Below are 54,822 nucleotides of genomic sequence, written 5' to 3'. Positions count from 1 at the left end.
GTCTCGTTCGGCGCGGTGGAGGAGGCGATCGGCGCCAGCCTGAATGAGCCGGATGACGATGCCGCCGAGTTGCACGGGCCCGACGAGTCCGATGAGGTCGACTACGACAACAGCGAGACCGAGATCGACTACCGCTTCGTCGATGTCGACAAGGACGCGATTCTCTCGACCTTCAAGGCCCGCGCCCAGCCCTCGGCCCGCGAGCGCGAGCCGGCGCCTGCCGTGGCCCCGCCGGTGCGCGCCCCGGCGGGCGTCGCCGCCGCCGATCGCGAGCGCCTCGAACGGGTGCTGAAGGACCTGATGGCGGCCCGCCAGATGCTGGATGCCGCGATGAAGGACCCGCCGCAGGACGGGGCGGCCTGAGAGCGCCGGCCCGGCAGTACGGGCGACGCCGCCGTGGTTGGCCGACGCTACTTCATCGTGATGGTGATCAGGGGCAGATTGGCGGACGCCTCGGCGCCCAGTTTGACGCCTCGCAGCTCAAGCACGACGCCCTTCTCATTGCGCAGCTTCACGGCCGAGACGCCTGCCACGACCGCAGCTCCGCCGCCGCTGCCGCTGTAGGTCCCCGCGAGGTCGGCTGGATTGCTGATGTTGGCCGCGGAACCGCGCAGTACGTTTGCGGAAAAGCCGAGGGTCGCACCGATGCTCGCACCTGCGACGATGAAGCCGTAGTGCTTGCCATGAAATGTCAGGATGCCTTCGCCGCTGCCGATCGCGCCGACCAGACCCGCTTTGCCGACGACCACACGGAGCATGCCCGTGTCCGCTTGCGACGGGAGTGCCGTCACGGCCCAAAACAGCAGGCTGAGCAGGCCACACAGGGCCGATTTCCGAGGAGACTTGATCATGGCCGCGCCAGCTTTCCCGTGAGCCGAGTTCATCCACTGCGCACCCTGCGCCGGACGGGTGCGTTGATCTAAGTCAACCGGCGGGAGCCGTGGTCTGCCGTAGCCCTACTGCCGGGCCGCACACCAGGCGTCGCGAAGAGTGCCACAAGCGCCGAAGGAGGAATCAGCCTTGGGGGCGGCCGGGGCGGGTTAAGGAACCGGCCTCGAAATGCCCCGGAAAGGTCCGTTCTCGCGCCTTGCGCGCCAGCCGGATCACCGCTAATGGAACGGCATCGGAGCGTGGCGCAGCCCGGTTAGCGCACTAGTCTGGGAGACTAGGGGTCGGAGGTTCAAATCCTCTCGCTCCGACCATTACTTGGCCGGATTTCAGGCCATCCGGATTTCCTCATGGTAACGGCAGATGCCTGTTCGGGGCGCACTTCCCTGACAATGTCAGTTGTACCTTGCCTTGTTCTTATTTTGTTCTAAGCTGTGCACAAATCCAGATTTCTGTGATTTGGCGGGTCGTTGCGATTCTTGGAGCGATTGCGTGTTGCTAAGGAAGAGCGCGGGAAAGAGCGCGTGAAGCACAACCACGAATTTCGAGATCCAATCCACGTCTTCGTCACGCTGGACAGCGATGAACGGCGCGTGGTGGACTCACGACCGTTTCAGCGGCTGAGGTATGTCCACCAGCTTGCAGCATCGTATCTCGTGTTCTCTGGGGCGACCCATCGGAGATTCGAGCATTCGTTGGGTGTGATGCACTTGGCTGGCCAAGTTTTCGACGTCGTGATGGCGCCGGAAAACGTGCACCATTTGATCAGGCCGGAGATGCCGGGGGCTCATCAGCTCGGATATTGGCGTCGTGTCGTACGGCTTGCCGCCCTGTGTCATGATATTGGTCATCTGCCGTTTTCGCATGCGGCAGAGCACGAGTTGCTTCCCGAGGGCTGGAATCATGAGCGGTTGAGCTTCGCCCTCATCAACTCGGACGAAATGCGAGCTATATTTCTCAACTCTGTCCCTCCTATAAATCCAGATCACGTCGCGAAGATTGCGATTGGACAGAAGAAACTTTCAGAGTTTGCTCCAGATGTAAGTTTCTCTGTTTGGGAGACGCTCCTTTCAGAAATCATCGTTGGAGACGCGTTCGGAGTTGATCGAATCGACTATCTACTGCGTGATGCTTATCACGCTGGTGTCGTGTATGGCCGTTTCGATCATCATCGCCTCCTACAGACGCTTCGCATCCTACCTCTGAGTGATCAGGAGGGAGATTCGATTGAGCCGTGGCTGGGCATCGAGTCTGGAGGATTGGAAGCTGCGGAAGCAATGTCGCTTGCACGGTACTTCATGTACAAGCAGGTTTATTTTCACCGGGTCCGACGAGCGTACGATATTCATCTCAAGGATTTTCTGAAGGATTGGCTTGCGGGAAAATTCCCAACGGACATCCAAGAGCACCTGAAGCTCACCGATAACGAAGTAATGGCGGCGCTTCTATCCGCTGCGCGGGACGCCTCACAGAAGGGGCACATCCATGCACGGCGATTTGTGGATCGCCAACACTTCAAGATGCTTTACGAGCGCACCCCTTCGGACCAAAAGGTCAATAGGGCTGCTACGGATTTGCTGTTTGATGAGTTGGTTCGCGAATTTGGAGCCGACTGCATCCGGCGAGACAGCTATACTCCGCGAGCAGCCAGTTTAGGTTTCCCCGTATTGCGCGCGGATAACCGAATCGAATCTTCCATTAACCTGTCCGAAACTCTCCAAAAGATACCCTCAGCAACGTTTGATCTGATTCTGTGCGATCGAACGATTCTGACTAGGGCCACTAGTTTCCTAAAGGCGAATCGGGAAAAGATAATCACGCCCGTAAAGGAAGTTGCGTCATGAGCGCTCTAAATCAGACATCAATCGTTTTGTATGTGATGAAGGCTCTCAAGGCCAACGGGAGCTGGTGTGGGGAGACGCACGTCCAGAAGACTCTATTCCTTTGTCAGGAGCTTTTGGGAGTTCCCTCCCACTTCAAGTTCATTCTGTATAAGCACGGCCCTTATTCGTTTCAGCTTTCAGAGCATCTGCAGGGCTTAATCGCGGATGAATTCGTCTATGTGCGTTCTAGGCCCCCGTACGGCCCGTCCTTGGAATTGTCCGACGATGCAGCGGTTTTCGCTCGTCCGGTTGCTGTCGATGGTCATCTTTCCAGAAGGCTTGATTTTATCGCTGGGAAAGTTGGACGGAAGGGAGTCGGCGAGTTGGAGAGGCTGGCGACTGCCGTCTACGTGAATGAGAAGCATGGAGTGCATCTTTCTTTGGAGCAGCGAGCTGGACTCCTGACATCAATTAAACCGCATGTTGCGGCTGATGCAGCTCGCGCGGCCTTTCTAGAGGTCGATTCGCTTCAGCGGGAATCGCAAAAGGTTGCTGCTTGATTCAAAGCTGCAACTCACTGCTGATCACCGTCAGTCCTGCGCCATCCTTAGCGTGATGGCGACCGAGAGCATCAGATCGAGGTGTGCGCCAACGCCGCGCACGTTGTGCGGCTGGCCGATATCTCCCGCTGCGGGCCCGGCTGCATCGCTGGTGACTGCAGCCATTCCAGGTACATGAAGCGTTATCAGCGCCGGCACGGTCTCACGCCGAGTTAGGCTCACATCTCGAAATCCAACGCCACCTTCACGCACGCCTTCTCGAGGCGGTTGTTCAGGGTGGCGAGCTTGGACGTGAATTCGGTCAATTCCTTTTCCTTGAACTCGTCGAACACGAACTGGCGGAACGCCTTGTGCTGGTCGGCGAGGCTCAAGAGATGCTTCCGCGTCTTCTCTGTCAGCGACATCTGCACCACGCGGGCGTCGGTCGAGGAGGGGGTGCGGCGCAAGAGATCTTTCTGCGCGAGCAGTTTGGATTGCGTGGTGACGAAGGAGGCGTCGACATGCAGCAGCTTTGAGACGACGTTGACCGGCACGCCGTCGCCCTTGTCGAGGTCGGAGACCGCGATCAGGATCATCCATTGCGGGCCGGTGATGCCGAGCGCCTTGCCCCAGAGCTGGCGCACCTCTTCGAGGTGGCGGTTGATCGCCGAGATCTCCAGCGTGAAGCGCTTGATGATGTCGAGGCTCTCGACGCCGCGTGAGCGCGGGGCTTCCTTTTTCATCGCTCGCACAGCTGTCGTCCTCGTGGTCCCAGCTTCACGCTGATTTGATTCTTGCCGCCCCTTGCGGAGAGCCGGATTGTTCACATGTGGGCCGCCCCAACGCAAGGGCGGAGCACTCCCTGGATGACGCCTGGGTGACAAATATTCCCGGAGCGAGGCGCATTCGTTGCCGCGCGGACACAGTTGATCCGGATTCAATTAGCTGAGTTGATAAACTATTTTTCTTAGGGAACTCAGGCATGCATATTGTGCCGCGACGGCGGGAAGAGTCCCGTTCGTCCCGTTGCAACGGTTCGCTTCGCTCCCTCGGCTCGTGGGGGCGCATTCAAGGGGCGAGGCGGCCAAGGCGGTTTTTGCGATGAGCGGCGGCCTGTCGGGCGACGAAAGCTCGAGCCACCGCGGATGGGCAACTTTGGAGGTTTAATATGAAATTGGTGAAGAGCCTCGTGCTCGGCTCGGCAGCGACCCTGGTCGCGCTCGGCGGGGCCCAGGCGGCCGATCTTCCCGTCAAGGCCAAGGCGGTCGAATACGTGAAGGTCTGCTCGCTGTACGGACCGGGCTTCTACTACATCCCCGGCACCGACACCTGCATCAAGCTCGGCGGCTATCTGCGCGCCGAAGTGGGCTTGCTGACCAACAGCAACTACAGCGGCGCGTATTCGAGCGTCGCCGGTGCGGACAACAGGTACAGCAACTACTATCAGTGGCGCTCCCGCGAAGACTTCAACATCGATACCCGCACCGCGAGCGAGTACGGCGTGGTCCGTACCTATTTCGATGCGGTGTTCACCTGGTCGACCGGCTCCTACACCGGCACCGGCTCCGGCACCGGCGCCTCGCTGTACTCCGGCAACGTCGGTCCCGCCGGCGGCTCGGTCAACGGCACCGACGGCAATCCGAACGCCGGCGGTCTCGGCGTCTACTACGCCTTCATCCAGTTCGCCGGCTTCACGATGGGCAAATCGGTGTCGCAGTTCGACGCGCCCTGGACCAACTACCCGGCCAACAATTTCGACGGCCTGGTCGGCGGCGGCGGCACCGTCACCGGCGTGAACCAGTTCACCTACACCGCGCAACTCGGCAACGGCGTGTCGCTGGCGCTGTCGGCGCAGGACCAGGTGGCCTACTACACCACCAACGCGTGGAACACCTCGGGCATCACCGCGTCGGGCGTGCTCGGCGGCGCCTACGGCTCGAATGGCCTCGGCGGCTCGCGCGCGCCGGACCTCGTCGCGTCGATGCGTGTCGATCAGGCCTGGGGCATCTTCCAGGCGTCGTTTGCCGCGCATGACAACCATGTCGGCTATTACGGCGCGACGGAAACCACCGGCCATCCCGACGACAAATGGGGCTGGGCCGCGCAGCTCGCGTTGCAGATCAAGAACATCCCGACCGGTGCGGGCGACAATCTGATCCTGCAGGGCGTCTACACCGACGGCGCCAGCCGCTACAACTTCCAGACCCTGGCGTCGACCTCCTACTCGATGTTCGGCGGCACCAACGTGCCGGGTGCCTATCAGAGCATCGGCTTCGCCGGCGTCGGCGATACCGTCTACGCAACGGGCACGGCGCAATCGACGGTGAAGACCTGGGGCTTCCGCGGCGGCTTCACCCACAACTGGGATCCCTATTGGAGCACGGGCCTCTATGGGGCCTATGCCCAGGTCAATTACGGCTCGACCGGTTCGGCTCTGATCTGCGCCGGTATCGCGGCCACGGGTCTCTTGACGGCGGGCTCGACCTGCAACCCGGACTTCAACATCGCGCAGGCGGGCGTCATCACCCGCTGGACCCCGGTGAAGAACCTGACCTTCTCGGCCGACGTGACCTACACCCATCTCGACCAGAAGTTCTCCGGCACCGCTGCCGTGCCCGCGACGCTCGCCGGCGTCGCCAAGCCGGCCGCTGTGTACGAGCTGAAGGATCAGGACACGGTCAGCGTGCTGCTGCGCGCCCAGCGCAACTGGTAAGCGCGATCGCTCCGGTCACGCGACGACAACAGCCCCGGCGGGACACTGCCGGGGCTTTTTTCTGAAGGGATTCCACGCGCGGGAACGAAGACGAGCCATGCAAAGAGTCTGGCGTAAATGAATTCACTTAGCTGAGTTAGTAAGCTATATAGGTTCCGTCTAACTATTCGAACGACCGATCTCACCGACGCTGCGCCTCCGAAAACCTCCGGCAATGCCCCTGCCGGAGGTTTTTGCTTACGGGAGCAGAGGCCGTGCAAATACCGATTCGGCGCCGTCAAGATTTGACGGAATCGGCTGGCAATGCATTCTCCGTCGTCCATGGGGCGCTTCAAGAACAGCCGCTGGGCTCGCATGAGCAGCGGGCACTATTGCCTGATACGGGATCTCGGCCTGGTCAAAGGCGGCAAGGGGCTGCGCCACCACGAGGTGCTGATCGACCTGTCCTGGCGCGGATTGCTCAAGCTGATCCTCCGCGCGTGCAGGAGCGGGCGGCGCGCGCAAGCGCCGTCAGCGGGCGATCCTCAGGGATCCCCTCGCACGACCTGATCGGCGAACCGTCGATTACATGCCGCAGAACTGAACGTCGAAGGTGCAGTTGCGGTTCTGCGTCACGGAGTTGGTGCAGCAGAACCGGCAATCGCTCTCGTGGGTGCATCGGTTCTGAAACCGCGCCACTTTCGACGGGACAGGCGAGAACATCGAGGGGCCCGCGGGCGGCACGGCGCTGGCGTTCTTCTTGGTCTTCGCATCGGCGCCCGACGTCATCGCGATCGCAACAGTCAAACCAACAACCAGAGCAGCCCACTTCATTCGCATGGTTTCCTCCCAGCAGGATGGCACACGCGTACTTCGCACAGGGTTCCCGTGAAATCAAGGGTTGCATGATTGTGTCATGTGTCGCGGAGGTGTTTTCGCGCTGCACCCGCGGCAACGCCGCGCTGGATCGTTCCCGGCCCGTTGGCTAGGCTTCCTGCCAACCCGGCTCAACGGAATAGCCGGGACGACCGGTGGGATCGCCATCGGCGAAGGAAACAGCGAGGATAGCCATGACGATACGTCCGACCGGCGTGATACCGCCGATGACAACGCCGTTCCGCAAAGACGGCGAGATCGATCTCAAGCTGGTGGCGCCGCAGGTCGACTGGCTGATCGGCGCGGGCTCTCACGGCATGGCGGCCGGCGGCTCGACCGGCGAGGGGCACACGCTGGATCACGAAGAGTATCGCGACCTGATGGCGGCGACGGTGGAGGCGGCGAAGGGCCGCGTGCCCGTGATCGCCGGCATCATCGTCGACTCCACCCGCGATGCGATCAAGCGCGGCAAGCTCGTGCGCGACATGGGCGTCGCTGCCCTGCAAGTGACGCCGGTGCATTATCTGTTCAAGCCGGACGAGGATGCGATGGTCGCGCATTTCCGCAGCATGGCCGACGCGACTGGCATGCCGATCATCATCTACAATGTGGTGCCGTGGTCCTATCTGTCGCCGGCGCTGTTGACCCGCATCATGACCGAGGTGCCGCTGGTGGTCGGCGTCAAGCAGAGTGCGGGCGACCTCAAGCTGTTCGCCGATCTCATGATGATGGCGCCGGACAAGTTGATCTACAGCGCGGTCGATGCGCTGATGTATCCGTCCTACACGCTCGGCGCCCACGGCTCGATTGCCGCGATCCTCACCGCTGCGCCGCATGCCTCCGTTCAGCTGTGGGATGCGGTGAAGGCCGGCGATCACGTGAGGGCGCTCGACCTGCACAAGAAGCTGCTGACGCTGTGGAACGCGGTGATATCAGACAACCTGCCGGCCTGCACACGCTACGCCCAGACCCTGCAGGGCCTGCCGCCGACATATCCGCGCGCGCCGATGCCGGAGGCGTCACCGACGCAGCAGGTTGCGATCAGGAAGGCGCTGGAAGGACTTGGCGCGCTCGGCGGCAAGCATGCCGAGGCGGCCGAATAGCTCGGCCGCCATCGTCTTCAGTTCGATTCAGTGGGTGGCGGGATAGCCCGCCGCCTGCAGGATCAGGTCGGCGATCTCTCTGGGGTGCGAGATCAGCGAAACGTGGCTGGAGTCGAGCTCGACGGTGGTCGCGTTCATCCGCTTGGCAAGGAAGCGCTCGAGATCGGGCGAGGTGGTCTCATCGTTCTTCGACACCGCATAGAACGACGGTTTGTCGTGCCAGGCCGCCTGCGTGGTCTTCGACGCGAACAGCGTATCGGAGATACGGCCCTGCACGGCATAGAGCGCTTCCGCCTTGCCGCGCGGCAGGTCGCCGGCGAAATTGTGGATGAAGGCGTCCTCGCTCAATTGCGCAAAGCCGCCCTGGTGCACGATGCCCTTGCTCGCCGGTGTCGCGGGAAATTTCGCGGCCAGCGCCGGATAATCCTCTCCGGCATCGGGCGCGCGCGCCGCGATGTACACGAGCGAAGAGACCTTCGGATCATTGCCGGTTTCGCTGATGACCATGCCGGCATAGGAATGACCGACCAGCACAGTCGGGCCATCCTGGAGCGCCAGGATGCGTTTGGTCGCGTCGACGTCGTCGGCAAATGAGGTCAGGGGATTCTGCACGGAGGTGACGTGCAATCCGGCCTTCTGCAGCAGCGGGATCACGTCCGACCAGCTTGATCCGTCGGCATAGGCGCCGTGCACCAGCACGACATTGCGGGCCTTCGGCGGCGCCGGCTGCTCGGCGCGCGCGGCTTGCGAGAGTCCTGCCGCGAGCGTCATCAGCGCCGCGGCGACGAGTTTGTTGATTGTATTCATGGCGACCATCCTGTTGGGTGATGTTGGTCTGTTCGCCGCGAAGTGGCGCTTCGTTACGCCGTGGCATGCCTGATATCAGTGCAATCGGTTCACACACGCGTGAGTGGCTGTGCGCGACCCCCGCGGCGTTGCTGCGCGAACGCGCGCTCTATAGAGTGCGTCACGCAACGGCCGGAACGGCGCTCCGCATTCCGCCAAACGAAAAACAACAAGGGATGAGAACGCCATGAAGGACTTTGCCGGAAAGATCGCCGTGATCACCGGAGGCGGCACCGGGATGGGCCGCGAGCTGGCGCGACAGCTGGTCGCCGAGGGCTGCAACGTCGCGATGTGCGACGTCTCTGACGAGGCGATGGCCGAGACCAGGCGGCTCTGCGAGACCGAGAAGTTGCCGCAGGGCCTGCGCGTGACGGCCCATGTCGCCGACGTCTCGATCGAGGATCACTACACGCGCTTCCGCGACGAGCTGATCGAGCAGCAGGCGACCGACAAGATCCATCTCCTGTTCAACAATGCCGGCATCGGCGGCGGCGGCAGCCTGTTCACCAACACCCGCGAGGCCTGGGAGCGCACCTTCAACATCTGCTGGGGCGGTGTGTATCTCGGCGTCCGCACCTTCCTGCCGCTGCTGGTGAAGGCGGACGAGGCGCATATCGTCAACACCTCGAGCGTCAACGGCTTCTGGGCCTCTGTCGGCATGGGCGTGTCGCACACCGCCTATGCGTCGGCGAAGTTCGCGGTGAAGGGATTCACCGAGGCGCTGATCAACGACCTCCGCCTCAATGCGCCGCATGTCAAATGCTCGGTGGTGATGCCCGGCCATATCGGCACCTCGATCGTGTCGAACTCGCGCAAGGTGCAGCTGGGCACCGACTCAGACGTCATGAGCGCCGACGAAATCACGCAGGCCCGGCAGCGCCTCAAGGGGCTCGGCGTCGACGTTGCCACGATGTCCGACGCCGACATCCAGCAGATGGCGCTCGATCGCGACCGCATCTTCCGCGAGGAGGCGCCGACCACGGCGGCGCAAGCCGCCAAGATCATCCTCGACGGCGTCAAGGCCGATCGCTGGCGCATCCTGGTCGGCAACGACGCGCACATCCTCGACGAGCGCGTGCGCAAGACGCCAGAGCAGGCCTACACCGCCGAGTTCTATCAGGCCGTCGTGGAAGCAACCGGCTGGCGGGTTGGTTGATCCTGGCGGGAACATAAGGAAAAAGGTCGATGCGGGGCGTTCTGGAAGGCGTGCGCGTTCTCGATTTCGGACGCTATATCGCGGGGCCGTATTGCGCGACGTTGCTGGCCGAGTTCGGCGCTGAGGTCATTCGCGTCGAAAAGCGCGATGGCAGTGAGGATCGCTTCGTGGCGCCGGTCGGCGAAGGCGGTGAAGGCGCGCTTTTTCTGCAGATCAACCGAAACAAGAAGTGCATCACGCTCGATCCGATGAAACCGGAAGGGCAGGAGGTGATGCGTCGGCTGGTTGCGACCTCGGACGTGGTCATTGCCAATCTGCCGCCGCAGACTTTGCGCGCAATGAAGCTCGACTATGAATCATTGAAAGCGATCAAGCCCGACATCATCCTGACGACGGCAACTGCATTCGGCGGGCCGGGACCCTGGTCTGACCGCGTCGGCTTCGACGGTGTCGGGCAGGTCATGTCGGGTTCGGTGTACATGACCGGGGCCGGCGATCCGCCTTACCGGGCCGCGGTGAACTGGGTTGATTTCGGTACCGCGCTGCACTGTGCGTTCGGGACGCTGGCGGCGCTGATCGAGCGTGGAAAATCCGGGCGCGGGCAGATCGTCGAGGGCGCCTTGCTTGCCACCGCGCTGTCCTTCACCAACGCAACGTTGATCGAGCAGGCCGTTATCAGTGCCAATCGCGTTCCAACTGGCAACCTCGGGCAGACCGCGGCGCCCGCCGACATCTACCGGACCAGGGACGGCTGGGTGCTGTGCCAGGTGACGGGTCATCCGCTGTTCGTTCGCTGGGCCAAATTGATGGGTGAGGAGAGCCATTGGTTGACGGATCCGCGCTTTGCTGACGACCTCAAGCGCGGCGACAACGGCCCCGTCATCAGCGAGCGGATGGCGCGCTGGTGTGCCGAGCGCACCACGCAGGAGGCTGTCGACACGCTCGGAAAGGCGATGATTCCGGCCGGGCCGGTCCTGAGCCCGCAACAGGCGCTTGATCATCCGCATATTCGCGCCGCCGGCTTCATGCAGGATGTCGATTATCCAGGCCTGCCAAAATCCGCGCCGCTTGCGCGCGCCGCGGTCCGGCTGTCGGAAACCCCCGGCGCAATCGCGACGCGTCCGCCGACGCTTGGCGAGCATACGGATCCTGTTCTGGCCGAGCTGGGGTATGACGAGGCGTCGATTGCGGCGCTCAGGCAGAGCGGCATCATCTAGGGCGTGACTCGGGAAGATCACGCCAAGGCGCTCCAGAGCGCAAGACCCAGAAGATGCCATTGAGGATACGACGGCCACACCCGAGGAACGCCACGCGGCTTGTTCGGCAGCATCGGCTTGATGGCAGCCTTCCGAGTTTCGCGGGGCCCGCACCCGACGCCCACGCCGGTCTGCTGAAGCGGCCACCCCCTGAAATTATTTTTTGGGCCGCGACCCCGGCGCCGGGTTTGCGCCCTCCTGTCTGGATGAATGCGCCATAGCGGCGCGTCACGAACCGGAGCACGGAGCCATGTGGTATAGGAAGAACGTTGGCGGGTGGGAGCGCGCGGCCAGGCTGATCGGCGGGGGCTTGATGCTCATCTGCGGCGTGGTTGCGCTGCACGCTTCGCCGCTCGGGCTCCTGGTCAGCGGTGCGGGTGTGGTGACGCTGGTCACCGGCGTGTTCGGCTATTGTCCCGCTTGCGCCGTCGCCGGGCGCGAGCCACTGAAGGGGTGACCGCCTTGGCGCGCGTATCAGACGATCTCCTGCTCGCGGCACAGTCGGGCGATCGGCACGCGCTCACACAGCTCCTGGTGGCGCTGCAGCCGGACATTCGACGCTACGCCCGGCGCCTTTGCTACCGCGCCTCGGTCATCGAGGACGTGGTGCAAGAAGCACTCATCGTTGTGTACCGGCGCGTGGGCACGATCCGCAGTCCAGCCGCACTCGCTGGCTGGCTGCTCACCGTCATCGCGCGCCTTTGCATGCTGCCGGCGCTGATGCTGATGCGCGGAGTCGAGGAACTCGCCAGCCTGGAAGAGGCACGTGAGCTCGCAAAGGTTCCGCCGGACGAGTTACGCATCGACCTGGTCAATGCGATCGAGTCGCTATCGCCCTCGCATCGCGAAGTGCTGCTGCTGCGAGATCTCGAAGATCTGACGATCGGGGAAATCGCAGGGCGTCTCGGCGTGACGCGCGAAGCGGCCAAAAGCCGCCTGCGCCGCGCCCGCACATTGGTGCGCGAATACCTGCTCGGCACAAAGGACAGCAAACGAGAGAGCACATGAAGTACTTTCGTGGGATAGGCATGTTCGGAAGCGCTTTCCTGGGCGCGCACCTGATGCGCGGCGCAGCTGCGGCGGCGCTACTCGCCTGGGCCATCGTCCACCAGACCGCGCATCCCTGGCTATCCCTGGGCGCGGGCGTTGCCGCCCTCGTCGCGTTACGCGGATGCCCGATGTGCTGGACCGTGGGCCTGGTCGAGACGCTTTCGCAAGGCCGTCGCGATTCAACAGATGCTCTTTCAATCAATAGCGCCGCCAGCGAAAGCATCAGGAGGTGACCATGCAAAGGGTGAGTGCCGTCCTGGGCTCCGCCCTATTCTTTGTGGTTGCGCCGTGTGTGCTCGCCGGGCTGATCCCGTGGTCGATGACCCACTGGGAGTTCAGGCCCGCTTTCTTCGGTCTTGAGGGCGCGCGCTCAGTCGGCGTTCTCCTCATCCTGGTCGGTTTGCCCGGACTCGTGGACTGCTTTGCACGATTTGCGCTTCAGGGCCTCGGCACACCTGCGCCCATTGCGCCACCGAAGAACCTGGTGGTCACAGGTCTCTACCGGCATGTGCGCAATCCGATCTACGTCGCCGTTGTCGCAATCATCCTTGGTCAGGCTGTGTTGTTTGGCGATTGGCGCCTCGTTCTGTGGGGCGCACTGCTCTGGCTCTTCTTCCACCTGTTCGTCGTTGCCTATGAAGAGCCGACATTGCTGAGCTCGTTTGGTTCGGAGTACGAGGCATATTGCGCGAATGTCCGCCGCTGGGTTCCGCGGGTGGTCCCCTGGAGAGCACCGGAGTCTGGTTGGCGACAGCCGGCAAAGCAATGAGGTCGGGCGGTTCTATCAAAGCCTCATCGAGGCGACGGGCTGGCGAGTCAGCTCGGGACGGTCAGGCTAAGCAGCCTTCTCCCGGAGCGGCCCGGTCTCTGCTATGACGAGGTCCTGTGACTCGCGCGGGGCCGTGGCAATGGATGCGCTCATCGTTGTTGACATGCAGATGGGTCTGCATGACGGCACGCCCAAGCATGATCTGCCTGATGTCATTGAGCGCATTAATTTGCTCTCCCACAGGGTCCGCACGCTTGGCGGCGCCGTGATCTGGATCAGACATTGCGGCAAGGCTGGCGATGGATTTGAGCGGGGCACGAGCGGTTGGGAGTTTCTTCCCGAATTGGTCCGATGCGACCAGGACATCGTCGTCGAAAAGACCTTGAACGATCCCTATGTTGGCACGGCGCTCGGCGGGACGTTGAATCGGCTACAGCCGCGTCGTGTGCTCGTCACGGGCTGGGCAACTGATTTTTGCGTCGATGCGACGGTTCGATCAACCGTCTCGCATGATCACCACGTGATCGCCGTCAGCGATGCCCACACCTTGAGTGATCGACCCCATCTGCCCGCGACGACCGTGATCGCCCATCACAACTGGATCTGGAGTGAGCTCATCACGAACCGTTCGGTTCGCGTTGTCAGCACAAATGAGCTGCTTTGAATCGGAGGCGCTGATCTACCCCCGCGCCACCCGCAGCCGCGGGCCGGTGCGATAGGCGAGGCGGGAATGGCCGGTGCAATAGGGCGTGCCCTTGAGCGGCGGGTTGCCGCAGAAGCGGAGGTCGTCGGTCTCGGGGACATCGATCGGCCAGCGGCAGCGCTGCGCGCTCAAGTCGAGGAGCGAGCAGGGATGCGCGCTGGTGACCTTGATGTCTTCGACCGGCTCGTCCTCATAGACCACCTGCAGTAAGCGATATTGCTGCGCGGGCGTGCCTTTCGCCGTGGACTCGGCCGCGGTCTTGCGGGTCTTGCGTTCCGGGGCCGGGCCGCCGCGCGTCAGATTGAGCCGCGACAGCTTGCCGATCACGGCGTTGCGGCTGACGCCGATATTGACCGCGATGTCGCGGCAGGAAAGTCCGTCGGCAAAATAGGCCTTGAGCTGTTCGACGCGCTCGGTGGTCCAGGTGGGTTGGATCGCGATCATGGTCCTGCTTTCTGCAAAACCCGCCGCGTCCAGCCGTCCTCAGGGCGCGCGTCCGTTGTCGCGGATGGACAGCAGCCCGTCCTTGATGGCGAGCCGGATGCCTTCCTCGATCAATGTCTTCGCAACGCCTGGAACGCTCGTGCCGTGGGTGCCCTGTCTCACCAGCTTCTCGAGATACGCGATGGTCGAGAGCGCCAACGTGACTGGTACGCGGTCGGTTTCGGCTTTTTCCGTAGCCATGAGGAACGCTAACTATAAAACTCTGTACTGAAAAGTATCTATTTAGACTCTATTAAGTTATCCACGGGCTCGTCAAGCCGGTTTGGCCGGGGTCTCGGGTCCCGGGTCCGGCTGAACAGGTCCGGGAGCCGGACGATCAGGCTCTTTCGACTGACAAGTGCCCCAACTGATTTTCGGAGTGGCCTCATTTGACCTAGTCTAGGTTGGACAGGTCCAGCTGGAGGCCGGAAGGCATTGACCTCGACCTTTACGCAAGTTGCCGCAGTCACCGCTGGCGTAGCGGTATTGGCCACGGTTTTCATTCTCCCGACGAGCGGGGGATTGCGGAACGGTCTCATCATTACGGTGGCGCTTGGCGTCACCGCAGCCTTGCTATTGGCCGTCGTTCGCCAGTTCGGCTGACGAGCAAGGCCGTTTCGGTGACCTGATCTGAATCCGGGTGTGCGCCGCGGCCGCGGCGTCCCGCCTAGCCGCTCATCTCGACCTTGACCGGAAACTTCTTCAGCAGCCGCTCAGCGGTCTGCGCCTTGTCCGCCGAGGCCTTTACGCGAAGGAACAGGCCGCGCGATGGATCGGTGATCGGCTCGACGCTGACATCGGCGGAGAGACCTTCAGCCGCGAGCAGTTCGCGGGCGGCTTCGCCGGCGGCGATCTCGCGCAGCTTCGGCTTGAAGATCTTGCCGACCGGCGTCACCGGCATTTCCGCAATCACCGAGACCGCGCGTGGCCGCGCCGGCGGCTCCGGGATGTTCTCCTGCACGAAGGCGGCGAGCTCTTGCGGATCGATCGTCACGCCCGGCTGCGTCGAGACGAACAGCATCGGCACTTCGCCCGCATAGGAGTCGGGACGGCCGACTGCGGCGGCGAGCGCGACGCCGGGGAATTGCAGCGCGGCGTCCTCGATCGCGCGCGGATCGATGTTGTGGCCGCCGCGGATGATGACGTCCTTGGCGCGGCCCATGATGTAGACGAAGCCGTCGGCATCGATGCGGCAGATGTCGCCGGTGCGCAGCCAGCCGTCGAGGAAGGCCTCTTCGGTCTGCTTCCTGTCGACATAGCCGGCGAACACCTGCGGGCCGCGCGTCAGCAGCTCGCCGACCGGCGAGGGCCATGGTCCCTGATGCAGCTTGCCGCCGTCGAGGATCGCGAGCTCGACCATCGGATTGCGGGTGCCGACGCTTTCCGCGCGCGGCTTGACGCCATGGACGTCATGCGTGATCGCGCCGGCAAGCTCGGTCATGCCGTAGAGCTGCTGGATGCAGGGGCCGCCCCAGGTCGCGAGATAGCGCCGTTCAATCTCGAGCGGGCAGATCGAGGCGCCCGTGGCGGTGACACGCAGGCTCGAAATATCGGCGTCGCCGACCGGCACGTCGGCGATGGCGCCGAGCGCGGTCGGCACGTTGCCGGCGATATTGACGCGGTACTTCTCGATGATCTTCCAGAAATGCGTGATCAGCGCCGGATCGCGCGCGCCGGCAGGGCCGGGGATGAACATCGTGGTGCCGGCCGACAGCGAATTCGCGACCGTGCAGAACAGGCCGCCGACATGGAACAGCGGCAGCGTGATCATGACCCGCTCGCCGCGATGGAAGTCGAGCGCCATGCGTGATGACAGGGTGGAGGCGACCATCGCGCGGTTGGTCAGCCGCGCCACCTTGGGATGGCCGGTGGTGCCGCCGGTCGGCAGCATCACGGCGACGCGGTCGGGCTCGCTCGCATCCTTCGCGTGGCCGTAATCGTTGCGCCAGGACGGATCGGGCTGCAGCACCTCGCCGTCGAAGGAGATCGTGCCGTCGAGCGGCACGATGACGATGCGCTGCAGCGTCGGGACGTCGCGATGCAGGCCCTCGACCCGCTCGAACAAGCCGCCCGGCATGCCCGGCGGCGGCGCCAGCAGCAGCTTGGCCTTGATGGCATTGAGCTGGGCGATGATGGCTTCGCGCGTGAACAGCAGATTCAGCGGCTCGGCGACGCCGCAGGCGGCGGCACCGAAGATCGCAGCGATCGTCGCCGGTCCCGCCGGCAGCAGGATCGCGACCGCGTCGTCCTTGCCGATACCTTGCGCGCGGAAGAAATTCTCGGCCGCCTTGACGCAGCCCATCAGGTGATCGTTCGACAGCACCACCGGATTCGGATCGAGGGGGCTGCGCAGATAGATGATGCCTTCCGCCTCGGGCGCGCCGAGCGGCCCGCGGGCGATGAGGTCGAGGATGCGCGGGCAGGCGGCGAGCGTCTCCTGCATCTCCTTGTCGCGCGCGGCCTCGTCGGCCGGTGAAAGCCTGTCCTTCAGCATGTCTCATCCCTAATATTCTTGTTTGGTCGGCGGATTGTATCGAGCCGCATACGTCAAAGACAAGTGCGGCTGATGGCCGTCGTCAGCCGTGGACGACTGATTTAGCAATCATGCAGTGGATGCCCTTCGAGCCGTTCACCGTCTGCGTGACGCGCAGGTCGGCGGCAAGGCTGCACAGCGTGTAGGCGTCCTCGCGCGACAGATTCCGTTTTTCGCCGAGGAGGACGATCATGTCGCGCAGCGCGCGCACCACGCATTGGTCGAGGTCGGGATCCATCGCCATGGTCATGTAATGGTCGGCGGTTTCAGCACGCGGATAGGCGAGCTTGAGGTCCTTGCGCAGCGTCAATTTGAAGCGGCCGGTCAGCGCGGTCTCGATCGCGGTGACGCAGACTTCGCCGTCGCCCTGCACGCCATGGCCGTCGCCGCAGGAGAACAGCGCGCCCGGCACGAACACCGGCAGATAGAGCTTGGCGCCGGCCCCTAACTCCTTGTTGTCGAGGTTGCCGCCCATCGCGCGCGGGATCAGCGAGGAGATGCGGCCCCAGGCCGGCGGCGGTGACACGCCCATCACGCCGAAGAATGGCTTGAGCGGCAGGTCCAACCCCCAGGGCATGCGTCCGACCATTCGATCGCGGTCGAGCGGGATGTTGAGGATGCGCATCTCGTGGAAATCGTCGGGCAGGGTGCCGGATAGCGGCTTGATCAGATTGTAGCCCCAGTCCTGGCGGAGCTGGACGTCGAGGATGTCGACTTCCAGCACGTCGCCGGGGGCGGCGCCCTCGACCGCGATCGGGCCGGTGAGGATGTGGCCGGGCACCATCCGCTCGGACCTCGCATGGATATCGTCCAGTTCCGGCGGCACGTGGAATTTGCCGCGATCCGGCACGACGTCCGGCCCGCCGCTGACGGTCTCGATCGTCACCTCGTCGCCGCTTGCGATGGTCAGGACCGGCTTGAGCTTCGCTTCAAAAAAGCCCCAATGGCAGGTTTCGGGAGAGGATTTGAGGTGATGATGGGTCATGTTCGTCTTTTTGATTGGTGACCCCCTTGATTGTGGCCACTTTTGATTGCAACGGCGGCAGCGTATGACTCTGCAGACTTACGATGTCGTCACCCTCATGGTGAGGAGGCGCGCTAGCGCCGTCTCGAACCATGTGGCCCGGCTGCTGGCCTCGTCCTTCGAGACGCTTGCTTCGCAAGCTCCTCAGGATGAGGGGATCAACCGATGATGACGCAACAAACGTAGCAGAACTTCCCAGAGGTTTCCTTGTTTTTTGTTCTCTCCAAGACGCTCGGCATCATGCTGCTGCCGGTGAATCTCCTGATCGGCCTCGGCGTATCAGGTGTGATCCTGCTGGCCACGCGGTTCGCGAGGGCCGGTCGCCGGCTGATGGTCTTCGCGTTGCTGATGCTGCTGGTCTGCGGCTTCTCGCCGCTCGGCAACTGGTTGCTCTATCCGCTGGAACAGCGCTTCCCCGCGTGGGACGCCTCGCGCGGTGCGCCCGACGGCATCATCATCCTCGGCGGCTCGATCGACGCCGATCTCTCGGTCGCGCATGGGACGAGCGTGGTGCGCAGCGCGCCAGACCGCATCCTCACGGCCGCTGCGCTTGCCCGCCGCTATCCGGATGCGCGGCTGGTGTTCACCGGCGGCAGCGCCAACCTGATTTCCAATGATGCGCGCGAAGCCGATTTCGCCGGCGACCTGTTCGAGAGTCTCGGGATTCCAAAGTCGCGGCTGATCATCGAGCGGCAGTCGCGCAACACGGTGGAGAATGCCGAGTTCACGCGCGATCTCGTCAAGCCGAAGCCGGGCGAGCGCTGGCTGCTGATCACGTCCGCTTACCACATGCCGCGCTCGGTCGGCCTGTTCCGCAAGGCCGGCTTTGACGTCGAGGCCTGTCCGGTCGATTGGCGCGTCGGTGGTGCGAGCGACCTCATCAGCTTCAACAAGGCTGCGGTCGAGGGCCTGTCCTCCACCGACATGGCCATGCGCGAATGGATGGGGCTGATCGCCTATCGTCTCAACGGCAAGATGGATGATTTGCTGCCGGGGCCTGTGACGCGGTAGACTTCGTCCAACCACGAAGCAGCGATCCCGGAGCACGCCATGCAGCAGCAGACACCGCCGGAACAGTTCGATCTGGCCGGCATGGTCGCCGATCTCAACAGCCTGTTGCGGCTCAAGACCACGGTGACGGGGATCAAGATGTTCGCCCGCACAGCCGACATGGAGGCGATCCCGAAAATCCGCCGGCCGGGCGCGGTGCACACCACCGACCAGATCGTCAGCATGGCCTCGCGGCTCGGTTGGACCGTCGGCATCACCGCCGACGATCTCGTCGGCGCGCAGTGCCGCGCGGTGATCGGACTGGCGCCGCAGGACGAGAAGTGGCTGTCGGGCGAGAACTATGTCGGCGTCTGGCACGGCACGCTGGAGGATGCGCGCAAGCGCCAGGAGGCGCTCGATGTGGTGCCGTACGGCCAGTACCAGGCGATGGCGGTGAGTCCGCTGACCAGCGGCCGGCTCAATCCGCCGGACATCTGCCTCGTCTATGCGACGCCCGGCCAGATGATCATCCTGATCAACGGCCTGCAATATGTCGGTTACAAGAAATTCGAATGGGGCGTGGTCGGCGAGACCGCGTGCGCGGATTCCTGGGGGCGGGCGCTGAAGACCGGCGAGCCCAGCTTGTCGCTGCCGTGCTTTGCCGAGCGGCGCTATGGCGGCGTGCCCGACGAGGAGATGCTGATGGCGCTGCCGCCGTCGTATCTCGCCAAGGCGATCGAAGGGATGAAGCAGCTCGCCAGGAACGGCCTGCGCTATCCGATCGCGCCCTATGGCATCCAGGCCGATGTGCGCGCCGGCATGGGCGTGTCGTATCCGAAGAAGTAGCCTCCCGCTCGATTGCCAGCGGGGCGAATATGGATTGCTTCGCTGCGCTCGCGATGACAAAAGGGCCTAAATCGCTCCTGAGGGAACTGGATCTATGTCCTCGTCGAAACTCGACATCGTCGTCTATGGCGCAACCGGCTTCACCGGCCAACTCGTCGCCGAATATCTCGCCGCGCGTTACAGCGACGGCAGCCTGAAATGGGCGATGGCCGGCCGCAGCAAGGACAAGCTCGCCTCTGTGCGCGACGCGATCGGCGCGCCTGCGGACACGCCGCTGATCGTCGCCGATGCCAGCGACGTCGCCTCGCTGAAGGCGATGGTCGCCCAGACACAATCGGTGATCTCGACCGTCGGGCCGTACCAGCTCTACGGCAACGAACTGATCGAGGTCTGCGTCGAAGCCGGTAGTGCGTATTTCGATCTGTGCGGCGAGCCGGTCTGGATGCGGCAGATGATCGACAAGCACGAGGCGGCGGCGAAGGCGAGCGGCGCGCGCATCGTGTTCTCCTGCGGCTTCGACTCCGTGCCGTTCGAACTCGGCACTTTCTTCGTGCAGGAGGAAGCCAAGCGGGTGTTCGGCGCGCCGGCATCGCGCGTCAAGGGCCGCGTGCGCAACATGCGCGGCACGCTGTCGGGTGGCACCGCCTACAGTGCGAAAGCGACCTTCGATGCGGTCGCCAAGGATTTGAGCCTGGTCGCCATCCTCAACAACCCCTTCGCACTGACGCCGGGATTTGAGGGAGCAAAACAGCCGCGCGGCAGCAAGCCGTTCTATGAAGAGGACCTGCAGTCCTGGGCCGCGCCGTTCATGATGGCGCTGATCAACACCCGCAACGTCCATCGCTCCAACATGCTGATGGGCTTCCCCTACGGACAAGACTTCGTCTACGACGAGATGGTGCTGACGGGAGCGGGCGAGAAGGGCGAAAAGAACGCCAAGCTGGTGATGGCGGCGAACACCGGCAAGACCGGCCCGGATGCCCCGAAGCCCGGTGAGGGACCGTCGAAGGAAGAGCGCGAGAACGGGCTGTACGATCTGCTCTATGTCGCGATCGCACCCGATGGCCGGACGGTTCGCGCCGGCATCACGGGCGACCGCGATCCCGGCTACGGCTCGACCTCGAAGATGATCTCCGAATGCGCGATCTGCCTGCTGCGCGACACGCCGGATGTGCGGGCCGGCTTCTGGACGCCGGGCGCTGCGATGAAGGACAGACTGATCAAGCGTCTGGTCGACAATGCCGGGCTGACGTTCAAGGTGGAAGCGTAAGGTCGCGCGGCATCTTCCGGTGTCATCGCCCGGCCTGTGCGCTCCTGCGCACATGGACCGGGCGACCCAGTATTCCAGAGACGGCAGCGATTGAGCCGATGAGGCCGCGGCGTACTGGATCCCCGCTTTCGCGGGGATGACAAGTAGAGGCGTTACGCCGCCCGCGGATTGTACGCGTACATGAAGTCCATGCCCTTGGACGACAGCGGCAGCAGCAGCTTCAGCATGTGATCCCGGATCCAGGCGCCGGTGGCGCTGAACTCGCGCTTGCTGTTGCCGTTGCGGCGGGCGAGCGCCACGATCTTCTCGGCGCGGGGCCGACGGTCGAGCTCGAAATTCTGGAAGGTCACGCTGAGCTCCTGCCCCTCGGCCATCAGGCGGCCGAGCCGCAGCGCGTCTTCCAGCGCGAGCGAAGCACCTTGTCCGGCGTGCGGGCTCGTCGCGTGCGCGGCGTCGCCGATCAGCACGGTGCGCTTGCGCGACCAGGTCGGCAGCGTCGCGACGTCGAGCGTATCGGTGACGACGATATTTTCGGCGGCATCGATGATCGCAGGAATCGGATCGTGCCAGCCGGCGTGGAAATCACGGAGGTGCTGGCGGATCTCCTCCTGACTGCGGATGCGATAGGCGGCCGCCGTCATGCCATGCGAGGGCTGTGTGCTCCACCACATCAGGCCGTCGTTCGGACCGTTGCTGCAGAAGCCGTAGCCGAAGAAGCCGCTCTGGCCGAACGTGGTCTCGACCCGCTGGCCGATCTCGCGCTTGCCGAGCACCGCGCGCGGCACGAAACCGCCGAAGCCGATCAGGCCGGTGTCGAACGGCGTCGGTCCATCCGGGATCACGTGGCGACGCACGGCGGAATGCACGCCGTCGGCGCCGATCACGAAGTCGCCCTCGGCGGTGGTGCCGTCGGCGAAATAGGCGATCACGGGCTGGTCGCCGCGATCCTCGATCTTGACCAGCCGCTTCTCGAAGAACACGGACACGTTCGACGCCCAGGCCTTGTCGACCAGCGCTTCATTGAGCGTGGCGCGGCACATGTTGACCGCGGGCTGGCCGAAGCGCTCGCGCATGTTGTGATTGAGCGAGCCGAGCTTCTTGCCGCCCTGCGAATAGAAGTCGAAGGATTCGGCGATCGAGCCCTGGCGGATCAACTCGTCGGCGAGGCCGAGCTCGGCCAGCACATGCATGCCGTTCGGCGCGATCTGCAGGCCGCCGCCGATCCCGGTGGAGTAGGGCCAGGACTCGTAGATCTCGGCCTCGATGCCGGCGCGCTTCATGAACATCGCGGCCACGGGGCCTGCGATGCCGGCGCCGATAACCAGGGCTTTACGGGGATGTCGTGTCATGCCTTGCTCCCTGCGGTCGGGTGGGGTAGGGAAAGATTAGTAGCTAATTCTCTTAGTTACTAAGATATCAAATCGGTAAGAGACAGGACCTTCCTTGTCAAGGACGAAATCGCGCGAGACGCTGTTGCAGGAGCTCGAGGAAGCCATGCGGCGCTCCTCGGCGCAGGGCGTGATGTACGGCCAAGCCGTTGCCAACATTGCCGGAATTGCCCAATCCGACATGGAATGCATGGACATCCTGTTTCTGGAGGGACGCGTCACCGCCGGTCGTCTCGCAGAAGTGACCGGGCTAACGACGGGCGCGATCACCGGCGTGGTCGATCGGCTGGAGAAGGCGGGCTATGTCCGCCGCGAGCGCGACGCCAGCGACCGCCGCAAGGTCTTCATCTCCGTGGTGGTGGAGAAGGCCGAGGAGATCGGCAAGTTCTACGTGCCGATGCAGGCGGCGATGCAGAAGGTTTGGGGTGGCTACAACGACGAGGAGCTGCGGTTGCTGCTGCGCTTCGCCAATGACGGCTACAAGGGCGTGCTGGAGGCGACCGAGGCGCTGAAGGGCGTGATCGAGACGCCGCCCGCGAAGCGCGCCAGCCTCAAGATGAAGCCGCCGATCCGGTAGCGTTGGCGGCGCGCCAGGTTTCCGCGGCGGCGTACATGCCCCACATCGTGCCCAGCATCATCCAGAAATGCCGCCAGTGGTCGGTATCGATGATGAAGGCTTCGCCCACCGTGCCGAGGAAGGCGGCGAAGATCGCCAGATACGTGCGCTGCCAGGGCACGCGCACGAAGACGTAGCGGAAGCCGGTGAGCACGCTGACGAACACCAGCGCCGGATAGCACAGCCCCGAGATCCAGCCGCCCGACATGAAGGCGTTGAGATAGGAGTTGTGAGTGTCCTCGGGGAAATAGTTGTGGAACTGCAGCGGCCCGATGCCGAACGGCAAATCGAGCGCCATCTGGGCGCCGAGGATGTGGCGGCCGAAGCGGCCGAACCGGCCCTCGTCATAGCTCTGGTCGAAGCTCGCGCGCTGCTTGAACATCTGTGCGATCGAGTCGAATGACAGGAGCACCGCGATCAGCGCCACCGCGACGATCACCGCGACCAGCGCCATCACGATGATGCGCGAGCGCTGCGCCTGCGAGCGGCTGGTCAGCACCATCATTGCCAGCATGAAGGCCGAGGTGATGACGAGGCCGCCCCAGGCGGCGCGCGAGAACGCGAGCAGGATCGCCAGCGACATGATGCCGAACGCGATGGCGTTGCGGAAGGCCTTGCCAAATCGGTCCGAGACCACGCTCTGCAGCGCGAACAGGGCAGGCAGGATCAGGAACGCGCCGAGCACGTTCGGGTCCTTGAAGGTGCCGCGGGCGCGATCGTACAGCGTCAGCAGGTCGTAGCCGCCGGGCACCAGATGGAAGTAGCCGCCGATCCCCGCGAGCGAGGCGATCATCGCCCCGACCACGAGCCCGCGCCGGAGCATGTCGAGCCGCGCCTCGGTATCCTCTGATATCACCATGGCGAACAGGATCACGGTGATGGCCATGTACCAGGAGGTGAAGATCCAGTTCATCACCTCCGACTTGTCGAGGAACGGGATCGCGCCGATGCTGTAGCCGGTGTTGAGCACGACCAGTGCGAACAGCAGCGGCATGAACACGAGCCGCATCCGCATGCCGGTGGCGAAGAACAGCACGCTGGCGATCAGCGTGACGATCTCATAGGGGCTCGGCTCGATGAAGACGATGGCGCCGGACGCGCCGGCCAGCCACACCAGCGCCCGCTGCAGCGCCAGCACGCCGGGCGCTGCCGTCGCGTGCGGATATGCAGTGCCGGCTGTCGCCGCATAGGCCATCGGATACTCACGCAACGCAACAGGTACACAAGCCTGCCGGGCACGCGCCCGGCGCAGCGAATTAGTAGGCGTTCTCGTTCTTGGTCAGCAGCGAGATCGGCGTCTTCAGCAGGATGAAGAGGTCGAACAGCACCGACCAGTTCTCGATGTAGTAGAGGTCGAACTCGACGCGTTTCTGGATCTTCTCTTCATTGTCGATCTCGCCGCGCCAGCCGTTGATCTGGGCCCAGCCGGTGATCCCGGGCTTGACGCGGTGGCGGGCGAAATAGCCGTCGACGGCCTCGTCGAACAGCCGGCTCTGCAGCTTGCCCTGCACGGCATGCGGACGCGGGCCGACCAGCGAGAGGTTGCCCTTGAACACCACGTTGAACAGCTGCGGCAGCTCGTCGAGGCTGGTCTTGCGAATGAAGCGGCCGACGCGGGTGACGCGCGGATCGTTCTTGGTCACAACCTTCGAGGCGGTCGGGTCGGCCTGGTGGTGATACATCGAGCGGAATTTGTAGACGTCGATGCGCTCATTGTTGAAGCCGAAGCGCTTCTGGCGGAACAGCACCGGGCCGGGGCTGTCGAGCTTCACCGCCAGCGCGACCAGCGCCATGACCGGTAGCGCCGCGAGCAGCGCGAGGCTGCCGACCACGCGGTCGAACAACCATTTCATGACCAGATCCCAATCGGTGATCGGTGCCTCGAACACGTCGAGCGTCGGCACTTCGCCGAGATAGGAATAGGAGCGGGGACGGAAGCGCAGCTTGTTGGTGTGCGCCGACAGGCGGATGTCGACCGGCAGCACCCAGAGCTTTTTCAGCATCTCCAGGATGCGCGTCTCCGCCGAGATCGGCAGCGCGAACAGCACGAGATCGACGCGGGTGCGGCGGGCGAACTCGACGATGTCGTCGACCTTGCCGAGCTTGCGCGCCCCGGCGCAGGTGTCGAGCGCGCGGCCGTCATTGCGGTCGTCGAATACGCCGAGCACGTGGATGTCGGAATCGTCCTGCGCCTTCAGCGCCTCGACCAGCTGCTCGCCGTTCTGGTCGGCGCCGACGATGATGGTGCGGCGATCGAGCCGGCCGTCGCGCGCCCAGGCGCGGACCAGGCTGCGCAGCGCCAGCCGCTCGATGATCAGCGCGGCGAGGCCGACGAAGAAGAACGACGACAGCCAGACCCGCGAGACCTCGCCGCCGAGTTTGGCCAGGAACGACACGCCGATGAACAGCAGGAAGACGAATGCCCATGACGAGATCATCAGCGTCATCTGGCGGAGCTGGCCGCGGAACACCTGCACCTGGTAGATATCGGCGGCCTGGAAGCACACCACTGCCGCGATGCTCATGCCGAGGATCGACGCGATATATTCCCAGTGGAAGCCGGCGAGCGGCATCACATAGGCGAGATAGAGCCCGACGCCGACCAGGGTGAGCAGCACGAAATCGGCGACGCGCGCGCCACCGGCGATCACGATCGGCGAATAGGCGCCGCGGACCTTCTGGTTGGTGACTTCGAGCGCGGCCGGCGACAAGCGGCGCCGGCGTTCCACTTGCGGACGGCCGGCTGTTGCCGTTGCCGCCGCCGCATCGAGCATTGAGCGAGCGTTGATCTGTTCCACGTCTCTGCGTCCGTTTTCGCGCATGCAATCCAAATAGGCATGCGCTCGCCGGGGCGAAATTCCCCAGCCCTGGAACCTAAGGAGCAAATCGGAAGAAACGGTTACGTCGGTAAGGAATGGTTAACGGTTGGCAAATGCGTCGCGATAGCCGGCGAGCACGCCCTCGACCATGGCGCTTTGCGAGAAATGCTGCTCTATCCGTTCCCGCAGTTTCTGCGCGCGTGCTTGCGTCGCAACGGGATTGTCCAGCGCCGCCTTGATGGCCTCGGCCATCGCGCTGGCATTGCTCGGCGCAAACAGCGCGTCCTTGTGGGTGTCGAAGATTTCAGGGATGCCGCCGACATTGGCCGCGATCATCGGGATTCCGGCCGCGCCGGCCTCGATCACCACATAGGGCATGGAATCGCCGCGCGAGGGAACCACCAGCAGGCTGCCCTTGGAGAAGCCGTAGCGCGCCTTGACATGGCCGATGAAGCGCACGGCATCGCCCAGCGCCAGGCGCCTGACCTGTTCCTTCAGCTTCTCGAATTCCTCGCCATCGCCACCCAGCGTCAGCGTCACCGGCTTGCCGCCGGCACGCAGCTGCGCCACCGCGTCGATCAGGAGATCGGCGCCCTTGATGTGGCGGAACTCGCCGACATAGACGAGGTCGGTGGCGTCATCGGCCTTGACGACAGGCTCGAATTCCTCGGCGGTCACGCCGTTGAAGACGCAGCGCACGAGGCCAGCCGGCGTGCCGACCGTGCGCTGATAGGTGTCGCGGGCGAATGCGCTCTCGAACAGGAACAGGTCGGTGCTGTTCATCTGGGTCCGCTCGAGGCGGGCGTAGAGATTGCCCTTCAGCGTGTCGAGCGGGTAGTGCAGCGAACCGCCATGCGGCGTGTAGATGCGGATGGTCGTCTTCGAGCGCGGCCGCATCCGGACATAGGTGCCGGCCTTGGCGCCGTGGCCGTGCAGCACCTGGGGCTTCAGCTTCATGATCAGGCGGACGATCTGGAGGAACGCCATCGCGTCGCCGAGGCCGGGCTCGCGGCGGATCGCGACGCGGTGCACGCCGAGCTTCAGGCGCGGCGCAAGCTCGGCGAACGCGGCGTCGGCGCGCTCGCCGCCGGTGATGCTGTCGGCGATGATGCCGACGTGATGGCCGCGGGCGATCTGGCCGTTGGCGACGTCGAGGATGTGGCGAAAGATGCCGCCGACCGGCGCCCGCACGACATGCAGGATGCGCAGCGGCGTGTCCCGAACCTGGTCCTGATCTTGCGCCATCGGCTCAGAACCAGCGTTCGCCGACGAACACGGTGTCGCCCGGGCTGATCGGCGTGCCCAGCGGCACGACGAAGCGTCCGGCGCCGGAAGCGTCAGTGTGGGTGAGGGTGACACGGTCGCGCTTGGCGCGGGGCGAGAAGCCGCCGGCGATCGCCACCGCGCTCTCGACCGTCATGTTCGGCACGTAGGGATATTGGCCGGGTGCTGCGACCTCGCCGAGGATGAAGAACGGCCGATACGATTCGATCTCGACGGCGACCGAAGGCTCGCGGATGAAGCCGCCGCGCAGCTTGGCCGAGATTTCTGCGGCAAGCCCTGATGGCGTGCGACCGCGCGCCGGCACGCTGCCGATCAGCGGCATGGTGATCGAGCCCGCGGCGTCGATCGCATAGGTGTTGGTGAGGCCTTCCTGGCCATAGACGACGACGCGCAGCCTGTCGCCGGCGTCGAGATGATAGGCGCCGTCGAACGGCACGGGCGCCGGCTGGGCATAGGCGACGGCCATCGGGGCGGGGGCGACAGACATCGTCTGCACGCAGCCCGACAGCGCGAGCGCAGCAACCAGACAGACAATGGGGGTGCGCAGGCCGCGCATTTCAAAGAATCCTGGGACCAATAACGGGTCCGATTAACGGCTGTCATGGTTAACAAAGCGTCACCGCGCGCTGGCTCGCCGCGGCGGTTTCGCCTGTGAAATGAGTCAATTAACCCAGCGGCAACCTTAATGGAGTGTAATCGGCCGGGTTCACGCAGAGAGTCGTGGCGTCCGCGGGAGTGTGCGATGCGTTTGGCGTTTTGGCAAAAGGGCAAGGACAAGGCCGTGGTGAAGCGGGCGCTGTCGAAGCCCGTGCCGGCTGTCATCAAGGCGGCTCCCGTTTCCGAATCCGGCGATCTCGATCTCCATGCGCTCGGCCAGGCGTTGGTGCGCAAGCGGAATTGGATCATCGTCCCGACTTTGCTGGCGCTGACGGTGTCGCTCGTCGCCGTCAATATGGTCACCCCGCGCTACAAGTCGGAAGTGCGCATCCTCGTCGATGGCCGCGAGAACGTCTTCCTGCGCCCCAACGGCGAGCGCGACCAGGGGGAGCGCTCCGGCCCCGACGCCGAAGCGGTGACGAGCCAGGTGCAGCTGTTGCAGTCGCGCGATCTCGCCCGCGAGATCATCAAGAAGAACAAGCTGGCCGAACGTCCCGAATTCGATCCGGTGCTGCAGGGCTTCTCGCCGGTGAAGTCGCTGCTGGCGCTGGTCGGCATCGGCCGCGATCCGTTCTCGCTGACGCCGGAAGAGCGGGTGCTGGAAGCCTATTATGATCGCTTCACGGCCTACGCCGTCGACAAGTCGCGCGTCATCGTGATCGAATTCCAGTCGCGCGATCCGGAGCTCGCCGCGCGCGTCGCCAATTCGATCGGCGAGGGCTATCTGGTGCTGCAGCAATCGGCGCGGCAGGATCAGGCCAAGTCGGCCACCACCTGGCTGTCGGGCGAGATCGAAAACCTGCGCAAGAAGGTCGCGGAGGCCGATGCCCGGGTCGAGGATTTCCGCTCGAAGTCCGGCCTGTTCGTCGGCACCAACAACACCACGCTGTCCAACCAGCAGATGGGCGAGCTCAACACCCAGCTCAACAATGCGCGCGCGCTGAAGGCCGACACCGAGACCAAGGCACGGCTGATCCGTGAGATGGTCCAGAGCAACAAGCCGATCGAAGCCTCCGAGGTGCTGAATTCGGAGCTGATCCGCCGCCTGTCCGAGCAGCGCGTGACCCTGCGCGCGCAGCTCGCCGAGCAGTCCTCGACGCTGCTCGACGGCCATCCCCGCATCAAGGAATTGAAAGCACAGCTCGCCGATCTCGACCGGCAGTTGCGTGACGAGGCGAGCAAGGTGTCGCGCTCGCTCGACAATGACGCCCGCGTCGCCGGCGGCCGGGTCGAGGCGCTCACGGCGAGCCTCGACCAGCTGAAGAAGCAGGCGTCCTCGAACAACGGCCAGGACGTGCAGCTCCGCGCGCTGGAGCGTGAGGCCAAGGCGCAGCGCGACCTGCTCGAATCCTATCTGGCGAAGTATCGCGAGGCTGCGGCCCGCGAGAACATCGAGACGGCGCCAGCCGATGGCCGCATCATCTCGCGCGCCACCGTCTCCAACCTGCCGGCCTATCCGAAGAAGCTGCCGATCATGCTGATCGCGACGCTGGCGACGCTGCTGCTCTCCTCGGGCATCATCATCACCGGCGAGCTGTTGCGCATGACCGCGCCGCGCGGCGTGCGGACGCCGGCCCGCGCACCGGTTCGTGCCCCTGTCGTCGAGGCGGCGATCGAGCCGGAGCCCGAGTTCGAGATCGAGCACACCTCGGAGGAGGTCGTGCCCGAGCCGGTCGAAATCGAGCGCGTCGTGAGCCCACCTGTCGCGCCGGAGCCCGTCATGGCCAAAACCATCGGCGAGATCGAGCAACTGGCCGAGACGCTGTGCGCGGCCGGTCCCGCCGCCCACAAGGTCACGATCCTCGGCACCGCCTCGGCCGAAGGCATCACGTTGACCGCGCTGACGCTGGCGCGCCTGATGGGCCGCCAGGCCAGGGTCGTGGTGGTCGATCTCGTCGCGTCCTCGCCGACCATGACGGCGGTCGCGGTCGATCCTGCCGCGCCCGGCCTTGCCGAGCTGATGCAAGGCGAGGCCTCGTTCGCAGAGATCATCACCCGCGACAAGCTCTCGCGGGTTCACCTCGTCAGCGCCGGCCGCCCCGGCTTCGATCGCAGCCAGCTGCAGTCGCCGCGGTTGACGCTCGCCATCGACGCGCTGCTGCGTGTCTACGATCACGTGCTGCTCGACGCCGGCGCCGCCGCCGACCTCCCGGCGGAGCTGCTCACCACGCATGCCCGCGCGGTGGTGGTGCCCGATGCGTCGATGGCGCAGGCCGCCCGCACCCAGATGTGCGACCAGCTCCGGGCGGTTGGCTTCTCCGAGGTGACGATGCTGAGCAAGCCGCGCCAGTCATCGGACACTGTCGAGCCCGGGCCGCGCGTGGTCGCGGCCTGAACTCCGCCGTCAGAGCACGCGTCCCATCAGTGTGCCATCGCGGGCTGGGCCATGCTGCGCTCGAAGGCTGCGTCGATCCGTAGCCGCAGTGCGACGATCGCGCCGAGCAATCCCATCGCGGCCAGCAACAGCATTCCTGCGGTGAAGCCGCCGGTCAGGTCCTTCAGATAGCCCATTGCGAACGGGCCGGCGAAACCTGAGAGATTGCCGAGCGAGTTGATGGCGGCGATACCGGCTGCGGCTGACGCGCCGGTCAGGATGCTGGCGGGCATCGGCCAGAACATCGGCGGCACCGCTGAGACGCCGATCTGCGCGAGGCATAGCAGGCCCACGATCAGCACCGGACTGGACACAAGTCCGGCTGCGGCGATCCCGACGGCGGCAAGCGTGAGGGCGCCTGCGACGTGCATCTTCCGCTCGCCGGTGCGATCGGAATGACGTCCGAGCACCACCATGCCGATGGCGCCGAACACGAAGGGCAGGGCGGCGATGAAGCCGGTCTGGGTGTCGGTGACGCCGAACGCCTTGATGATGGTCGGCAGGAAGAAGGCGATGCCGTAGGATGCCGCATTGAGGCAGAAATACACCAGAGCGCAGGCAAGGATGCGCATGTCGGTCAGCGCCTGCATCATCGAGATGTGCTCGACCGCCTCCTTCTTCTGCCGCTCGTAGTCGAGCGTGGTCTGGATCCACGCGACCTCGTCAGCCTCGAGCCAGCTCGCCTCGCGCGGGAAATCGATCAGGAAGACCAGCACGCCGAAGCCGACCAGGATCGACGGCAGTGCCTCGCAGACGAACAGCCACTGCCAGCCCGCCAGTCCCCAGCCCTCGAGGTTGAGCAGCAGGCCGGAGATCGGCGCGCCGATGATGCTCGATATCGGGATCGCCAGCATGAACAGGCTGATGACGCGGGCGCGATAGGCGGCGGGAAACCAGAGCGTCAGATAGAAGATGATGCCGGGAAAGAAGCCGGCCTCGCAGGCGCCGAGCAGCAGGCGAAGGAAGTAGAAGATCCATTCGTTCGACAGTCCGGTTGCCGCGGACATCGACGGGATGAAGGCGAACGCAGCAGAGACGATGCCCCAGCTGATCATGATCCGGGCGATCCAGCGTCGCGCGCCGAACCGTTCCAGCAGGATGTTGGAGGGCACCTCGAAGAAGAAATAGCCGATGAAGAACAGGCCGGCGCCGAGGCCGTAGGCGGCTTCGCTCAACCCGAGCGAGGCGTTCATGTGCAGCTTGGCGAAGCCGACATTGACGCGGTCGAGGTAGGCCACGAAGTAGCACAGGATCAGGAACGGGATCAGCCGCCGCATGATCTTGCCGATGGCGCGTTTCTCTACGGTATCGGTCACGTTTCATCCCCTGTTTTTATATCTCGTGCCCGATCAGGGCCGCCTTGCAACCGGCGGGTTCATTGTTGTGTAATCCACGGCGTGGTGGCTAATGGCATTTCGGAATGGAGCCACGGCGATTTGGTCATGTCGCAGCGCGACATGACCAGGGAACCGCAGGGATGAACACCGCGCCGTGATCAGGGATCTCAAACTGCGCCAGTTGCGCCTGCTGGTCGCGCTCGACAGCGAACGCAAGCTGCAGGCGGCCGCCGAGCGGCTGAATATCACCCAATCGGCAGCCTCGAAGATGCTGGCCGAGATCGAGGCGTTGGCGCGGGTTCCGCTGTTTGAGCGCACCGCGCGCGGTGTGGAGCCTACGGCTTACGGCTCGATCCTGATTCGCGGCGGGAAGAGCGTGCTGGCCGACCTCGATAAGGTCACGGACGAATTCGCGGGCTACAAGTCGGGCGAACTCGGCACGGTCTCCATTGGAACGGTCGCCAGGCCTTGCGCCGATCTCGTCATCGACGTCATCGATTACCTCGGCAAGAAGCATCAGCGTGTGAACATCTCACTCGATGTCAGCACCAGTCCGCCGCTGATCGAGCGTTTGCTCGCGCTGGAGTTCGACTTCGTCATTGCCCGGATTCCCGCCGACGTCGACCCGCGCCAATTCGACTATCACGAGATCGGTGCCGAGGAAGCAGCATTGCTGGTTCGCACCGAGCATCCATTGGCCTGCCGGGAGAACGTCGATCTGGCCGACATGGTCGACCAGCAGTGGATTTGCCAGCCGCCGGAATCCTTCATGCGCCAGGCGCTGGAGCGGCTGTTCTACAGCCGCGGCGTGACGCCGCCCCGGCGCATCATCAACACCGAGTCGTTTCTCGCATCCGTCGGCATCGCGGCAGGGATCGATGCCATCGTGCCCGTGCCGATGCTCGTGTTCGACCTGGTCGATCCGCAGCGCTTCAAGATGCTGCGGATCAGGGACAGGCTGATGCTGGAGAGTTATGGACTGATCAGGCTGCGCAAGCGCACGCTCTCGCCGGCCGCCATGCTGGTGTTCGACGCGATGATGCGGTTCAGCGCGCCTGCGGATAAGGCGACTGAGTCTTAGCGGAACATGCTGCGCAGGTTCTGCGCGATCTCGAACAGGGCCGGGTTGTGCTTGACCGTCCGCTTGGCGCGGTTGACGGTGGACATGAGGCCGCCGGCCAACTTGCCGCGCAGGCTGAGCGGCACGAAGCTGTCGAAGATCACCTCGTCGTCCTTGCAGAACAGCCGCTTGTACTCGTCCGAGCCGATGCCGAGATCGAAGGCGCGATAGTGATTGGCCGAGTAATGATCGATGATGTCGCGCATCAGGATCAGGCCGGGGCTGAACTTCGAATTCGCTGACATCGTGTAGGTGTTGAACATCATCGAGAAGCGATGGCCGTCGGCGACTCCCGCGAAGATCGCGATCACCTCCTCGTCGCATTCGAGCGCGTGGATGTCGATGACGTGGCGGTCGCCGAGCGGGGTCATGCAGGCGGCGCGGATGAACTGCTCGATGCCGGGCTCGGCGAACACGTCGGGCAGCTTCTGCTCGGCCATGCGCTGCGGCTTGACGCGGAAGAACCAGTCGAGCAGGCGGGAGATGTCGGCGCTCTCGGTCGCCAGATAGGAGCGATAGCCGGCCAGCGGCTGCAGCTTGCGCTCCTTGCCCTTGAGGCGGCGGCGGAACGAATTGCTGATCAGCGTGGCGGGCGCAGCGTCCGGCTCCATCACGAGCAGCGGGCAATCGTTGACCGAGGGCTGGTGCGGCAACAGCGCCATCGGATTCGGTAGGTCCTGCCAGCGCTTTGGCTGCTGATGCAACGACAGCACGTCGACGCGCGAGCGCTCGGCGATCGCCTTGACCAGCACGTCGAGATCGGCGGCGGTCGCATTCGCTGCGAAGTCGCGGTCGCACAGCGCCATGTTGAAAGTCGAATGCTTGCCGCCCATGAAGCAGGCGACGCGGGCGCCGGATTGGCTGTGGGTCGCAAGCGGCAGCAGCAGCAACGGCCGGCGCTCGCTGTCATGGGCCACGACGATGAAGGGGCTGAGGCCCTCGCGCTCGCCGACCTGCCGCTGCCAGGAGCTAAGGAAGTCGAAGCGCTGATAGGGCGTATAGGCGTGAGCGGGGGTCTCGAAGCCGCGCCAGGTCGCCTCGGCAGCAGTGAGATCGTGGAAGATGTCGACGCCGGCGATGCGGATCGGCTTCGACCAAGCGCCTGCCTCTGCCGTCTGGCGCTGGACTACCGCGGCCATGGCCATATTCGACCCCGTTCTTTGTAATTAATTGTTTACAGTTTTCGGCTCCAGCGGACCTTCGCAGGGAAATGTCAACAAAGAGTAATAACAATGGAACCGCGGCGCGTAGGGAACCGGCCGTAGTGGGGACGGGACCTTGGCAACGGACGGCGGTATATGGCAGCGGGCACAGATGGAGCTCGCCTGGTTCAGCGGGTCGTTCCGCCTGAAGCCGCGCGAGACCGGCGGCGCCGGCGTCATCCTGCGCTTCGAGCGCGTTCGTCCAGCCCGCTCGGGTGCATTCCAGCCGCTGAAGTCGCGTGAGATCACGCCAAAATTTCTGGACCGCACCATTCGGGCGCTGAAGCGCTGGCGATACGACATCGTCGACCTCGACGAGGCTTGCCGCAGGGCGGTGACGCTGCCGGAGCGGCGGCGCTTCGCTTGCCTGACCTTCGACGGTGCGGCCAAGGACATCATCACGCATGCCTATCCGGTGCTGGCAAAGCACCGCGCGCCCTTCGCGCTCTATTTGCCGACCGCGTTTCCGGACGGCGTCGGCGAAGCCTGGTGGCTGGCGCTGGAGGACATCATCGCGCGCGAGACCCGCATCAGCATGGTGATCGAGCGCAAGGAGCGGCACTTCAAGGTCTGGAGCGCGTCCGAGAAACAGGAGCTGTTCGATTTCCTGTCGAGCTGGCTGCGCGCGATGTCGCCACAGGATCTCTCGTTCGCCATCAACGATCTCTGCAAGCGCTATTCGGTCGATCTCGCCGCCTTGTCGCGCGCGGCATCGATGGATTGGGACGATCTCGCCAGGCTTACGGCCGATCCGATCGTCACGATCGGCAGCGCCACCGTGAACTATCCGGTGCTGGCCAATGCGAAGGACGCGGATGCGCAGCGCGAGATGGCGATGGGCAAGGCGGTCGGCGAGGCGGCATTCCACCGCAACATCCAGCATTTCGCGTTTCCGTTCGGCGACCGCGAGTCCTTCGATCGGCGGCACGTGGTGATGGCGGAGCAGGCCGGATTTTCCAGCGCGGTGTCAACGATCCCAGGGATCGTGGAAGCGCAGGGACGCACCAATCTCCACGCGCTGCCGCGCGTCGCCTGGGACGGCCGGCAGCGCTCGCTCCGCATGATGCGGGTGCTGCTGTCAGGGATGATGTTCGCGCCGGTGCTGCCGACGCAGCATGGTCGCTAAAGCGTTTTCAAGCGAAGTGGGGACCGGTTCGCGTTAAGAAAACGCGTCAGACAAAAGGCCCTAAACGCGGTCGGCGCGCTGCATCCAGGCCACGATCGGCATCGCGGGCAATACCCAGCCAAGGCCCGCGACCACGTAGAAGATCGCCTGCAACAGTCCCGAATTGGCCAGCCACGGCGTCTGCGCCACCGTCATGCCGAGCAGCGACCAGACGAAGACCAGCACGAGCAGCGCGATGGTTCCAAGGAATTTGCGGGTTCGGATGGTCATAAGGGCCTGTAAAACTCGTGATCTCTGCGGCGCTTGCGCGCGGCGAGCGGCGGACTATAAGGGGCCCGAAAATCCAATCAAGCCAGGGCGAAATGACCGGTATTTCCGCAAAGACCACGCATCCCCGCGCCGTCAGGCTGTGGCTGTTTTCGGTCGCGGCCCTGATCGCGCTGATGGTGCTGGTCGGCGGCGCGACGCGGCTGACCGAGTCCGGGCTCTCGATCGTGGAATGGAAGCCGGTCACCGGCGCGCTGCCGCCGATGACGGAGGCGCAATGGAGCGACGCCTTCGAGGGCTACAAGCAGATCCCGCAATATCGCGAGCTCAATTCCGGCATGACGCTGTCGGAGTTCAAGACCATCTTCTGGTGGGAGTGGAGCCATCGCCTGCTCGGGCGCGTGATCGGCGTCGCCTATTTCCTGCCGTTCCTGTTCTTCCTGTGGCGCGGCGCGCTCGGCGGCGAGTTGAAGCGGCGGCTGTGGCTGATCTTCGGCCTTGGCGCCCTGCAGGGCGCGGTCGGCTGGTGGATGGTGGCCTCCGGCCTGTCGCAGCGGGTCGAAGTGTCGCAGTACCGGTTGGCGACGCATCTGGTGCTGGCGCTCCTGATCTTTGCCGCGATCGTCTGGACGCTGCGACGGCTGACCGAGCGGCCGCAAGCGGTCGCCTCGCTGCGGCTGAAGGTCACGAGCGCCGTGCTGCTGGGGCTGACCTTCGTGCAGCTCTATTTCGGTGCGCTGGTGGCGGGCCTGCGTGCAGGACGCGTCTACAACACCTGGCCGTCGATCGACGGCGCGTTCATTCCGTCCGCCGACCGGCTGTGGTTCGAGACGCCGTGGTGGCGCAACCTGTTCGACAACACGCTGACGGTGCAGTTCGAGCACCGCATGACCGCCTATCTGCTGTTCGCGCTGGCGATCTTCCATGCCATCGACGCCGTGACGTCGCGGGCAGGGAAGGCGGTCGTCGCGGGCGCGTGGTGGCTGGTCGCGGCAATCACCGTGCAAGCCACGCTCGGCATCCTGACGCTGCTGCATCAGGTGCCGATCGATCTTGCGCTGACTCATCAAGCGGTCGCGATCGTCGTGCTGACGCTCGCGGTGCTGCAGGTCGAGCGCATGTCCGCGCGGCGGACGGAAGTTGATCCAGCAAAACTCGCGCTGCCTGCTCAGGCCTGATAATCCAGCCCGATATCGAGCGCGGCCGAGCTGTGCGTCAGCCAGCCGACCGAGATCAGGTCGACGCCTGTCGCGGCAATCGCCGGCGCTGTCGCCGCAGTGATGCGGCCCGAAGCTTCCGTGATCACCTTGCCATTGGCCATTGCGACGGCGCGCGTGAGTTCATCCGGCGTCATGTTGTCGAGCAGCACAGCATCGACGCCGATCGCCAGCACCTCCTCGAGTTGGGCCAGCGTGTCGACCTCGACCTCGATCTTGACCATGTGGCCGACATTGGCCTTGGCACGTCCGATCGCGGCGTTGATGCCGCCGGCAAGCGCGATGTGGTTGTCCTTGATCAGCACGGCATCGTCGAGCCCGAAGCGATGGTTGCCGCCGCCACCGGCGCGCACCGCGTATTTCTCCAGCGCGCGCAGGCCCGGCGTGGTCTTGCGGGTGCAGACGATCTGGGCCCGCGTGTCTTTCACGGCCGATACGAGCGAGGCCGTTGCGGTGGCGACGCCGCTGAGATGGCAGAGGAAGTTCAGCGCCGTGCGCTCGCCCGTCAGCAGGCTTCGGGCCGGTCCCTCGATGGTGGCGATGACTTGCCCTGGTTCAACTGCGCTGCCGTCCGGCCGCTCGGCGCGAAGCGTGATCGCTGGTGACACCATCTGGAAGGCAGATCGCGCCACGTCGAGGCCGGCGACGACGCCGGGCTGGCGCGCGCGCATCACCAGCGCTGCCTGCTGGTCGGCAGGCACGATGGCGTCGGCGGTGATGTCGCCGGCCCGTCCAAGGTCTTCCAGCAGCGCGGTGCGCACCAGGGGTTCGTAGATCAGCGGCAGCAGAGGATTGAGTGTCATGAGCGGGCGAGCCTCAGATAGGGAGTGTCAGCGATATCGTGCGCAGCGGCGAGCGCATCAGCGAGCGAGAGCTCCGATGGCTTTGCCGAGCGCAGGGTTTCGGGACGGTCGGTGCGGTAGTGTCCGCCGCGGCTCTCTTCGCGCCGGAGCGCAGAGATGGCGATCATCAGGCCGACGATGGCCGGATCGGACGCCGCGCCATTGCCGCGTGCGATCGGGTAGAGCGCGTGGATGGCGTCTGCAATGCCATCACGATCGCGCAATACGCCGAGGCCGCGCGACAGGATGGGTCGGACGACGGATGGATCGGGCGCTGGCGGCAACGTCGCTGCGTCGTGTGAAGTGAGGCGGCCGGCGTTGGCACCGGCAACACTCTCCGCAACCCAGTGCGCGCAGACGATCGCTTCCATCAGCGAATTGCTGGCGAGGCGATTGGCGCCGTGCAGGCCGGTGCGCGCAGCTTCGCCGCAGGCCCAGAGGCCGCGCACCCTGCTGCGTCCTTCGCCGTCCACGGCGATGCCGCCCATGTGGTAGTGCACCGCGGGCCGGATCGGGATCGGATCAATCGCGGGATCGATGCCGGCCATCTTGCAGAACGCGGAGATCACGGGATAGCGCTGCGCGAAGTCTGCGCCGGGATGAGTTCGCGCATCGAGGAACGTCCGATGTCCCTTGGCGCGATGCCGCCACACCGCACGCGCGACGATGTCGCGGGCGGCGAGCTCGGCGCCCGGTTCGTTCGCCATGAAGCGATCGCCGGTCTCGTCGATCAGATGCGCGCCGTCGCCGCGAATTGCCTCGGTGAGCAGCGGCATTGGGCGCGACGGCCCATCGAACGCGGTCGGGTGGAACTGAACGAATTCGAGATCGGACAGCACAGCGCCCGCATGTGCGGCCAGCGCGAGGCCCTGGCCAAAGCAGCCGGAGGGATTGGTGCTGTCGGCAAACAGACCGCCGATGCCACCGGTCGCGATCACGACGCGCTTGGTGGCGAGGACCACCGGCCCGGCCGCGTTCGCGGCGAACACGCCGGCGATGGCGTTGTCCTCGACCATCAGACGACGTGCCTCGACGCCTTCCAGCAGCGTGATCGACGGCGTGCGGCGCACCGCCGCGATCAGCGCGCGCATGATCTCGCGGCCGGTGCCGTCGCCTGTGGCATGTACGATGCGATTGCGGCCGTGGGCGGCTTCGAGGCCGAGCCGCCAGCTGCCGTCCGCGCGCCGGTCGAAGGCGACGCCGAGTGTGGCAAGGCGCTCCACGGCGGCCGGAGCGGCTTCCACGATCCGGCTTGCCGCGGCCTCGTCGCAGAGGCCTGCGCCGGCTGCGATGGTGTCGGCGAGATGCAGGGCAGGGCTGTCGTCCGCACCGACGGCGGCCGCGAAGCCGCCTTGCGCCCACATGCTGGAGGCCTCGGCGCCGAGCGGGGATTTCGACAGCAGCACGACCGGTGTCGGCGCGAGATACAGTGCCGTCATGAGACCTGCGGCGCCGCCGCCGATGATCACGGGCTGGCCGGCGAGTTTGGAGAGATCAATGCTCATGGCGCCAGCATCCTTTCCACGCTCAGCCGCGCGCGATCGGCGATCTCGGGATCGATCGTGACCTCGTGCCGGTTGGTCTCCAGCGCCTGGCGGATGTTCTTCAGCGTGATCCGCTTCATGTGCGGGCAGAGATTGCAGGGCCGCACGAACTCCAAATCGGGATGAGAGGCTGCGATGTTGTCGCTCATCGAACATTCCGTCAGCAGCACGACGCGCGGCGGACGTTTCGTCTCGACGTAATCGGACATCGCTGCGGTCGAGCCGGCGAAATCAGCCTCGGCCACGACATCGGGCGGGCATTCCGGATGCGCCAGGATGGTGATGCCGGGATGTCCTTCGCGCAGCTCGCGGACATCGGCGGCAGTGAAGAGCTCGTGCACCTCGCAATGGCCCTTCCAGGCGATGATTTTCGTCGTCGTTTGCCTGGCGATGTTCTGCGCCAGATATTCGTCGGGCAGCATGATGACGCGCTCGACGCCGAGGGATTCGACGACCTTCAGCGCATTGCCCGACGTGCAGCAGATGTCGGATTCCGCCTTCACCGCAGCTGATGTGTTGACGTAGGTGACGATGGGCACGCCGGGATAACGCGCCCGCATCAGGCGCACGTCCTGCGCCGTGATGGAGTCGGCAAGCGAGCAGCCGGCACCGGTGTCGGGGATCAGCACCGTCTTGGCGGGATTGAGCAGTTTTGCGGTTTCGGCCATGAAGTGTACGCCGGCCAGCACGATGATGTCGGCATCGACCTTGGTCGCTTCACGCGCCAGCAGCAGGCTGTCGCCGACGATGTCGGCAACGCCGTGGAAGATCTCCGGCGTCTGGTAGTTGTGCGCCAGCACCACGGCATTGCGGCGGCGCTTCAGCGCGAGGATGGCGTCGACGTCGTCGGCGAAGGTCGCCCATTCGAACGGCGGAATGACGCGTTTGACCCGCTCATAGAGCGGTGCGGTGCGGGCGAGGACGGCGGTATCGAGGTCGGCCATTTATACTCTCCGTGAGCATAAGATGGCTTATACTTATCCTGAGCATAAGGTCTGTCAAGTCCGGGAGAGCGGCAGTTTTGTGCCGGCGACGGCGCGTTCGGCCAGAACGCCATGGCGGAAGCGGAACAGTTTTGCCGGGCGGCCGACGGTGTCGGCGGCCATTGCGCCAGTTTCTTCAACGAGTTCCTGCTGCTCGATGAGGCGGCGGAAATTCTGCTTGTGGACCAGCCGGCCTGCGAGCGCCTCAACACTGCGTTGCAGCTGTAGCAGGGTGAACTCTGAAGGCATCAGCTCGAACACCACCGGCCGGTACTTGATCTTGGCGCGCAGCCGCGCAAGGCCGGTCGCGAGGATGCGGCGGTGATCCGAGGTCATCGGCTTGCCCGGAACGACCGAGGTCTCGCGGCCGTTGCCGCGATTGGCTTCCGGGATCAGTCCGGCCTCGTACAGCAGCTCGTAGCGCTGCAGCACCAGCTCCTCGTTCCAGTCGCGGTTGTCGAGGCCGAAGGTGATGGCACAGCGCTGCCAGCGCTCGCGCTGCAGCGGGGATGAGTCCGCGGACTTCGCCCAGGCTTTCAACCGCGGCGTCAGCAGTTTCGCGATGAAGGGCGGAGCACCGTCGCGGTGGTCTTCCCAGGGGAAATAGTCGTACCAGCCCGACCAGTGCGCCGCGAAGCCGGCGCCGACCTGATCCTCGCGGGTGAGGCCGAGATAGCTAATGGAGATGCTGTGCGGCGCCTTGGCATCGCCGCTGCGGCCGCGATCGGCGAAGGTGTAGAGCTGCTCGAGATAACCAAGCGGGTGGCCGGTCTGCGCCTCCACCCAGGCCCGCAGACCCGTCTGCAACGAACGGTGCGTGAACTCGAACGGCCCGCTCGGCAGCGCACTGCCGCCGGCGATGGTCATGATCTTCGGCGCGCCGTCGGTGACCGCGACCAGCACGGCGACGAGGTCTGCGGTGATCGCATCGACCGAGCGCGATGCGCCTGCTTTGGTTGGTGTTTTCGCCAAGTGATTCCTTATCGCTCAGCAGTAGCCGTAGACACCGCAGGCATAGGGCAGGCGGTCCCAATAGTGCACATAGGCGCCGCCGTAATAGGGGCCGGTATAGCTGTAGGAATGCGGCGTACCGTAATAGCCGGGCAGCGCCGTCGAGCCCGGCAGCAGCGGCTCGCCCCGCACCAGCGGGATGTAGGGCAGCGCATTCTGCGGAAACACCTCGGGCTCCTCGACTACGACCAGCTGGCGACCGCGGCGGACATAGGCCGGCGGGACGATCGTGGTCTTGTAGACGTAGGGCCGGTGCGGCAGGCCGGGCGGCAGCTGTGCCGCGGCGCGCGCCGTCGCGCGTTTGGGGGCGACGGCATTGTCGGCGGCGAAAACGGGCAGGGTCGCGGACAGCGCGACCGCGAGCGGCAAAATCAAGCGCAGCATCAATGCTCTCCCGAATCATAAGGAGCCAATCAATGCCACTTTATGCCGGAATGACCGTTAACGAGAGCTGGCCATTGGAGGGTGGGAGCGGCGGCGGGCGCCGCTCCCGACAGGGCCGGATCAGGCGTTCAGGGCCTGGTCGAGGTCGGCGATCAGATCTTCCTTGTCCTCGATGCCGATCGACAGCCGCACCACGTCGGGCGCAGCTCCCGACCTCACCTTGGCGGCGTCGTCAAGCTGGCTGTGGGTAGTGGAGGCCGGGTGGATCACCAGCGAGCGGGTGTCGCCGACATTGGCGAGGTGCGAGAACAGCTTCAGGTTCGACACCAGATTGACGCCGGCGTCGTAGCCGCCCTTGAGGCTGAAGGTGAACACGGCGCCCGCGCCCTTCGGCGCATATTTGCGCGCGAGGTTGTTGTAGGCATTGCCGGGCAGGCCGGCGTAGTCCACCGACGCCACCGCGGCATGGCCGGACAGGAATTCGGCGATCGCCCTGGCATTGTCGCAGTGCTTCTGCATCCGCAGCGGCAGGGTCTCAATACCAGTCAGGATCATGAAGGCATTGAACGGCGACAGCGCCGGGCCGAGGTCGCGCAGGCCGAGCACGCGGCAGGCGATCGCGAAGGCGAAATTGCCAAAGGTCTCCTGGATCTTGATGCCGTGATATTCCGGGCGCGGCTCGCTCAGCATCGGGTACTTGTTGTCCTTCGACCAGTCGAAGGTGCCGGCATCGACGATGATGCCGCCGAGCGAGTTGCCGTGGCCGCCGAGGAATTTCGTCAAGGAGTGCACGACGATGTCGGCGCCGTGATCGATCGGCTTGATCAGATACGGCGTCGCCAGCGTGTTGTCGACGATCAGCGGCACGCCGGCCTTGCGCGCCACCGCTGCGATCGCCTCGATATCGGTGATGCTGCCGGCGGGGTTGGCGATCGACTCGATGAAGATTGCCTTGGTGTGCGGCGTCACCGCCTGCTCGAAGGTGGAGATCTCATCGGGATCGGCCCAGGCGACGTTCCAGCCGAACGCCTTGAAGGCGTGGGTGAACTGGTTGATCGAGCCGCCGTAGAGTTTTCGCGCCGCGATGATCTCATCGCCCGGACGCAGCAGCTGCTGCAGCACCACGAGCTGCGCGGCGTGACCGGAGGCGACCGCAAGTGCCGCCGTGCCGCCCTCGAGCGCGGCGACGCGCTCTTCGAGCACCGCATTGGTCGGGTTGCCGATGCGGGTATAGATGTTGCCGAATGCCTGCAGGCCGAACAACGAGGCGGCGTGGTCGGCATCGTTGAACACGAATGACGTGGTCTGATAGATCGGCGTCGCCCGCGCGCCGGTGGTGGGATCGGGCTGCGCACCGGCATGCACGGCGAGGGTGGAAAATCCCGGAAGACGATCAGTCATTCTGTTATCCTTGTGACCTTGTCGAAACGCGCGGCATGCTGATGGCGACGGCGACGTCCGTCAAGACAAGTTGGCACGCGATCTCGGGTTTGGAATGGATGTGCTTCGCACGATCCCGCAACCGACAGGAATATTCCGCAACTGCGTCAGGTCGTCTCGGTCTTGTTTTTCGCAGCGCGGTCGGATGCCGCGGTCTGGCCGCCGCCGAAGCTGGTGCGGTTGAGCGACAGCCGCATGCCCTGCGTTGGAATCGGTGCGCGCTTGGAGCTGAGTGTGCGCGAGTTCACGCCCATCCATGAGATCTCCGACGACAGCCGGCCATACTCGATCTTCGGGCAGCGGTTCATCACGACCTTGAGGCCTGCAGCTTCGGCCTTCTCTGCGGCTGCATCGTCGCGCGCGCCGAGCTGCATCCAGATCACCTTGGGCGGCTGCGGCAGGCTGAGTGCTTCCTCGACCACCGGCATGATGTGGCTCGAATTGCGGAAGATATCGACCATGTCGATCGGGCGGCCGATGTCGGCGAGCGAGGCCACGAACGGTTTGCCCATCAGCGCCTTGCCGACATGGCCGGGGTTGACCGGGATCATGTCATAGCCGCGCTGCGCCAGATATTTGAACGCAAAATAGCTCGGCCGCACATTGACCGGCGAGGCGCCGACCATCGCGATCGACTTCACGGAGTTGAGGATGCTGCGGATGTAATTGTCGTCGTAGGCGTCGTGGTTCATTTTCTTTCCTTAAGACCCTCATGGTGAGGAGCGCGGAACGCGCGTCTCGAACCATGAGGCCACCGATCGGCCTGCATCCTTCGAGACGCCGCTGACGCGGCTCCTCAGGATGAGGGTCAGCTACTTATCCTGCCACTTCGGCTCGCGCTTCTCGATGAAGGCGCCGATGCCTTCCTCGGCGTCGCGCGCCATCATGTTCTCGGTCATCACTTCGGCCGCGAAGCGATAGGCATCCGCCAGACTCATCTCGGCCTGGCGATAGAACGCTTCCTTGCCGAGCTTGACAGTGTAGGCGGATTTCAGCGCGACCTTCTGCGCCAGTGCGATCGCGGCTTCGCGCTCGGTGCCGGCGGCTACGACGCGGTTGATCAAGCCGATGCTCTGTGCGGTTGCGGCGGGCACCGGCTCGCCGGTGAGCAGCATCTCCATCGCCTGCTTGCGTGGCACGTTGCGCGACAGCGCCACCATCGGCGTCGAGCAGAACAGCCCGATGTCGACACCGGGCGTCGCAAAGCTCGCGGCCTCCGATGCCACCGCAAGATCGCAACTCGCCACGAGCTGACAGCCGGCTGCGGTTGCGACGCCCTGGACTGCGGCGACCACGGGTTTCGGCAGATGCACCACCGCCTGCATCATCGCGCTGCAGGCGTTCATGATCTGCGCGAAGTAGGCACGGCCACGATCGGCGTCGCTGCGGCGCGCGGTCAATTCCTTCATGTCGTGGCCGGCGGAGAAGGCGGGGCCGTTGGCCGCGATCACGACGCCGCGCACGCTGGTATCATCATGGATCTGCTTCAGCGCGCCGTGCAGTTCCGCGATCAGGCCCTCGGAGAGGCTGTTGCGCGCTGCGGGGCGGTTCAGCGTCAGCACGGCGATGCTGCCGACCTGCACGCGCAGGAGGATGGATGGCGGTGCGGCGGGTGCGCGGGCGGCTTGGGGCATTTCCAGTTTTCCGTTAGGTCTTTGCCTGCAATTTAATGTAACCGGGTGGCTGACGCGAGGGCAGGGACGGCATGGCAAATGCGAAAATGAGCGTGGCTGACCTGGTGGAGTTCCTGCGCAGGGAATTCCCGCAGGCCTTCACCAGTGACGACATCACGATCGAAAGCGCCGACGGCCAAACCTGCCTGCTGCGCCAGCGTTTCAGCGAGCGCATGCTGCGGCCGGGCGGAACGGTATCGGGGCCGACGCTGATGGCACTGGCCGATTTCGCGATGTACGTCGTGCTGCTGTCGGCGATCGGTCCGATCGGTCTCGCGGTGACCACGAATCTCAACATCAACTTCCTGCGCAAGGGCCAGCCGGGGCAGGACGTGCTGGCGGTCGCCAAGCTGCTCAAGCTCGGCAAGCGGCTTGCGGTCGGCGAGGTCACCTTGCTGTCGGGGACGTCGCCGGACCCGATTGCCCATGTCACGTCGACCTATTCCATTCCAAATCAATAGGGTTTTCTATGGTATTATTGTACCATATTTATAAGTAATTGTTTTTACTGGCGTAATTTGCGCGCGCGGGCATTGACGTGAGCGCGCCGCTTCTCTAGAAACCCGCCCAGTTCGGCGCACACGGCGCCGATTTCTTTTTTCACGGATCTCACACATGAGCACGTTCTCGGCCAAGCCCGCCGAAGTGACGAAGAAGTGGGTCGTGATCGACGCCAAGGGTCTGGTCGTCGGTCGCCTTGCCACCATCGTCGCGATGCGCCTGCGCGGCAAACACCTGCCCACCTATACCCCGCATGTCGATTGCGGTGACAATGTCATCATCATCAACGCCGCCCATGTGGTGCTGACCGGTCGCAAGCGCGACAACAAGGTCTACTACAAGCACACCGGCTATATCGGCGGCATCAAGGAGCGCACCGCGAAGCAGATCCTCGAGGGTCGCTTCCCCGAGCGCGTCGTCGAGAAGGCGATCGAGCGCATGATCCCGCGCGGTCCGCTCGGCCGCATGCAGATGGGCAACCTGCGCGTCTATGGCGGCGCCGAGCATCCGCATGAAGCCCAGAATCCCGAGAAGGTCGATATCGCGGCACTGAACCGCAAGAACACGAGGGCCGCATAATGTCCGATACGTTGCAGTCCCTCGACCAGCTCTCGCAGGTCAAGCCGGCGGCTCCCGACGCGCCGAAGTACGTCAAGAAGGTCGACAAGTACGGCCGCGCCTATGCCACCGGCAAGCGCAAGGACGCGGTCGCCCGCGTCTGGGTCAAGCCGGGCTCGGGCAAGATCTCGGTCAACACCCGCGAGTTCGAAGTCTACTTCGCCCGCCCGGTGCTGCGCATGATGATCCAGCAGCCGCTGGTCGCCGCAGCCCGGAACGGCCAGTACGACGTGATCTGCACGGTCGCCGGCGGCGGCCTGTCCGGCCAGGCCGGCGCTGTCCGTCACGGCCTCTCCAAGGCGCTGACCAACTTCGAACCGGAGCTGCGCGGCGTTCTCAAGAAGGGCGGCTTCCTGACCCGCGACTCCCGCGCGGTCGAGCGCAAGAAGTACGGCAAGGCCAAGGCCCGCAAGTCCTTCCAGTTCTCGAAGCGCTAATTCGAAAAACGACAATTCGCGGCAATTGCCGCAGATCGGAAATTGAAAAGGGCGCCGAAAGGCGCCCTTTTTGCTTGCGTGGTTTTCGAGCAAAAGCCTGCGCCGCAAGGGCGCGGCGTGATCAGACGTTCGAGAGACGTAAACGGGATCGCATAAAAGGAGGCGAAAAGGCGCATCCTTTTTGCTGTGAGTTTCAAACTGAATTAACGCAGTTTTTCGCGAAAACTTGGGCTTGGGAACAAACGAAATTGGAACTCGCGCCCTCTAGCGTGCACTCGGAACTGGCGCTGCATCACACTCATATCTTGCGCCGGCGAATGTTGCATCACACTGGCAGGGGTGATCTCATGTCATTTGACACGTCGACACTTTATTTGTTCGCGACCATGGTCGCGGGCATGCTCGGCGCCATGCTGATGTTCTTCGGCAAGCAGGAGAGCATCCCGGCGTTGAAATGGTGGGGCACGGCCTATCTGCTCGGCGCGGCGTCGGTTGCGCTGTCGACGGTCGGAGGCAGCGCACTGGGTGCGCCAATGTTGATGGCGTTGCACGCCGTGGGCTTTGCCGCCTGCGGCCTGGTGTGGAACGCCTCGCGCGTGTTCCACGGCCGCAAGCCCAACCTGCCGGGGATCGTGATCGGCCCGATCGCCTGGGTTGGCGCCGTCACCTTCGTCCAGGATGGCGCGATGCGCCTGACCATTGGCGCGGCGATCGTCGCGATCTACGCCGCGCTCACCGCCGCCGAACTCTGGAACGAGCGCCGCCGCTCGATGCAAAAGCGCTGGCCGACCATCGTGGTTCCGATCGCCCATGGCACCGTGTTGATGCTGCCGATCCTGCTCGGCGATCTGCTGCGTCCGCATGACGAGAATTTCGCGACCTCCTTCTGGGTCACGATGTTCTCGGTCGAGCTGGTGCTCTATGCGATCGGCACCGTGTTCGTGATCTTCATGATGGTGTCGGACCGCGCGGTCGCCGTGCACAAGACGGCTGCGACCACCGATCCCCTCAGCGGCATGCTCAACCGCCGCGGCTTCTCGGAAGCCTGTTCACGGGTGATCGAGCGGGAGGCCACGGCCGGCCGTCCGGTCACGGTGATGATCTTCGACATCGACCACTTCAAGTCGATCAACGATCGCTTCGGGCACCCCGCGGGCGATGAGATCCTGAAGCTGTTCGCAACCGTCGTGATGACCAATCTCCGCATCAGCGATCTCTCGGGTCGCATCGGCGGCGAGGAATTCGCAGCACTTTTGCCTTGCTCGCTCGAAGAGGGCGTGCTGGTCGCCGAGCGCGTGCGCGAGGCGTTCGAATCCTCCGGGATCGTCTGCGAGGAGGGACCGGTCGACACCACGGTCAGCATTGGCGTCGCTGGCGGCCCGGCCGGCACCGAGCTCGAAGTGCTGCTGGCCTCCGCCGACACCGCGCTCTACCAGGCCAAGCGCACCGGCCGTAACAAGGTCGAGGCTGCCGAGGAGCTGCCGCTGTCGCTGGAGAACTGGCGGCGCAAGACCGCAGGCCTTCCGGCATCGGCGCGCCAGAAGCCGGTGACGGCGTGAGAGGCACAAAAGTAACTTTCGATTAACCATTCGCCGCCATGCTTTCGTGTATGGAGTCGATCCCTACACGCAATCCGCAGGCTGCCCTGACGTCGCTCGAAGCGGCGGCCACCACCGCACGCGGCGGCTTCGCCTGCCTGTTCTCGAGCTCGGATGAATACGAGACCGCGCTGATCGCCGAGCGGCGCGCGCAGGGTCGCTATGTCAAACGCAAGAGCCTGTGGCCGGTCGCGATGCTCGTCGGTGCGGCGCTGATGGTTCTGGGCGCGGCGCTGCTGCTCCGTTGAACGGTGGTATGATCCGACAGGTCAGGGCGCCCGTTGCGGCGCCTTTTTCTTTTTCACCCGCCGCGCTACAGACAAGCCGTTCCAGGGAGAGGCACCAAGATGATCACCGAAATCGCACTGATCGACGTCAAGCCGGGCAGCGAGAAGGATTTTGAAGCCGCGGTCGCCAAGGCAAAGCCGCTGTTCCTGCGCGCCAAGGGCGGCAAGGGGTTTGAGCTGCACAAATCGATCGAAAAACCGTCGCGCTACCGCCTGGTCGCGAAGTGGGAGACGCTGGAGAACCACACTGTCGACTTCCGCGGTTCGGAGGATTTTACCGCCTGGCGCGCGCTGGTCGGCCCGTATTTCGCCGCATCCCCCGATGTCGAGCACACCGAGACGGTGGTGAGTACCTGAGTCCGGTTCAACGGGCCGGCGCAGGTTCGGCATCCTGCGCCTTGAAGTGATCAATCATCACCTTGGCGATCGCCATCAGCGGCAGCGCCAGCGCCAGGCCCCAGACCCCGAACACCACGCCGAGCAGGATCTGGAACGCGAACAGCGTTGCCGGCGGGATGTCGAGCGCCTGGCGCTGGATGATCGGCGTCAGCACGTAACTCTCCAGCGCGTGCACGCCGAGGAACAGGATGAAGGCTGACAGCGCGGCGATCCATCCGGTGGCGAGGCTCGCCAGCACCACGATGAGGCCGCCGAGCAGCGCACCCACCGTCGGGATGAAGGCGAGCAGGCCGGCCTGAATGCCCAGGATGAACGACGAGGGGATGCCGATGATCGCAAGGCCGACCCAGGTCACGAAGAACACCGCGAACATCGTGATCATCTGCGCAATCAACCAGCGCTCCAGCGTGTCGCCGATGCGGTCGACGATCACGGTGGCGCGCGCGCGATGCTTCGCCGGCATCATGAACAGCAATCCGGTCCGGTAGATGCTTGGCTGCGCCGCGAAGGCAAGGCCAAGGAAGACCACGATGAAGAAGTTGCCGACCGCGCTGACGGTGCCGAGCACGACCTTCAGCGTCTGACCGAGGATCGCGCCGCCGCTGGAGGCCAGCGCGCCCGCGCCCGGCGGCAAATCATGGCTCGCGGATGAACCGGATTTCGTCGGCTGCTCCGGCGTTGCGGAATCCTGCTGGCCGGACAGATTGCCGAACTCAAGATAGCTCGGATCGACGCCATTGCGCTCGAGGAAGGCTTTGACGTTCACGATCTGTGACTTGATCGTGTTGCTCAAGACCGTTGCCTGCTGCGCGATGGTGGTGCCGCCGAGGAACAGGATTCCCGACAGTACACCGGCGAGCGCGAGGCAGACGATCGCGAGCCGCAGCGCATGCGGCAGTTTGACGAGGCGACCGAGCAGGTCGCTCATCGCGGTCAGCGCGACCCCGAGCAGCACGCCGGCGAAGATCAGGAACAGGGTCGCGGCGAAATACCACGAGAACAGCAGCAGCGCGGCGAACAGCACGATCCCGATGCCGCCGATGGCGATCGCCCATGCCTGATCGTTGCGGGCCTGCAGGCGATTGTCAGCCGAGTCAGTCACAGGTGATTCCCTTCTCGCGGCGGTGTCCTGATCCACTCTTTGGCGAAAAACCGGCCCGGATCAAGCTTGAGCCGACGCGCCGGTTTGACGCTGACGCGCTCCTTGTGCCAAGCGGGGGACAAGAACAACAGGGGCGGAAGCGGCACGTGCGCAGCATCATCTTCAAATGGTTCGGGCCGCTGGCGCTGCTTGCTGCGCTGGTGATCGGCGACCAGATCCGCATCAACCGGCCTGGCCACAAATACCGCCTCACGGTCGAGGTCGAGACGTCAGATGGGGTCAAATCGGCGTCCAGCGTGCTCGCGGTTCATCCCGACCGCAGCTACAGCCGCGGCGGCCGCACCCGTACCGTGGGGGACGCCGTCTATGTCGATCTCGGGGGTGCGAAGAATCTGGTCGCGCTGCTCGCTCATCTCGACGAGGGCAAGTTCGATCTCGATGGGATCAACTATGTGGCGCTGCGCGCCCACACCGCGGCCGGCGGCAAGCGGGTATCATTCAATGAAATGAGCCGGCAGTCCGGTGTCGTGAAGGTCGAGGGCGCGCTGATCCCGGTGCTGCTGACGTTCAGTGATCCCGCCAATCCCGGCACCGCGCGCGCGGTCTCGCCCGTAGACAGCGAGGCCGTGCTCGGCAAGGGCGTTCGGCTCAAGGGCTTGACCGCCGAGGTGGTGCCGAACGGATATTGGCCGCTCGATTTCGGCGGCGCGCTCGGCGAACCCGTGACACGGGGCATTGCCGCGAAATTGCCCTGGCTCTCCGGGACTGGCGAGGGGGCGGCGACGGCGCTCAAGGCCGCGGGGCTGCCTGATGTCGCGGCAACCGAGGCGAAGGAGGCGTTTTCGCGCAAATAGTGGCTTCCGGCCGGCGGATCTGCATGTCCGGACATGCCGGCACGCCCGGGCATGCCGGCATGCCCGCAGATGCAGAGGATAAATTGTTGATCCCCGGGGAACTCGAAGGCATGATCACCCCCTGAATCGTGCCCCGTTGAGAATAACATTGCGCGAGACGTGAATAATGAGACGGCCCGTGGTCGGCGTGATTGGAAACGCCCATCGCATCGAAAATCGTTTCGCGGTCCAAATGGTCGGAGAGCGCAATCTGCGCGCCGTCGCTGACGTCTCCGGTGCCGTTCCCTTGATGTTTGCCGGCTCGCCCGACATCACCGATGTTGCCGCCCTGCTCGACGTGGTCGACGGCGTGGTGCTGACCGGCGCACGCGCCAATGTGCATCCGACGCGCTTCAACACCGAGCCGCACGCCAAGCACGAGCCCTACGACCTGCATCGCGACGATGTCGCGCTGGCGCTGTCGGAGGCCTGCGTCGCGCGCGGCGTGCCGATCTTCGGCATCTGCCGCGGCCTGCAGGAGATGAACGTCGCCTTCGGCGGCTCGCTGCATCCGGAGATCCGCGAGATCCCGGGCCGCATGAACCACCGCATGCCCCGGCTCGAGAACGGCGAGATCCATCCCGATCCCAAGGTGGTGTTCGCCGACCGTCACGACGTCACGCTGACGCCGGGCGGCGCGTTCGCAAGGCTCCTCGGTTGCGAGACCATCCGCGTCAACTCGCTGCACGGGCAGGGCATCCTCGAGCCCGGCGAGCGCGTCGTGATCGAGGGTATCGCCGAAGACGGCACCATCGAGGCGATCCGCATTGCGGATGCCCCGACCTTTGCGCTCGGTGTGCAGTGGCACGCCGAATACGACCCGCAGCGCAATCCCATCAACCGCGCGCTGTTCGAAGCGTTCGGCGATGCCCTGCGCGAGCGGCAGCGGGCGGCGTAGGCCGGCCCAAAGCCACAGCGGGGTGTGGCGTGATAACCCCCGGTTAGCCCAAAACCAAAACCCCGTAATTTTACGGGGGCGAATTTGAGGGCCCGTCAGGCCGGACTCGGGTATTCAACGGAGCATTGCTGCGCCGGAGATGGTCGGCGCGGATCGTTCTTTTCCGATACGTCCTTGCATCCCTTCTGGTGCGGCGAGGCACAATGAGTTGGTCGGGATGAATCTGTCGGGCCGGCTGGCGCTTGGGATGATGGTCCCCGTCGTCGCGACCCTGTGCGCGCTCGGGTTTGGCCAGGTTGGTTCGCCCGGACTGCTGCTCGCGGCCGGTGCGGTCGGGCTGGTTGTGGCGCCCTTGATGGCCGTGGTGACCGGCCGGTCGCTGGCGCGATCGAAGTTCGTTCCGCGGCCGGCTGCCGGCGAGGGGCTCACCGATCTCACCGACCTGTCACGGCTCGGCACCCGGCAAGGCCTGTTGGAGAAGACCGTCGAGAGCATTCGCGATCCCGTGGTGGTGGCGGATGAGTCCGGTGCGATCGTGATCGCCAACGCTGCGGCGAGGGACCTGTTTCGGGTCGATCCCGGCTTCAACAGCCTGACCGGACTGCGCAGCTTCAAATGCTATTTCGCGGACGGGCAGACGCCGATGCCGATCCCGGACTCGCCGCTGGCGCGCGCGCTGCGCGGCGACGACGTCCAGGATCTCGAGCTGGTGGTGAAACCACCGGACGGCGCTGCGGATGTCTCCCTGCTCGCGAACGCCCGGCCGCTGCGTGACGAGACCGGCCGGCTGCGCGGCGCGGTTGCCGTGCTGCACGACGTCACCGCGCGCAAGCGGGCGCATCAGGCGCTGGTGGAGAGCGAGCAGATGGCGCAGGCCATCGTCACCACAGCGCTCGATGCCTTCATGCAGTTCGATGACAAGGGCATCGTGCGCGACTGGAGCCCGCAGGCCGAGGCGCTGACCGGCTGGACGCGATCCGAAGCGGTCGGCTACCGCGTGGCCGAACTGATGGTTCCGGAAGCGCGTCGGCCCGCGCACCGGCAGCGGATCGCCCGCTTCCTGGAGGAGGTTGCCGGCGGCGGCACCGGCATGCGGTTCGAATCCGCGACGCTGCACCGCGAGGGCCACGAGATCGCCGTCGAGGTGTCGCTCAGCGCGTTGCGGCGCGGCGACGGCTACGTCATCAACGCCTTCATCCGCGACATCACCCAGCGTCGCCTTGCCGCCGAGCAGCTGATCCAGGCGCAGAAGATGGAGTCGGTCGGGCAACTCACCGGCGGCATCGCGCATGACTTCAACAACATGCTGACCGTGATCACCGGCACGATCGAGATTCTGGCCGACGGCGTGAAGGACGATCCCGGTCTCGCCTCGATCGCCAAGCTGATCAGCGATGCCGCCGATCGCGGCGCGCAGCTGACGGCGAGCCTGCTCGCCTTTGCCCGCAAGCAGCCGCTGCGGCCGGCGGAAACCGACGTCAACGATCTCGTCGGCGAAGTGGTGCGGCTGCTGTCGCAGACGCTGGGATCGCGGATCGAGATCGCGACCGAACTGGCCCGTGACGCCTGGCCGGCCTTCGTCGACCGCAGCCAGCTCAGCGCGGCGCTGGTCAACCTCGCGATTAACGCCCGCGACGCCATGCCCGAGGGCGGCACGCTCACCTTCGCGACCCGCAACATCCAGCTCGGCATTCCCGACGCGGTGGCGTTCGGCGTCGAGCGCGCCGGCGATCATCTCGTGATCGAGATTCGCGACACCGGCACGGGCATTTCGCCGTCGCATCTGGAGAAGATCTTCGATCCGTTCTTCTCGACCAAGGAGGTCGGCCAGGGCACCGGGCTCGGCCTCAGCATGGTGTTCGGCTTCGTCAAGCAATCCGGTGGCGGCATCGCGGTCAGCAGTGAGGAGGGGCGCGGTACGACGTTCCGGATCTATCTGCCCAAGGCCGACCGCCCAGCGCCGCAGCCTGACGAGGACGAGCAGGACGATCATCCGATCCGCGGCGGCAACGAGACCATCCTGTGCGTCGAGGACGATGCCAAGATCCGCGACTACGTCACCGGCCAGCTGCAGGGCCTCGGCTACAAGGTGCTGGTCGCGGCCAATGCCGATGAGGCGATGCTGATCGTCGAAGGTGGCGCGGCCTTCGACCTGCTGTTCACCGACATCGTGATGCCCGGCAGCATGAACGGCCGGCAATTGGCGGACGTGCTGATGACGGGGCGGCCGACGCTGCGGGTGCTGTTCACATCCGGCTATAGCGGCGGTGCGCTGCCGCTGCAGGGGCGAAGCGGCCACGGTATTCCGCTGCTGACAAAACCCTATCGGCGCGCCGAGCTGGCGCGGATGCTGCGCCGCTGCCTCGATCTTGCGGTCGATCTCGACGGCGATCCGGCGCCGATGCCGTATTCGGTGCAGCCCGATCTCGAGCGCTTCCTGCGCGAGAATCCGCCGGACAAGACATAGCCGCATGACGCCCACGCGGCGCTGGTTCTGCTAGCGTCGCCGCCAACAATGGCGGAGCCGGCGCAACGGCTCGTTGTGAGGGAGCTGATGATGCGGCGCGGCAAATGGTCGAGGCGCGATCTTCTCAAGGCATCGGCGGCCACGGCCGCCGGCATGGTGTTCGCCGAGCCGCTGCGCGCGGCGGCGCCGCCCGCGACGGCGGTGACGCCTGAGTTGATCACAGCTGCCACGAAGGAGGGCAAGGTCGCCTTCTACAGCGCGCTCGAACTGACGACGGCCGAGCGTCTGGCGCGCACCTTCGAGCAGAAGTATCCAGGCATCAGCGTCCGCGTCGAGCGCTCCGGCGCCGAGCGAATCTACCAGCGCATCGCCCAGGAGCAGGGCAGCGGCATCAACGCCGTCGACGTCGCTAACTCCACCGATCCCGCGCATTATCTCGACTGGAAGAAGAGCGACTGGCTCACGGCCTACATCCCTGAGGAGGTCGCGAAACATTTTCCGGCCGACCAGATCGACCCCGACGGCACGTCGGCGACCTCGTGCGCCTGGTTCGAGGTGATCGGCTACAACACCGACCAGGTGAAGCGCGAGGAGGCGCCGAAGAGCTACGCCGACCTGCTCGATCCCAAATGGCGCGGCAAGATCGTCAAGGCACATCCGAGCTACAGCGGCGCGATCATGACCGCGACCTTCGTGCTCGCGCGGGATCTCGGCTGGCCCTATCTGGAGAAGCTCGCGCAGCAGCGGGTGATGCAGGTGCAATCGGCCGCCGATCCGCCGAAGAAGATCCTGCTCGGCGAGCGCGCCGTGATGGCCGACGGCAACGACTACAATCTCGTGCTCGCCAAGGATCAGGGCAAGCCGGTCGAGGTCGTCTATCCCACCGAGGGCGCGCCGCTGATCATCGTGCCGAGCGGCATCTTCAAGAGCGCGCCGAACCCGAACGCGGCGCGGCTGTTCCAGAGCTTCTTCTTCAGCGCCGAGACCCAGCAGATGCTGGCCGACGAGTTCGCACACCGTTCGTTCCACGCGCAGGTGAAAGAGAAGGCCGAGCACGTGCCGCTGGCGAAGCTGAAGATATTGAAGTCCGACCCCGCCCAGGTGCAGGCCCAGGGCGAGGAGATCAAGGCGCGCTACGCAAAGCTGTTCAAGGTGTGAGTGCGGCCGTCACGCGCTGCGACGGCTCATGATCAGGCCGTAGAGGAAGAGCAGGATGATCGCGCCGACGACGGCGCCGATAAATCCTGCGGATTCACCTGGGCCATACCAGCCGACGGACTGCCCCAAAAATGTCGCGACGAACGCGCCGACAATTCCAAGCACCGTCGTCAGGATGAAGCCCTTCGGTTCATTGTCGCCGGGCATGAGGAATTTGGCGATGATGCCGACGACAAAGCCGATGATGATCGTCCACAGGATGCCCATCGCGTTTCCTCCGTCCTGGCGCAGGGGGACCACGCGCATTCTGCGAGCGATCGTGCCCTGGCTGTC

Annotated in this window: 58 protein-coding genes, 1 tRNA gene and 1 pseudogene (1 of these 60 only partly in view); 32 read left to right on the top strand and 28 right to left on the bottom strand. The window is 64.7% G+C overall.

Annotation, left to right across the window (positions count from 1 at the left end; translation table 11 throughout):
- On the top strand, positions 1 to 363 hold the 3' portion of the coding sequence (locus tag JQ604_RS10380) for a MerR family transcriptional regulator (protein WP_212356211.1). 279 nt of this gene lie to the left of the window's left edge; only the last 363 of its 642 coding nucleotides appear in the window; the start codon falls outside the window, past its left edge; it ends in the stop codon at positions 361 to 363.
- A 47-nt stretch (positions 364 to 410) separates the two neighbouring features.
- On the opposite strand, the gene JQ604_RS10375 is transcribed toward JQ604_RS10380, so the two are convergent.
- Positions 411 to 758, bottom strand: a complete 348-nt coding sequence (locus JQ604_RS10375) for a hypothetical protein (protein WP_212356208.1) — start codon at positions 756 to 758, stop codon at positions 411 to 413.
- A gap of 366 nt (positions 759 to 1,124) precedes the next feature.
- Here JQ604_RS10375 and JQ604_RS10370 point away from each other — a divergent pair.
- From JQ604_RS10370 to JQ604_RS10360, 3 genes are all read left to right on the top strand, one after another.
- Positions 1,125 to 1,202: transfer RNA gene (locus tag JQ604_RS10370), tRNA-Pro, on the top strand.
- Positions 1,203 to 1,412: 210 nt separating this feature from the next.
- The gene (locus tag JQ604_RS10365) at positions 1,413 to 2,732 is read left to right on the top strand and encodes an HD domain-containing protein (protein WP_212356205.1); all 1,320 of its coding nucleotides are present in this window, start codon (positions 1,413 to 1,415) and stop codon (positions 2,730 to 2,732) included.
- On the top strand, positions 2,729 to 3,271 hold the full coding sequence (locus JQ604_RS10360) for a hypothetical protein (RefSeq protein WP_212356202.1): 543 nt from the start codon (positions 2,729 to 2,731) through the stop codon (positions 3,269 to 3,271). The genes JQ604_RS10365 and JQ604_RS10360 overlap by 4 nt, the downstream gene beginning before the upstream one ends.
- A 30-nt stretch (positions 3,272 to 3,301) precedes the next feature.
- On the opposite strand, the gene JQ604_RS41840 is transcribed toward JQ604_RS10360, so the two are convergent.
- On the bottom strand, positions 3,302 to 3,436 hold the full coding sequence (locus tag JQ604_RS41840; RefSeq protein ID WP_283817974.1) for a hypothetical protein: 135 nt from the start codon (positions 3,434 to 3,436) through the stop codon (positions 3,302 to 3,304).
- A 53-nt stretch (positions 3,437 to 3,489) separates the two neighbouring features.
- Entirely contained in the window at positions 3,490 to 4,002 is a 513-nt protein-coding gene (locus tag JQ604_RS10355) for a MarR family winged helix-turn-helix transcriptional regulator (protein WP_212356194.1), read from the bottom strand.
- Between the two features lie 416 nt (positions 4,003 to 4,418).
- On the opposite strand from JQ604_RS10355, the gene JQ604_RS10350 reads away from it, so the two are divergent.
- Positions 4,419 to 5,963: a porin gene (locus JQ604_RS10350; RefSeq protein ID WP_212356192.1), complete on the top strand. Its 1,545-nt coding sequence runs from the start codon at positions 4,419 to 4,421 to the stop codon at positions 5,961 to 5,963.
- 303 nt (positions 5,964 to 6,266) lie between these two features.
- Entirely contained in the window at positions 6,267 to 6,512 is a 246-nt protein-coding gene (locus JQ604_RS10345) for a hypothetical protein (RefSeq protein ID WP_433996236.1), read from the top strand.
- A gap of 15 nt (positions 6,513 to 6,527) precedes the next feature.
- Here JQ604_RS10345 and JQ604_RS10340 read toward each other — a convergent pair whose 3' ends face one another.
- Positions 6,528 to 6,776: a hypothetical protein gene (locus tag JQ604_RS10340; RefSeq protein ID WP_212356190.1), complete on the bottom strand. Its 249-nt coding sequence runs from the start codon at positions 6,774 to 6,776 to the stop codon at positions 6,528 to 6,530.
- Positions 6,777 to 7,012: 236 nt separating this feature from the next.
- Here JQ604_RS10340 and JQ604_RS10335 point away from each other — a divergent pair, with 236 nt between their 5' ends.
- Positions 7,013 to 7,921 (top strand): dihydrodipicolinate synthase family protein, encoded by a 909-nt coding sequence (locus tag JQ604_RS10335; protein ID WP_212356188.1) that lies wholly within the window; start codon positions 7,013 to 7,015, stop codon positions 7,919 to 7,921.
- 27 nt (positions 7,922 to 7,948) lie between these two features.
- Here the strand turns inward: JQ604_RS10335 and JQ604_RS10330 are convergent, their stop codons facing one another.
- Positions 7,949 to 8,728 carry an alpha/beta fold hydrolase gene (locus tag JQ604_RS10330; RefSeq protein WP_212356186.1) on the bottom strand — a complete coding sequence of 260 codons (780 nt, stop codon included), beginning with the start codon at positions 8,726 to 8,728 and terminating at the stop codon, positions 7,949 to 7,951.
- Between the two features lie 226 nt (positions 8,729 to 8,954).
- Here JQ604_RS10330 and JQ604_RS10325 point away from each other — a divergent pair, with 226 nt between their 5' ends.
- Positions 8,955 to 9,923 (top strand): SDR family NAD(P)-dependent oxidoreductase, encoded by a 969-nt coding sequence (locus tag JQ604_RS10325; protein ID WP_212356178.1) that lies wholly within the window; start codon positions 8,955 to 8,957, stop codon positions 9,921 to 9,923.
- A gap of 29 nt (positions 9,924 to 9,952) precedes the next feature.
- On the top strand, positions 9,953 to 11,140 hold the full coding sequence (locus JQ604_RS10320; protein ID WP_212356176.1) for a CaiB/BaiF CoA transferase family protein: 1,188 nt from the start codon (positions 9,953 to 9,955) through the stop codon (positions 11,138 to 11,140).
- Between the two features lie 7 nt (positions 11,141 to 11,147).
- Here the strand turns inward: JQ604_RS10320 and JQ604_RS10315 are convergent.
- Positions 11,148 to 11,253: pseudogene (locus JQ604_RS10315) on the bottom strand (transposase); the annotation flags it as partial.
- 176 nt (positions 11,254 to 11,429) lie between these two features.
- Here JQ604_RS10315 and JQ604_RS10310 point away from each other — a divergent pair.
- The 5 genes from JQ604_RS10310 (at position 11,430) to JQ604_RS10290 (ending at position 13,662) form a co-directional block, all read left to right on the top strand.
- Positions 11,430 to 11,636 (top strand): YgaP family membrane protein, encoded by a 207-nt coding sequence (locus JQ604_RS10310; protein ID WP_212356174.1) that lies wholly within the window; start codon positions 11,430 to 11,432, stop codon positions 11,634 to 11,636.
- A 5-nt stretch (positions 11,637 to 11,641) separates the two neighbouring features.
- Positions 11,642 to 12,187: an RNA polymerase sigma factor gene (locus JQ604_RS10305; protein WP_212356172.1), complete on the top strand. Its 546-nt coding sequence runs from the start codon at positions 11,642 to 11,644 to the stop codon at positions 12,185 to 12,187.
- Complete coding sequence (locus tag JQ604_RS10300) at positions 12,184 to 12,462, top strand: hypothetical protein (RefSeq protein WP_212356170.1); 279 nt, start codon at positions 12,184 to 12,186, stop codon at positions 12,460 to 12,462. The genes JQ604_RS10305 and JQ604_RS10300 overlap by 4 nt, the downstream gene beginning before the upstream one ends.
- A 2-nt stretch (positions 12,463 to 12,464) precedes the next feature.
- A complete protein-coding gene (locus JQ604_RS10295) occupies positions 12,465 to 12,998 on the top strand; it encodes a methyltransferase family protein (RefSeq protein ID WP_212356167.1) in 534 nt (177 codons plus the stop codon).
- Between the two features lie 139 nt (positions 12,999 to 13,137).
- Positions 13,138 to 13,662, top strand: a complete 525-nt coding sequence (locus JQ604_RS10290; RefSeq protein ID WP_212356166.1) for an isochorismatase family protein — start codon at positions 13,138 to 13,140, stop codon at positions 13,660 to 13,662.
- A gap of 15 nt (positions 13,663 to 13,677) precedes the next feature.
- On the opposite strand, the gene JQ604_RS10285 is transcribed toward JQ604_RS10290, so the two are convergent.
- The 4 genes from JQ604_RS10285 to JQ604_RS10270 form a co-directional block, all read right to left on the bottom strand.
- Complete coding sequence (locus JQ604_RS10285; RefSeq protein ID WP_212356164.1) at positions 13,678 to 14,145, bottom strand: GcrA family cell cycle regulator; 468 nt, start codon at positions 14,143 to 14,145, stop codon at positions 13,678 to 13,680.
- Between the two features lie 39 nt (positions 14,146 to 14,184).
- Entirely contained in the window at positions 14,185 to 14,385 is a 201-nt protein-coding gene (locus JQ604_RS10280) for a hypothetical protein (RefSeq protein ID WP_212356162.1), read from the bottom strand.
- Positions 14,386 to 14,851: 466 nt separating this feature from the next.
- Positions 14,852 to 16,678: an AMP-binding protein gene (locus JQ604_RS10275; protein WP_212356160.1), complete on the bottom strand. Its 1,827-nt coding sequence runs from the start codon at positions 16,676 to 16,678 to the stop codon at positions 14,852 to 14,854.
- 82 nt (positions 16,679 to 16,760) lie between these two features.
- Entirely contained in the window at positions 16,761 to 17,702 is a 942-nt protein-coding gene (locus JQ604_RS10270; RefSeq protein WP_212356158.1) for an acetamidase/formamidase family protein, read from the bottom strand.
- Between the two features lie 246 nt (positions 17,703 to 17,948).
- Between JQ604_RS10270 and JQ604_RS10265 the strand changes: the two genes are divergently transcribed.
- The 3 genes from JQ604_RS10265 to JQ604_RS10255 all read left to right on the top strand — a co-directional run bounded on the left by JQ604_RS10265 (position 17,949) and on the right by JQ604_RS10255 (position 20,847).
- Positions 17,949 to 18,752 (top strand): YdcF family protein, encoded by an 804-nt coding sequence (locus JQ604_RS10265; protein WP_212356156.1) that lies wholly within the window; start codon positions 17,949 to 17,951, stop codon positions 18,750 to 18,752.
- A gap of 39 nt (positions 18,753 to 18,791) precedes the next feature.
- Entirely contained in the window at positions 18,792 to 19,577 is a 786-nt protein-coding gene (locus tag JQ604_RS10260; RefSeq protein ID WP_212356154.1) for a DUF169 domain-containing protein, read from the top strand.
- A 94-nt stretch (positions 19,578 to 19,671) separates the two neighbouring features.
- A complete protein-coding gene (locus JQ604_RS10255) occupies positions 19,672 to 20,847 on the top strand; it encodes a saccharopine dehydrogenase family protein (RefSeq protein WP_212356152.1) in 1,176 nt (391 codons plus the stop codon).
- Between the two features lie 152 nt (positions 20,848 to 20,999).
- Here the strand turns inward: JQ604_RS10255 and JQ604_RS10250 are convergent, their stop codons facing one another.
- Positions 21,000 to 22,196, bottom strand: coding sequence for an FAD-dependent oxidoreductase (locus tag JQ604_RS10250; protein WP_212356149.1), 1,197 nt, complete (start codon positions 22,194 to 22,196; stop codon positions 21,000 to 21,002).
- Positions 22,197 to 22,341: 145 nt separating this feature from the next.
- Here JQ604_RS10250 and JQ604_RS10245 point away from each other — a divergent pair, with 145 nt between their 5' ends.
- Positions 22,342 to 22,812, top strand: coding sequence for a MarR family winged helix-turn-helix transcriptional regulator (locus JQ604_RS10245; RefSeq protein ID WP_212356922.1), 471 nt, complete (start codon positions 22,342 to 22,344; stop codon positions 22,810 to 22,812).
- Here the strand turns inward: JQ604_RS10245 and JQ604_RS10240 are convergent.
- From JQ604_RS10240 to JQ604_RS10225, 4 genes are all read right to left on the bottom strand, one after another.
- Positions 22,787 to 24,046: an O-antigen ligase family protein gene (locus JQ604_RS10240; RefSeq protein ID WP_212356147.1), complete on the bottom strand. Its 1,260-nt coding sequence runs from the start codon at positions 24,044 to 24,046 to the stop codon at positions 22,787 to 22,789. The genes JQ604_RS10245 and JQ604_RS10240 overlap by 26 nt on opposite strands.
- Before the next feature lie 61 nt (positions 24,047 to 24,107).
- A complete protein-coding gene (locus JQ604_RS10235; RefSeq protein ID WP_212356145.1) occupies positions 24,108 to 25,649 on the bottom strand; it encodes an undecaprenyl-phosphate glucose phosphotransferase in 1,542 nt (513 codons plus the stop codon).
- 120 nt (positions 25,650 to 25,769) lie between these two features.
- Positions 25,770 to 26,915 (bottom strand): glycosyltransferase family 4 protein, encoded by a 1,146-nt coding sequence (locus tag JQ604_RS10230; protein WP_212356143.1) that lies wholly within the window; start codon positions 26,913 to 26,915, stop codon positions 25,770 to 25,772.
- A gap of 4 nt (positions 26,916 to 26,919) precedes the next feature.
- Positions 26,920 to 27,510 (bottom strand): polysaccharide biosynthesis/export family protein, encoded by a 591-nt coding sequence (locus JQ604_RS10225; RefSeq protein ID WP_212356141.1) that lies wholly within the window; start codon positions 27,508 to 27,510, stop codon positions 26,920 to 26,922.
- A gap of 186 nt (positions 27,511 to 27,696) precedes the next feature.
- On the opposite strand from JQ604_RS10225, the gene JQ604_RS10220 reads away from it, so the two are divergent.
- Complete coding sequence (locus tag JQ604_RS10220) at positions 27,697 to 29,946, top strand: GumC family protein (protein WP_212356138.1); 2,250 nt, start codon at positions 27,697 to 27,699, stop codon at positions 29,944 to 29,946.
- Between the two features lie 26 nt (positions 29,947 to 29,972).
- Here JQ604_RS10220 and JQ604_RS10215 read toward each other — a convergent pair whose 3' ends face one another.
- Positions 29,973 to 31,301, bottom strand: a complete 1,329-nt coding sequence (locus JQ604_RS10215) for an MFS transporter (protein ID WP_349631086.1) — start codon at positions 31,299 to 31,301, stop codon at positions 29,973 to 29,975.
- Between the two features lie 175 nt (positions 31,302 to 31,476).
- On the opposite strand from JQ604_RS10215, the gene JQ604_RS10210 reads away from it, so the two are divergent.
- A complete protein-coding gene (locus JQ604_RS10210) occupies positions 31,477 to 32,403 on the top strand; it encodes a LysR family transcriptional regulator (RefSeq protein WP_212356135.1) in 927 nt (308 codons plus the stop codon).
- Here the strand turns inward: JQ604_RS10210 and JQ604_RS10205 are convergent.
- Positions 32,400 to 33,587: a GNAT family N-acetyltransferase gene (locus tag JQ604_RS10205; protein ID WP_212356133.1), complete on the bottom strand. Its 1,188-nt coding sequence runs from the start codon at positions 33,585 to 33,587 to the stop codon at positions 32,400 to 32,402. The two genes, JQ604_RS10210 and JQ604_RS10205, sit on opposite strands and share 4 nt — an antisense overlap.
- Positions 33,588 to 33,756: 169 nt before the next feature.
- Between JQ604_RS10205 and JQ604_RS10200 the strand changes: the two genes are divergently transcribed.
- Positions 33,757 to 34,770 carry a polysaccharide deacetylase family protein gene (locus JQ604_RS10200; protein WP_433996241.1) on the top strand — a complete coding sequence of 338 codons (1,014 nt, stop codon included), beginning with the start codon at positions 33,757 to 33,759 and terminating at the stop codon, positions 34,768 to 34,770.
- Positions 34,771 to 34,830: 60 nt separating this feature from the next.
- On the opposite strand, the gene JQ604_RS10195 is transcribed toward JQ604_RS10200, so the two are convergent.
- Complete coding sequence (locus JQ604_RS10195) at positions 34,831 to 35,040, bottom strand: DUF2842 domain-containing protein (RefSeq protein WP_212356122.1); 210 nt, start codon at positions 35,038 to 35,040, stop codon at positions 34,831 to 34,833.
- A gap of 92 nt (positions 35,041 to 35,132) precedes the next feature.
- Between JQ604_RS10195 and JQ604_RS10190 the strand changes: the two genes are divergently transcribed.
- Positions 35,133 to 36,215 carry a COX15/CtaA family protein gene (locus tag JQ604_RS10190; protein ID WP_212356119.1) on the top strand — a complete coding sequence of 361 codons (1,083 nt, stop codon included), beginning with the start codon at positions 35,133 to 35,135 and terminating at the stop codon, positions 36,213 to 36,215.
- Here JQ604_RS10190 and nadC read toward each other — a convergent pair.
- From nadC to JQ604_RS10150, 8 genes are all read right to left on the bottom strand, one after another.
- Positions 36,206 to 37,057: a carboxylating nicotinate-nucleotide diphosphorylase gene (gene nadC / locus JQ604_RS10185; protein ID WP_212356117.1), complete on the bottom strand. Its 852-nt coding sequence runs from the start codon at positions 37,055 to 37,057 to the stop codon at positions 36,206 to 36,208. The genes JQ604_RS10190 and nadC overlap by 10 nt on opposite strands.
- Positions 37,054 to 38,601 carry an L-aspartate oxidase gene (locus JQ604_RS10180; protein WP_212356115.1) on the bottom strand — a complete coding sequence of 516 codons (1,548 nt, stop codon included), beginning with the start codon at positions 38,599 to 38,601 and terminating at the stop codon, positions 37,054 to 37,056. Before JQ604_RS10180 ends, nadC begins: the two co-directional genes overlap by 4 nt.
- Positions 38,598 to 39,584 (bottom strand): quinolinate synthase NadA, encoded by a 987-nt coding sequence (gene nadA, locus JQ604_RS10175; RefSeq protein ID WP_212356112.1) that lies wholly within the window; start codon positions 39,582 to 39,584, stop codon positions 38,598 to 38,600. The genes JQ604_RS10180 and nadA overlap by 4 nt, the downstream gene beginning before the upstream one ends.
- A gap of 54 nt (positions 39,585 to 39,638) precedes the next feature.
- On the bottom strand, positions 39,639 to 40,595 hold the full coding sequence (locus tag JQ604_RS10170; RefSeq protein WP_212356109.1) for an NUDIX hydrolase: 957 nt from the start codon (positions 40,593 to 40,595) through the stop codon (positions 39,639 to 39,641).
- Between the two features lie 15 nt (positions 40,596 to 40,610).
- Positions 40,611 to 41,018: a hypothetical protein gene (locus JQ604_RS10165; protein ID WP_212356107.1), complete on the bottom strand. Its 408-nt coding sequence runs from the start codon at positions 41,016 to 41,018 to the stop codon at positions 40,611 to 40,613.
- A gap of 120 nt (positions 41,019 to 41,138) precedes the next feature.
- Positions 41,139 to 42,419, bottom strand: coding sequence for an O-acetylhomoserine aminocarboxypropyltransferase (locus tag JQ604_RS10160; RefSeq protein ID WP_212356106.1), 1,281 nt, complete (start codon positions 42,417 to 42,419; stop codon positions 41,139 to 41,141).
- A 146-nt stretch (positions 42,420 to 42,565) separates the two neighbouring features.
- Positions 42,566 to 43,150 (bottom strand): CoA-binding protein, encoded by a 585-nt coding sequence (locus JQ604_RS10155; protein WP_212356105.1) that lies wholly within the window; start codon positions 43,148 to 43,150, stop codon positions 42,566 to 42,568.
- A 120-nt stretch (positions 43,151 to 43,270) separates the two neighbouring features.
- On the bottom strand, positions 43,271 to 44,092 hold the full coding sequence (locus JQ604_RS10150) for an enoyl-CoA hydratase (RefSeq protein WP_212356104.1): 822 nt from the start codon (positions 44,090 to 44,092) through the stop codon (positions 43,271 to 43,273).
- Positions 44,093 to 44,163: 71 nt separating this feature from the next.
- On the opposite strand from JQ604_RS10150, the gene JQ604_RS10145 reads away from it, so the two are divergent.
- From JQ604_RS10145 to JQ604_RS10120, 6 genes are all read left to right on the top strand, one after another.
- Positions 44,164 to 44,592, top strand: a complete 429-nt coding sequence (locus tag JQ604_RS10145; RefSeq protein WP_212356096.1) for a PaaI family thioesterase — start codon at positions 44,164 to 44,166, stop codon at positions 44,590 to 44,592.
- Between the two features lie 154 nt (positions 44,593 to 44,746).
- Positions 44,747 to 45,211, top strand: a complete 465-nt coding sequence (gene rplM, locus JQ604_RS10140) for a 50S ribosomal protein L13 (protein WP_212356094.1) — start codon at positions 44,747 to 44,749, stop codon at positions 45,209 to 45,211.
- A complete protein-coding gene (rpsI, locus tag JQ604_RS10135) occupies positions 45,211 to 45,687 on the top strand; it encodes a 30S ribosomal protein S9 (protein ID WP_212356092.1) in 477 nt (158 codons plus the stop codon). Before rplM ends, rpsI begins: the two co-directional genes overlap by 1 nt.
- A 347-nt stretch (positions 45,688 to 46,034) precedes the next feature.
- A complete protein-coding gene (locus JQ604_RS10130) occupies positions 46,035 to 47,246 on the top strand; it encodes a GGDEF domain-containing protein (protein WP_212356090.1) in 1,212 nt (403 codons plus the stop codon).
- A gap of 50 nt (positions 47,247 to 47,296) precedes the next feature.
- Complete coding sequence (locus tag JQ604_RS10125) at positions 47,297 to 47,533, top strand: hypothetical protein (protein WP_212356088.1); 237 nt, start codon at positions 47,297 to 47,299, stop codon at positions 47,531 to 47,533.
- A gap of 99 nt (positions 47,534 to 47,632) precedes the next feature.
- The gene (locus tag JQ604_RS10120; protein WP_212356080.1) at positions 47,633 to 47,929 is read left to right on the top strand and encodes an antibiotic biosynthesis monooxygenase family protein; all 297 of its coding nucleotides are present in this window, start codon (positions 47,633 to 47,635) and stop codon (positions 47,927 to 47,929) included.
- Between the two features lie 7 nt (positions 47,930 to 47,936).
- Here JQ604_RS10120 and JQ604_RS10115 read toward each other — a convergent pair whose 3' ends face one another.
- Positions 47,937 to 49,073 (bottom strand): AI-2E family transporter, encoded by a 1,137-nt coding sequence (locus JQ604_RS10115; protein ID WP_212356078.1) that lies wholly within the window; start codon positions 49,071 to 49,073, stop codon positions 47,937 to 47,939.
- Between the two features lie 146 nt (positions 49,074 to 49,219).
- On the opposite strand from JQ604_RS10115, the gene JQ604_RS10110 reads away from it, so the two are divergent.
- The 4 genes from JQ604_RS10110 (at position 49,220) to JQ604_RS10095 (ending at position 54,489) form a co-directional block, all read left to right on the top strand.
- Positions 49,220 to 49,927: a hypothetical protein gene (locus JQ604_RS10110; RefSeq protein ID WP_212356076.1), complete on the top strand. Its 708-nt coding sequence runs from the start codon at positions 49,220 to 49,222 to the stop codon at positions 49,925 to 49,927.
- Positions 49,928 to 50,093: 166 nt separating this feature from the next.
- The gene (locus JQ604_RS10105; protein ID WP_212356074.1) at positions 50,094 to 50,864 is read left to right on the top strand and encodes a gamma-glutamyl-gamma-aminobutyrate hydrolase family protein; all 771 of its coding nucleotides are present in this window, start codon (positions 50,094 to 50,096) and stop codon (positions 50,862 to 50,864) included.
- 217 nt (positions 50,865 to 51,081) lie between these two features.
- Positions 51,082 to 53,331 (top strand): hybrid sensor histidine kinase/response regulator, encoded by a 2,250-nt coding sequence (locus JQ604_RS10100; RefSeq protein ID WP_249158177.1) that lies wholly within the window; start codon positions 51,082 to 51,084, stop codon positions 53,329 to 53,331.
- A 90-nt stretch (positions 53,332 to 53,421) separates the two neighbouring features.
- Positions 53,422 to 54,489, top strand: a complete 1,068-nt coding sequence (locus JQ604_RS10095) for an extracellular solute-binding protein (RefSeq protein WP_212356072.1) — start codon at positions 53,422 to 53,424, stop codon at positions 54,487 to 54,489.
- 9 nt (positions 54,490 to 54,498) lie between these two features.
- Here the strand turns inward: JQ604_RS10095 and JQ604_RS10090 are convergent, their stop codons facing one another.
- Positions 54,499 to 54,756 (bottom strand): GlsB/YeaQ/YmgE family stress response membrane protein, encoded by a 258-nt coding sequence (locus JQ604_RS10090; RefSeq protein ID WP_212356913.1) that lies wholly within the window; start codon positions 54,754 to 54,756, stop codon positions 54,499 to 54,501.
- Positions 54,757 to 54,822: the final 66 nt, after the last annotated feature.

Source organism: Bradyrhizobium jicamae (assembly GCF_018130695.1).
GTDB classification, from domain to species: domain Bacteria; phylum Pseudomonadota; class Alphaproteobacteria; order Rhizobiales; family Xanthobacteraceae; genus Bradyrhizobium; species Bradyrhizobium jicamae_B.
The sequence above is the reverse complement of the archived record's forward strand: the minus strand, read 5'-3'. Positions and strand labels throughout refer to the sequence as shown.

Coding starts and splice junctions, on each gene's coding strand:
- JQ604_RS10300 (WP_212356170.1), top strand. CDS start 12,184: ATGAAGTACTTTCGTGGGATAGGCATGTTCGGAAGCGCTTTCCTGGGC.
- nadA (WP_212356112.1), bottom strand. CDS start 39,584: ATGGCCGACCTCGATACCGCCGTCCTCGCCCGCACCGCACCGCTCTAT.
- JQ604_RS10270 (WP_212356158.1), bottom strand. CDS start 17,702: ATGACCCATCATCACCTCAAATCCTCTCCCGAAACCTGCCATTGGGGC.
- JQ604_RS10095 (WP_212356072.1), top strand. CDS start 53,422: ATGCGGCGCGGCAAATGGTCGAGGCGCGATCTTCTCAAGGCATCGGCG.
- JQ604_RS10350 (WP_212356192.1), top strand. CDS start 4,419: ATGAAATTGGTGAAGAGCCTCGTGCTCGGCTCGGCAGCGACCCTGGTC.
- JQ604_RS10150 (WP_212356104.1), bottom strand. CDS start 44,092: ATGCCCCAAGCCGCCCGCGCACCCGCCGCACCGCCATCCATCCTCCTG.
- JQ604_RS10295 (WP_212356167.1), top strand. CDS start 12,465: ATGCAAAGGGTGAGTGCCGTCCTGGGCTCCGCCCTATTCTTTGTGGTT.
- JQ604_RS10230 (WP_212356143.1), bottom strand. CDS start 26,915: ATGGCGCAAGATCAGGACCAGGTTCGGGACACGCCGCTGCGCATCCTG.
- JQ604_RS10280 (WP_212356162.1), bottom strand. CDS start 14,385: ATGGCTACGGAAAAAGCCGAAACCGACCGCGTACCAGTCACGTTGGCG.
- JQ604_RS10130 (WP_212356090.1), top strand. CDS start 46,035: ATGTCATTTGACACGTCGACACTTTATTTGTTCGCGACCATGGTCGCG.
- JQ604_RS10255 (WP_212356152.1), top strand. CDS start 19,672: ATGTCCTCGTCGAAACTCGACATCGTCGTCTATGGCGCAACCGGCTTC.
- rpsI (WP_212356092.1), top strand. CDS start 45,211: ATGTCCGATACGTTGCAGTCCCTCGACCAGCTCTCGCAGGTCAAGCCG.
- rplM (WP_212356094.1), top strand. CDS start 44,747: ATGAGCACGTTCTCGGCCAAGCCCGCCGAAGTGACGAAGAAGTGGGTC.
- JQ604_RS41840 (WP_283817974.1), bottom strand. CDS start 3,436: ATGGCTGCAGTCACCAGCGATGCAGCCGGGCCCGCAGCGGGAGATATC.
- JQ604_RS10375 (WP_212356208.1), bottom strand. CDS start 758: ATGCTCCGTGTGGTCGTCGGCAAAGCGGGTCTGGTCGGCGCGATCGGC.
- JQ604_RS10120 (WP_212356080.1), top strand. CDS start 47,633: ATGATCACCGAAATCGCACTGATCGACGTCAAGCCGGGCAGCGAGAAG.
- JQ604_RS10200 (WP_433996241.1), top strand. CDS start 33,757: ATGGAGCTCGCCTGGTTCAGCGGGTCGTTCCGCCTGAAGCCGCGCGAG.
- JQ604_RS10165 (WP_212356107.1), bottom strand. CDS start 41,018: ATGCTGCGCTTGATTTTGCCGCTCGCGGTCGCGCTGTCCGCGACCCTG.
- JQ604_RS10180 (WP_212356115.1), bottom strand. CDS start 38,601: ATGAGCATTGATCTCTCCAAACTCGCCGGCCAGCCCGTGATCATCGGC.
- JQ604_RS10205 (WP_212356133.1), bottom strand. CDS start 33,587: ATGGCCATGGCCGCGGTAGTCCAGCGCCAGACGGCAGAGGCAGGCGCT.
- JQ604_RS10260 (WP_212356154.1), top strand. CDS start 18,792: ATGCAGCAGCAGACACCGCCGGAACAGTTCGATCTGGCCGGCATGGTC.
- JQ604_RS10240 (WP_212356147.1), bottom strand. CDS start 24,046: ATGGCCTATGCGGCGACAGCCGGCACTGCATATCCGCACGCGACGGCA.
- JQ604_RS10245 (WP_212356922.1), top strand. CDS start 22,342: ATGCGGCGCTCCTCGGCGCAGGGCGTGATGTACGGCCAAGCCGTTGCC.
- JQ604_RS10290 (WP_212356166.1), top strand. CDS start 13,138: ATGGATGCGCTCATCGTTGTTGACATGCAGATGGGTCTGCATGACGGC.
- JQ604_RS10125 (WP_212356088.1), top strand. CDS start 47,297: ATGGAGTCGATCCCTACACGCAATCCGCAGGCTGCCCTGACGTCGCTC.
- JQ604_RS10340 (WP_212356190.1), bottom strand. CDS start 6,776: ATGAAGTGGGCTGCTCTGGTTGTTGGTTTGACTGTTGCGATCGCGATG.
- JQ604_RS10090 (WP_212356913.1), bottom strand. CDS start 54,756: ATGGGCATCCTGTGGACGATCATCATCGGCTTTGTCGTCGGCATCATC.
- JQ604_RS10145 (WP_212356096.1), top strand. CDS start 44,164: ATGGCAAATGCGAAAATGAGCGTGGCTGACCTGGTGGAGTTCCTGCGC.
- JQ604_RS10190 (WP_212356119.1), top strand. CDS start 35,133: ATGACCGGTATTTCCGCAAAGACCACGCATCCCCGCGCCGTCAGGCTG.
- JQ604_RS10100 (WP_249158177.1), top strand. CDS start 51,082: ATGAATCTGTCGGGCCGGCTGGCGCTTGGGATGATGGTCCCCGTCGTC.
- JQ604_RS10325 (WP_212356178.1), top strand. CDS start 8,955: ATGAAGGACTTTGCCGGAAAGATCGCCGTGATCACCGGAGGCGGCACC.
- JQ604_RS10195 (WP_212356122.1), bottom strand. CDS start 35,040: ATGACCATCCGAACCCGCAAATTCCTTGGAACCATCGCGCTGCTCGTG.
- JQ604_RS10285 (WP_212356164.1), bottom strand. CDS start 14,145: ATGATCGCGATCCAACCCACCTGGACCACCGAGCGCGTCGAACAGCTC.
- JQ604_RS10360 (WP_212356202.1), top strand. CDS start 2,729: ATGAGCGCTCTAAATCAGACATCAATCGTTTTGTATGTGATGAAGGCT.
- JQ604_RS10345 (WP_433996236.1), top strand. CDS start 6,267: ATGCATTCTCCGTCGTCCATGGGGCGCTTCAAGAACAGCCGCTGGGCT.
- nadC (WP_212356117.1), bottom strand. CDS start 37,057: ATGACACTCAATCCTCTGCTGCCGCTGATCTACGAACCCCTGGTGCGC.
- JQ604_RS10275 (WP_212356160.1), bottom strand. CDS start 16,678: ATGCTGAAGGACAGGCTTTCACCGGCCGACGAGGCCGCGCGCGACAAG.
- JQ604_RS10335 (WP_212356188.1), top strand. CDS start 7,013: ATGACGATACGTCCGACCGGCGTGATACCGCCGATGACAACGCCGTTC.
- JQ604_RS10330 (WP_212356186.1), bottom strand. CDS start 8,728: ATGAATACAATCAACAAACTCGTCGCCGCGGCGCTGATGACGCTCGCG.
- JQ604_RS10160 (WP_212356106.1), bottom strand. CDS start 42,419: ATGACTGATCGTCTTCCGGGATTTTCCACCCTCGCCGTGCATGCCGGT.
- JQ604_RS10320 (WP_212356176.1), top strand. CDS start 9,953: ATGCGGGGCGTTCTGGAAGGCGTGCGCGTTCTCGATTTCGGACGCTAT.
- JQ604_RS10310 (WP_212356174.1), top strand. CDS start 11,430: ATGTGGTATAGGAAGAACGTTGGCGGGTGGGAGCGCGCGGCCAGGCTG.
- JQ604_RS10105 (WP_212356074.1), top strand. CDS start 50,094: ATGAGACGGCCCGTGGTCGGCGTGATTGGAAACGCCCATCGCATCGAA.
- JQ604_RS10225 (WP_212356141.1), bottom strand. CDS start 27,510: ATGCGCGGCCTGCGCACCCCCATTGTCTGTCTGGTTGCTGCGCTCGCG.
- JQ604_RS10220 (WP_212356138.1), top strand. CDS start 27,697: ATGCGTTTGGCGTTTTGGCAAAAGGGCAAGGACAAGGCCGTGGTGAAG.
- JQ604_RS10250 (WP_212356149.1), bottom strand. CDS start 22,196: ATGACACGACATCCCCGTAAAGCCCTGGTTATCGGCGCCGGCATCGCA.
- JQ604_RS10155 (WP_212356105.1), bottom strand. CDS start 43,150: ATGAACCACGACGCCTACGACGACAATTACATCCGCAGCATCCTCAAC.